Raw genomic sequence first — 55,495 nt, 5'->3', positions numbered from 1 at the left:
GATCTCCATCTCACGCTCGACGATCAGGCGCAGACAGACCGATTGCACCCGACCTGCGGATTTTGCACCGGGCAGTTTGCGCCACAGAACCGGTGACAGGTTGAAGCCAACAAGGTAATCCAAGGCGCGGCGCGCCAGATACGCTTCGACCAGGGGCATATCGACATCGCGCGGGTTTTTCATCGCCTCTGTCACCGCCTCTTTGGTGATGGCGTTGAAGGTTACCCGGCTGACCGGTGTATCTTTCTTGATCGAGCGGCGCTTGGTCAGCGTTTCCTGCAAGTGCCAACTGATCGCCTCGCCCTCACGATCAGGGTCGGTGGCGAGGATCAGCGCGTTGTCTTCTTTCAGCGCGTCGGCGATGGCCTTTACATGTTTGCGGCTGTCATTGCCCACTTCCCATGTCATGCAAAATCCATGGTCCGGATCGACCGATCCGTCCTTTGGCGGCAGGTCCCGCACATGGCCGTAAGAGGCCAGAACGGTGTAGTCAGGGCCGAGATACTTATTGATTGTTTTTGCTTTGGCCGGAGATTCTACAACAACTACGGGCATTTAAGGGGAAACCTCGCTCGACGAATTTGGCGCCTTTTATGGTGGTGCAAAATGTGTGGGGCAAGCGGGGATTGTCAATGCGTTCCTTTGGTAGGCGAAAAAGCGACGTGATTTCAGCGTGATACCCGCGCCGGCTGGCAGGCAGAGCGTTCGGCTGGGCAATCTTGCCTTCCATCCAAATCAGCTTGCCAGAGACAACAACCCGCCTGGCTGGCGCTGGATTCGTCCGTCCAGTTCAAGGTCGACCAGCGCTGGCCCCAGATCCCCTGCCGAGGCCGCAATATCGCGCAGCAACTGATCTTCGGCGATGGGGGAAGGTCCCAGCCGCTCAAGGATTTGCGCCTGCAAATCCTGTGCGGCAGACCGTGGCTGCTTGGTAGGTGGCAGCTCGGGTTCGGCAAAGATCGGATCACCGTGCCGTGGCAGGGCTTCGACAACGTCGTCCGCCGACCGAACCAGCGTTGCACCGTCCCGAATCAAAAGGTTGCACCCGGCAGCGCGGGCGTCGAACGGGTGGCCGGGCACGGCCAGAACCTCGCGCCCCTGATCCAGGGCGTCACGCGCCGTGATCAGGCTGCCGGATTTGGCGGCTGCCTCAACCACCACGACAGCTTGGGCCAGGCCCGAGATGATACGGTTGCGGCGCGGAAAATGCCTGGCCTGAGGTGTCACGCCCATCGGCTGTTCCGACAGCCGCAGTCCCTTGGTTGCAATATTATGCGCCAGTTCCGTGTTCTCGGCCGGGTAAATGACATCAACACCACCCGCCATGACGGCAACTGTGCCGGTGTCCAGCGACGCCATATGCGCCGCCGTATCAATACCGCGCGCCAGACCCGAAACAATCACATGTCCCTTTTCGCCCAAGGCGCGCGCCAGACCACGCGCCATCCGCGCGCCCAACGAGGAACAGTTGCGCGCGCCCACCATCGCAATCGCCGGTTTCTGCAACAGCGACACATCCCCGATGGCCCAAAGCAGAGGCGGGGCATCGGATAGGTCGTTCAATGCGTCGGGGAAATCCGCGGACCCAAGGCACAAAAGCCGCGCTTTGGCGGCTTCTGCGGCCCTGAGTTCCGCCTCGATCACGCCGGGGGGGCAGGTTTCATACCCTTCTATTCCGGCGGCGCGTGCCATTTCAGGCAGCGCGGCCAGCGCGTTCTGCGCCGAGCCATGTTCGCGCAGCAGCCGACGAAACGTCGCCGGGCCGACCTTGCGCGAGCGCAACAGGCGAAGCCACGAAAACCGGTCCTCTTCCGTGGTGGGTGGGAGTGGGGGGTGATTGGAAGAAAGCTGCTCTTCGGTCATCCGTTGCTCCGCCTGATTGCAGAACTGGTTTACGGGACAGGGGGTTAACAGCCTCTGAATCGCAGATAATTAACAGCGATTTATCCGTAGTTCTCGGGGAATGCACCGGTTAAGTGTCCGAAAATAAATAAAAGAAAATTTACCAACCGGCGCTCAAATTAATAGCGCCGGTTGGAAAGCTGTCGAATCAAAGTGGCGTATGGTTAACCCTGCGCCTGCCGTTGCGCTTCTCTTCCGACTCAGGCTGCCGACCCGCCGACAGTCAGCCCGTCCATCAGCACTGTCGGTTGGCCCACACCCACGGGCACCCATTGACCGTCCTTGCCGCAGGTGCCCATACCCGGATCCAAAGCCATATCATTGCCAAGGCCGCGGATACGTTTCAAAGCCGAAGGCCCGTCGCCGATCAGCGTGGCCCCTTTGACAGGCGCTCCGATCTTGCCGTTTTCGACCCGATACGCCTCGGTACACGAGAAAACGAACTTGCCGTTGGTGATGTCGACCTGGCCGCCTCCGAATCCAACCGCCCAGATGCCGTCTTTAATATCTGCCACCAATGCTGCCGGATCAGCTTCGCCTCCCAACATGATCGTATTTGTCATGCGGGGCATTGGCTTGTGCGCATAGCTTTGCCGCCGCCCGTTGCCCGTGGGCGCAACGCCCATCAGCCGGGCGTTTTGTCGATCCTGCATATAGCCGGTCAGGATGCCATCATCGATCAGCACGGTGCGTGAGCTGGGCGTGCCCTCATCATCCACAGTGATCGAGCCGCGACGGTCGGCAATCGTGCCGTCATCCACCACGGTCACGCCCTTGGATGCAATCTGTTGCCCCATCAGCCCGGCAAAGGCCGAGCTTCCCTTGCGGTTGAAATCGCCCTCAAGCCCATGACCGATGGCTTCGTGCAGCAAAATACCGGGCCAGCCGGGGCCAAGTGCAACCTCCATCACGCCGGCAGGCGCGGGAACCGCGTCCAGATTGACCAACGCGATGCGCAGGGCTTCGCGCGCCTTGGCCTGCCAGTCGGCCGGGTCGATCAGCCCGCTTAGGCCAACCCGCCCGCCGCCACCGGCCGATCCGCTTTCGCGCCGCCCGTCCTGTTCAACAATGACCGAGACATTCACGCGCGTCATGGGACGCACGTCACGCACCATCACACCATCGGGTCGCAGAATTTCCACCTCCTGCACGGCGGCTGCGATCATTGCGTTAACCTGAACCACCCGCGGATCCAGGTCGCGGGCAAAGGCGTCAATCTCCCGCAGGGTTTCGATTTTCACCGGGAAGGCGGCAGATTCGATTGGGTCTTCGTCCGTATACAGGCGCGTATTCGTGGGCCGGGGGGCTTCGGCGAGCGTTCCGCCTCCATCGCCAACCGCCAGTCGCGCGGTCTCGGCAGCACGTTTCAGCGCGGCAATCGATACATCAGTCGAATGCGCGTACCCGGCCACTTCGCCCTGAACGGCGCGCAGGCCAAACCCCTCGGATGCGTCATAAGACGCGGTGCGCAGACGCCCGTCGTCAAACACCAGAGATTCGGATTTCCGACGCTCGACAAACAGCTCTCCATCCTCGGCCCCGTCCGTTGCCGAACGCAATATGGCCAGTGCTTCATCTTGCGGCAGGGCGCTCTCAAAGGGGCGAAACGGGGCTTCAGGCATGGGTAGCGACCTTTCGGGTTTGATCCAGATCAAAAATAGCGTCTGTTTGACGCAAGCATTTTGCTTTATCTACCCGCTGGAATATGGTTTTTAACGCGGCCAAAGACAACGGGAGAGGTGCGACCGATTCACACCTTTCCGTCAGGGACGCAAAGATCAAACGATCAGGACAGAACATGAAGAATGCTTTGATGCTTTCAGGGTTTATGACAGCCCTCTCCAGCCTACCCGCCATGGCTCAGGAGCTTGAGATTATTGGCAAGCCGGTAGACGGCGGCATGGGCTTTCAGCCCGCGGCCACCAGCCTTGCCACAGGAATCCAGAAGCTGGACAGCATGATTCTTGTGATCATCACCGCGGTCTGTCTGCTGGTTGCAGCTTTGCTGGTCTATTGCATCGTGCGCTACAATCAGCGCGCAAATCCGACCCCGGCACGTTTCTCGCACTATACCCCTGTTGAAATCGCCTGGACCCTGGGTCCGATCTTGATTCTGGTGTTTATTGGCGCGTTCTCGTTGCCAGTTCTTTTCAAACAGCAGGAAATCCCGGAAGGTGACATCACCATCAAAGTCGTCGGCAACCAGTGGTACTGGACCTACGAATATGTTGATCACGATTTCGCATTCGACAGCTATCTGCTGGGCCATCCGGCGACCCTGGACGAGGGCGCACGCCCCGCAGATGCGGATGTAACGCCGTTTGTTCTGGATGACGCAATGCGCGCCAAGCTGATCGATGCAGGCTACAGCGATGATGAATGGCTGCTGGCCACGGACACCGCAGTAGTCGTTCCGGTCGGCAAGGTCATCGTGATGCAGGTGACTGCATCCGACGTGATCCACTCGTGGACCATCCCGGCCTTTGGCGTAAAGCAGGACGGTGTGCCCGGACGTCTGGCCGAGCTGTGGTTTCAGGCCGACAAGGAAGGCATCTATTTTGGTCAGTGTTCGGAACTGTGTGGCAAGGACCACGCCTATATGCCGATTACCGTCAAGGTCGTAAGCCAGGAAGTCTATGACGAATGGCTGCAGGGCGCGATCGAAGAATACGCGGGCCTGCCGCAAAGCTATCAGGTCGCCTCGAACTGAGCGCGATTGGGGCGGGTTGAACCCCGTCTGACACAAAACTCAGACTGCGCAGGCGATCCGCGCAGTTTTCGCCCCAAAAGGACCGGAAATGACCGACGCAAGCATCAATGCCAGCACAGTGACCGCCCGGGCGGACGAGGCCGGCTTTGGCGATTACTTCGCCCTGCTGAAGCCGCGCGTGATGTCGCTGGTCGTGTTCACGGCATTGGTCGGTTTGTTGGCGGCGCCTGTTCCTGTCCATCCCTTCGTCGGTTTTTGCGCCATCCTGTTCATCGCTATCGGCGGCGGAGCATCAGGCGCGCTGAACATGTGGTGGGACGCGGATATCGACCGTGTCATGAAGCGCACCAAGTCCCGCCCGATCCCTTCTGGCAAGGTCGAGGAAGGCGAGGCGCTGGCCGTTGGTCTGGCTCTGTCGGGTCTGTCGGTGATCATGCTGGGCCTTGCGACCAACTGGTTCGCAGGCGCGTTTCTGGCCTTCACCATCTTCTTCTATGTTGTCGTCTACACGATGTGGCTGAAGCGTTCGACGCCGCAGAACATCGTGATCGGTGGCGCAGCTGGCGCGTTCCCTCCGGTGATTGGCTGGGTGGCCGCCACGGGATCGATGTCGGTCGAACCTTGGCTGATGTTTGCCCTGACCTTCATGTGGACGCCGCCGCATTTCTGGGCGCTGGCCCTGTTCATGCGCTCGGACTATGACGACGCGGGTGTGCCGATGCTGACCGTCACCCACGGTCGCCGCGCGACACGTGTCCATATTCTTGTCTATACAGCTCTGCTGGCCCTGCTGGCCATCGGAACTGCATTTTCGGGCATTGGCGGCCCGATCTATCTGACCGTTGCACTGGTTCTGAACATCCTGTTCCTGCGGGGCGCGTGGAAAATCTCGCGCCGGACCGAGGACGATTCCGAGGCCGATAACTTCAAGGTTGAACGCGGTTTCTTCAAGCTGTCGCTGCTGTATCTGTTCCTGCATTTCGGTGCCGTTCTGGCCGAAGCCTTGCTAAAACCCTATGGTCTGGGGGGATGGTCATGAGCCTTCGCAAAGACCACGAGCTGCATCAGCGCCGGTTCAGCCGCAATCTGGGTGTGGGCCTGACGCTGGTTGCCTTTATCGTGATTATCTTTGGCCTGACCATCGTCAAGGTCTCGGGCACTGATTTCAACAGGGCGACGCAAGAGGTTCAGAACTGATGGCGTTGTCCGGTCCTCAGAAAACGGTTGTCCAGACCGTCGGCGTGGTTGTTCTGATGGGCAGTCTCGCCTGGGCGTCGGTGCCGTTTTACAACTGGTTCTGCCGGGTGACCGGATTTGGCGGCACCACTGGTGTTGCCGAAACTGCCCCCGATACTATTCTGGATCGCACCGTTACCATCCGCTTTGACGCGTCCAAGGCCAAGGATATGGAATGGGAGTTCAAGCCGGTCGTGCGCGAGATGGATGTGCGCATCGGCGAAACCGGCCTCGCCTTTTACGAGGCCTATAACCCGACAGACCGCCCCATTGCCGGGCAGGCGTCTTACAACGTGGCCCCCTATTCTGCGGGTGGGTATTTCCAGAAGATTGCCTGTTTCTGCTTTGAAGAGCAGGTGCTGCAACCTGGCGAACGCGTTGAGATGCCAGTGACGTTCTTCGTCGACCCGGAAATGGTCGAGGATCTTGAAGCCAAGTATGTTCATACGATCACGCTGTCGTATACATTCTACGAAATTGACCTGCCCGAGGGCCATGCCGCCCTCGATGCGCAGGCAGATACAAACACGAACTAACGCCTGTAGGTGAGGGACGCTGATGGCACACGCTAAAAACCACGATTATCACATTCTGGCCCCGTCGATCTGGCCTCTAATCGGCGCCGTCGGCGGCTTTGTCATGCTGTTCGGAGCCGTTCTCTGGATGCAAGGCATCACGCCCTTCATGTTCTGGGCCGGTCTGGCAGCGGTGCTTTATACGATGTTCGCCTGGTGGTCGGATGTGGTCGCAGAAAGCCGTCAGGGCGATCACACGCCTGTTGTCCGCATCGGTCTGCGTTACGGCTTCATCCTGTTCGTCATGTCCGAGGTGATGTTCTTTTTCGCCTGGTTCTGGTCGTTCTTCAAACATCGCATGTACCCGATGTACGACTATGCAGGCACCGAATACATCCAGCCGGATATTCATGCCGTTGACCCGTTCCACTTGCCGCTGATCAACACTCTGGTCCTGTTGCTGTCAGGCTGTGCGATCACCTGGGCGCACCATGCACTGGTGCATGACAATGACCGCAAGGCGCTGATCAATGGTCTGGCCATTGGCATCGTGCTGGGCATCGCCTTTACCTTCTTGCAGGGCTATGAATACGCCGAACTGCTCAAGCATGAAGGCTGGGAATTCGGCGGCGACCAGTTCTATTCCAACTTCTTCATGGCAACGGGTTTCCACGGCGCACATGTGATCATCGGGACGATCTTCCTGACCGTCTGCCTGATCCGCGCGCTGAAGGGTGACTTCACCCCGGAAAAACACGTCGGGTTCGAAGCTGCGGCTTGGTACTGGCACTTCGTCGACGTTGTCTGGCTGTTCCTGTTCTTTGCCGTCTACATCTGGGGCCAGGCTCCGCTGATGTAGCGCCGATCAGGCCGATCAATTGCAAAAGCCGCCCCAAGGGGCGGCTTTTTCTCTATGCGGGGCGCAAGATTGCGCCCCATACAATTGCGTGGTTGCAATTCAGCCCGCACGCCCCTTAACAAGACGCCGGTTCCTGCAAAGAAGTTTGGTCCTGACATGCGCCGTATCCTGTTCCTGCTGATCTTCGGCCTCGCCGGTTTGGGCGTGCTGCTGTCGCTGGGCTTCTGGCAGGTGCAGCGCCTGGCATGGAAGCAGGACGTTCTGGCCGAGATCGAAGATCGGATCTCGGCCACGCCGGTTTCCCTGCCGCCGCAGGTTTCGGTGGATCAAGACAAATACCTGCCGGTAACGGCGTCGGGCGAGATGGAGCCTGCGGAGATCCATGTTCTTGTATCGCTCAAACAGGTCGGTGCGGGGTATCGTATCATTCAGCCGTTCAATACCGAGGGCCGGACCATTCTGATTGACCGGGGGTTCATCCCGACCACGGCCAAACAGGCCGGGCGGCGCAACGGCCAAATGGAGATTACCGGCAATCTTCATTGGCCAGATGAAATCGACAGTTACACGCCCGCACCTGATCTTGATGCCAACATCTGGTTCGCCCGCGATGTGCCCGCGCTTGCGGCTGCACTGGGCGCGGAGCCTGTTCTGCTGATCGCCCGTTCGCAAACCGATCCGAATGTGACACCGCTGCCGGTGGACACGGCGGGCATACCAAACGATCACCTGCAATATGCAATCACCTGGTTTGGTCTGGCTCTGGTCTGGGCCGCGATGACTGGATACTTCCTGTGGCGCAGCCGTGCCAATTCTGAAAGTGACGCGACATGAAATATATCTCGACCCGAGGGCAGGCGCCCGAACTGACGTTTGAAGAGGCAATGTTGACCGGGCTTGCCCGCGACGGTGGCCTGTATCTGCCCGCCGAGATCCCGGTGATGTCGCAGGACGAGATCGCGGCGCTGGCTGGATTGCCCTACGAAGAAATCGCATTCCGCGTGATGTGGCCCTATGTCAGCGGCTCATTTGCCGAGGATGAGTTCAAGGCGATCATCGCCCGCGCTTACGAAGGCTTCGGCCACGATGCCCGCGCGCCATTGAAGCAGCTGAACGAGAACCACTTCCTGCTGGAACTGTTCCACGGCCCCACACTGGCCTTCAAGGACTTTGCCATGCAGCTGATCGGCCAGTTGTTCCAGGTGGCGCTGAAACGCCGTGGTGACCGTGTGACCATCGTCGGCGCGACCAGCGGGGATACCGGTTCAGCCGCGATCGAGGCGTTCCGCGGGCTGGACGCGGTGGATGTATTCATCCTGTTCCCGCATGGCCGCGTGTCCGAAGTGCAGCGCCGCCAGATGACCACGCCTGCGGACAGCAATGTACATGCTCTGGCCGTGGATGGCGATTTCGACGATTGCCAGGCAGCGCTGAAAGACATGTTCAACGATTTCGACTTCCGCGATGGAGTGAAACTGGCGGGTGTGAACTCGATCAACTTTGCCCGCGTCTTGGCGCAGATCGTCTATTACTTCTCGGCTGCCGTCAGCCTTGGCGCGCCGCATCGCAAGGTCAGCTTCACGGTGCCAACCGGCAACTTTGGTGACATCTTCGCGGGTTATCTGGCCAAGCGTATGGGGCTGCCGATTGACCGCCTTGTGGTGGCGACCAACCAGAACGACATTCTGCATCGCTGCCTGACAGGCGAGGGGTATTTCAAGGGTGAAACCATCCCTTCGATCAGCCCGTCGATGGATATTCAGGTCAGCTCGAACTTCGAACGCGCGCTCTATTATGCCTATGGCGAAGATGGCGGGGCCGTCGCACAATTGATGGATGAGCTGAAAAAGGGTGGTTTCAATATCAGCCAGGGTGCGATGGAAGCGCTGCGTGAGAATTTCGATTCGGGCCGTGTGTCCGAAGAGGAAACGTTGGCCACGATCAAATCCACGCTGGCGCACAGTGCCGAACTGGTCTGCCCGCACACCGCCGTGGGCATCAAGGTTGCCGAAGAGCACCGCGCGGCAGACGTTCCGATGATCACGCTGGCCACCGCGCACCCGGCGAAATTCCCGGCCGCGGTCGAGAAGGCGAGTGGCGAACATCCGCCTCTTCCCTCCCGCATGTCTGATCTGTATGAACGTCCGGAACGGGTGACCCGCATCGCCAATGATCTGGTTGCCCTTGAGGATCATATAAAAAGGCACATCGCTGAGTGACTGTCAGACAAGACCAACTGAAGAACGGGTTTCGTATCGTCAGTGAGCACATGCCGGGGCTGCAATCAGCGGCCATCGGCATCTGGGTAACCGCCGGTGGGCGGCATGAGCGGATCGAGCAGAACGGCATCGCGCATTTCCTTGAGCATATGGCGTTCAAGGGAACCGAGCGCCGTTCGGCCTTGCAGATTGCCGAGGCGATCGAGGATGTGGGCGGCTATATCAACGCCTATACCTCGCGCGAGGTGACGGCGTATTATGCACGCGTTCTGAAGGACGACGTAGCGCTGGCGATGGATGTCATCGGCGACATCGTTCTGAACCCGGTTTTCGATCCGCGCGAGATCGAGGTCGAGCGGGGCGTGATCCTTCAGGAAATCGGTCAGGCCCATGACACGCCCGACGATGTGATCTTTGACTGGCTGCAGGAGCAGAGCTATCACGACCAGCCCCTGGGCCGGACGATCCTGGGCCCAACGGAGCGGGTGAGTGCCTTCTCGCGTGAGGATCTGTCGGGCTTTGTGACGGAACATTATGGCCCCGAACAGATGATCCTGTCTGCAGCAGGTGCTGTGGATCACGATATGCTGATGAAACTGGCCGAAGAGATGTTTGGCCATCTGCAATCCCGTAAGGGTCTGATCCCCGAGGTTGCACGCTTTACCGGTGGCGAAGCCCGGCAGGTAAAAGAGCTGGAACAGGCGCATTTCGCTCTGGCGCTGGAAAGCCCCGGCTATCGCGACGATGCGATCTATACGGCGCAGATCTATTCGACCGCATTGGGCGGTGGCATGTCTTCGCGCCTGTTTCAGGAAGTGCGTGAAACACGTGGGCTGTGCTACACGATCTTTGCGCAGACCGGTGCCTATGCCGATACCGGAACAACCACGATCTATGCCGGAACCTCGGCCAATCAGGTGGCCGAGCTGGCGACGATCACGATCGATGAGATGAAGCGCGCCGCCGAGGACATGAGCCCCGAAGAGGTCGCCCGTGCCCGCGCCCAGATGAAGGCCGGGATGCTGATGGGGCTGGAAAGCCCGTCGAATCGGGCTGAGCGTCTGGCGCGGCTGGTGCAGATCTGGGGACGGGTACCTTCGCTGGAAGACACGGTCGCCAAGATCGATGCGGTCAGCACCGAAGACGTGCGCGCCTTTGCCGAAACCATGGCTGTTCAGGCCCCGGCGGCGCTGGCGCTTTACGGACCGGTCGCAGACGCACCGACATTGGCGGACTTGCAGGAGAGGCGTGCAGCGTGATGCTGTTGGGCAGACGCAAGCTGAAACTCGAGACCGCGCGGCTCAGCTTGCGCCCGCCTGTACATTCCGATTTCAATGATTGGGCAGCGTTGCGGCGCGCCTCAAAAGGTTACCTGACCCCGTGGGAGCCGATCTGGGCCAAGGATCACCTGAGCCGCAAATCCTTTACCAATCGGGTCTACTGGGCTCAGCGCTCGGTCGCGAGTGGTACAGCAATCCCGCTGTTCCTGTTTCGCCGTGAAGACAATGTGTTGGTCGGGGCGATCACGCTGGACAATATTCGGCGCGGCCCTGCGCAGGCCGGAACCCTGGGTTACTGGACCGGTGAATCCTTTGCCCGTCAGGGATACATGCGCGAAGCGATCGGCGCGATGGTGCATCACGCCTTTACCCGTCTGGATCTGAGCCGGATCGAAGCCGCGTGCCTGCCGGAAAACCGGGCGTCGCGCGGTTTGCTGGAAAGCTCAGGCTTCAAATATGAAGGCGTGGCGCAGTCATATCTACAGATCAACGGGCGATGGCGGACGCATGTTCTCTATGCCAGCCTGCGGTCCGACCGGCGTGGCAAGACAGACGCGGGCTAGGGGGCTCTGCCCCCGCCGCGGCAAGCCGCACCTCCCCCGGGATATTTTTGGCCAGATGAACAAGGGGCATGACTTGGTGGCGATCTGCGCTACACTTCGGGTATGCGCTGGTTGGTTGCAGCATTGATGGTGATTTCGGGCGGGGCCGTGGCGCAGGAGCGACGGCCGAGCCATTGTATCGCCATCGCCGACGCGGCGCCGGGGATCGAATATCTGCACAAAGCCGCGTGGCAGGACCCGGTACCGGAGTTTTCGGTGCGCATCAGCTATGTCGCGCATGCCGCCTTTATGATCCAGACCCGTGGCGGGTTGAATGTGGTGACCGATTTTACCGGGTTCATCGGGGGTGCCGATCTGATTCCCGATGTGGTGACGATGAACCATGCCCATGACACCCATTGGACGGCGCATCCCGACCCGGCGATCCCGCATGTCCTGCCAGGATGGGGAGAGTTCGGGCAGGGGATCGAACATTACCTGGATCTGGGCGAGATGCTGATACGCAATGTCCCGACCGATATCCGCTCGGCCTATGGCGGAGTTGAGGAGCGCGGCAACTCGATCTTCGTGTTCGAGGTCGAAGGTCTGTGCATCGGTCATTTGGGACATTTGCATCATGTACTTTCAGACGAACAGTTTGCTGCGCTGGGTCGGTTGGATGTGGTCATGGCCGCCGTCGATGGCGGAACAACCATGCCCTTGCCTGACATGATCTCGGTTCTGAAGCGGCTGAAAAGCTCGGTGATCATTCCGATGCACTGGTTCTCGGAGTTTTCGCTGGATCGCTTCCTCGTGGATATTCGGGATGAGTTCCCGGTTGAACGTGACGGCGTGTCCGAGATCACCGTCTCACTGCGTGACTTGCCGGACCGTCCAACGGTTGTCGTGCTGGAGCCGCGCTATCTGATTGATCTGGAATAAGGCTTGCCGTGGAGGAATCGGTTGGGCATTGAAAGCGTATGAGTTTGAACCCCGCTGATGACCGCATTGCCACGCTGATCCGCTCGAAACTGGGCGATCAGGTGTTGCGCCCGGTGGCCGACCGGTATCTGGAAGAGCCGCGCGGGCGATTTGCCGGACAGGCTGGCCTGCTGGCCTTGCCCCGCACAACCGAGGAGGTCTCGGTACTGGTGCAGGTGGCGTGCGGGGAGCGCGTTCCGGTGGTGCCTTATGGTGGTGGAACCGGTCTGGTCGGGGGGCAGGTGATGCCGCACGGGCCAGCGCCCCTTGTGATTTCGCTGGAACGGATGACAGCCATCCGGTCCGTCTATTCCACTGAAAATGTGCTGATTGCCGAGGCCGGCGCCATTTTGCAGGACGTCCAAGCCGCGGCTGAAGCGCAAGACCGCCTGTTTCCCTTGACACTGGCGGCGCAGGGATCCTGTCGGATCGGGGGCAACCTGTCCACCAATGCGGGAGGCGTCAACGTTTTGCGATATGGCAATGCGCGCGACCTGTGCCTTGGGCTCGAGGCCGTTCTGCCCAACGGTCAAATCTGGCACGGTCTCAGCCGGTTGCGAAAGGACAACACAGGCTATGACCTGCGCAACCTGCTGATCGGGGCAGAGGGTACGCTTGGGATCATCACTGCAGCTGCGCTCAAGCTGTTTCCCCGGCCTGCCGCGATCGGAACGGCGATGTTTCAGGTGGCGTCACCCGAAGCCGCCATTTCCCTGCTGGCCCTGGCGCGTGATCGCGTGGGCGAGGCTGTCAGCACTTTCGAACTGATCCACCAGCAAGGGTTAGAGTTCTTGTCCGAGGTTCTGCCGGACGTCCGGCAACCGTTTAAAACACCGCCAGAGTGGAGCGTTCTGATCGAGTTGGGGCTGGCCCCGGGGCAGTCTCTGTCCGACGCGCTGGAGGATATCTTTGTCCGCGCGCAAGCGCTTGGGCTGGTGCAGGATGGCGTGATTGCACAAAGCGAGGCGCAGCGCGGTGAGTTGTGGGCCGTGCGCGAGCGTATCCCCGAGGCCAACCGCCTGATCGGCTCGGTGTCGAGCCATGATATCTCGATCCCGATCTCAGGAATTCCGGATTTTGTGCGCCAAGGGGAAAAGGTGATTTCCGGTCTCGGGCCGTTCCGGATCAATTGCTTTGGCCATCTGGGGGATGGCAATCTGCATTACAATGTCTTTCCCCCCAAGGGGCAGCGCCGCGCGGAATTTGAAGGTCAGAGCGCCGTGGTCAAGCGGGCTGTACATGATCTGGTCCACGCCTTTGACGGTTCGGTCAGCGCGGAACATGGCGTGGGCCGCATGAAAACGGACGATCTGGAACGCTATGGCGATCCGGTAAAGCTGGATGCGATGCGGGCCATCAAAGCGGCGCTGGACCCCCATGGCATCATGAACCCCGGCGCGGTTCTGAAGGCGTGAACCTGGCCTTGACCCCTGTTTCACTATCCGAAGCTTGCCGCGTTAAAGCCCTTCGAATTCGCACAGGACATGCACGTCCATGCCCATATCTTCCAGTAGCTTGCGACCACCGAGGTCAGGCAGGTCGATAATGAACGCGCATGAGACGATCTCACCGCCCAAACGCTCGATCAGTTTGATGCCCGCCGCCGCAGTGCCGCCTGTGGCCAGCAGGTCGTCAACGACAAGGATTTTTTCGCCCGGTTGGATAGCGTCATCGTGGATCTCGACGATCGCTTCGCCATATTCCAGCTTGTAGTCCTGGCTGATCGTTGTGCCGGGCAGCTTGCCTTTCTTGCGGATCGGCACGAAACCCAGGCTCAGTTGATGCGCAATCGCACCCCCAAGGATAAAGCCCCGCGCCTCAAGACCGACAACCTTGTCGATGCGTTCCCCGGCATAGGGGTGCAGCATCTGGTCAATGGCCATCCGAAATCCGCGCGGGTCGGCAAACAGCGTCGTCACATCGCGAAACAGGATTCCTTCATGCGGGAAGTCGACAATCGTCCGGATGTAGTCTTTGACAGTCTTGTTCCTTGACATGAACCAACCTTTTTCCGCTTCAAATACCAAAACGTGTTTGGCCCAAGAGGGTTAGCCATGCAAGGAACAATTCATTCGCGCGATCACCAGCGGCGCTAAACCACAGCCTTGGGCAGCCCGTAATACCGGTGAAGTGTGACAGGTGGCAAAGACAAGTGCGGTTTACGCCAATTGCGTTGATTTCGCAAAAGAAAGGCTCGTGTGGTTCGAAGGTTCATTGCCATTTCCGTTCCGGTGCTGTTAAGTGCCAGATAACGACAATCACTATGCTATGTATACACAATGCATCGCCTAAAGTAACAAGCATTTACTAGGAGCAACGCGCGTGCCAAAGAAAGACGGCAAGGGATCGACGAAGAAAAACAGCCAGCTGGTTCTGCGCCTGGACAAGGATGAACGCGACGCGTTTGTCGAGTTGTGCAGGGAGCTGGATACGTCTGCGGCCCGCGAAATCCGCCGGTTTATCCGCGGGTTCATGAAGGAAAACGCCGAAAACTAAAAAAGGGATCAGGCCGGACGGCGTAGAACTGCCGTAACGACACCCATCCCGATCAGGCTCAGCCCGCCAAACCGCGTCATCCCGGTGATCACGCTGGCACGGCCAATCAGCCGCCGCAACCGGTCGGCCAGCAACGCATAAACCAGGGCATTCAGCCAGGCCAGTCCGACGAAAGTGGCGATCAGGATGGCAAATTGCGGTCCCAGAGGTTCAGCCGGGCGCAGGAACTGTGGCACAAAGGCGATGAAAAAGGCGATGGATTTCGGGTTCAGCGCGGTCACGGCAGCGGCGTGCCCAAACACATTGCGTGCCGTCACATCGCGGTCGGTATCGACCGCGTTCAGTCCGCCGGACGGTGCGCTGCGCAGCAGTTTAATCCCAAGCCAGACCAGATAGGCCGCACCGACCCATTTGAGGACGGAAAACAAGGTGGCCGAGGCCAGAACAAGCGCGCCCAGTCCCAACAAAGATGCGGTCATCGCCACAAGATCCCCCACAGCGACCCCTGTGGCCGAGGCCACGGCAACACTGCGCCCTTTGGACAGCGCATAGCTCAGCACCAACAGCACGGTCGGCCCCGGGATCAGCAGCAAGGCGGTGGAGGCGGCAACAAAGGCCAGCCAGAGTTCAAGCGACATGGTGTCTCCTGTAAAGGTGTCGTCACACCAAGCCCTTGTATGATGCCAACGTCAAGCATCTGCCTTGATCGTTTGGCTGTTTTTGAGGCGACAAGATCGAGCACCTGTGCGTTTCTCGCATCTGAATCGCAAAGCTCATAGATTTAGGCAGTGTGACAAGGACTTGAAGTTTGGATGAAGCTTTGCTCATTCATCTTGAAACGGTCCTGAACCTGCCCAGACTAAAAGGCACAACATTGCAGGAGGCAAAGGTGCAGATCCAAAGTACAGATGTCAATTCGTTGAAGCGGATCAATCGCATCAAACGGTTGCTGCTTGGCCTCATGCTGGCCGGGGGCGTCGTGTATGGGATCATCGTTGGATACATGTACTTCAACCAGCAATCGCTGCTTTACAAGCCAGATGGTGAATTGGCTGATCCAGCCTCGGTTTCTTTGGCGGATATCGATGTGCTTTCACTGCCTATGTCCGATGGTACGGTTCTGACGGTTTGGGCCGCGCCGGCAGCCGTCGAAGGTGCCCCGACCGTATTGTTCTTTCACGGCCAGAGCGGCAATCTGAGCGACCGCGCGGCCCGATTTCAAGAGATACTGAACAGCGGCTACGGGCTTCTGGCGCCCAGCTTTCGCGGGTTTCCGGGAAGTACAGGCGCGCCGTCCCAAGCAGGTTTGATCTCGGACGGATTAGAGTTGTTTGACCATTTGCGTAGGGCCGGAGAGCCAGTTGTTCTACACGGCCAAAGCCTTGGTACAGGAGTGGCTGCGGCGGTTGCGGCGCAACGGCCCGAGGCCGAGATGCTGGTGCTGGAAGCGCCATTTACTGCGACTGTGGATGTGGCGGCTGAACGCTATCCTTGGTTGCCCGTAGCGTCACTGATGCGCGACCAGTTTGCCACCCGCGACATCATCGGGACAATCGAGATGCCGACGTTGATCTTCCACGGCACAGATGATCAAACCGTTCCAGCGCATCACGGCGCGCGCCTTGCCGAGATGGGCGGTGAGAGGGTCGAGTTTTTCTCGATTCCCGGCGGAACCCACAACGACTTGTGGTCATACGGCCTGTGGCAGACCGTTCAAGACCGCCTGCCACAGAACTGATTTCAGAGAATTCGCCCGGCCACCGCGTCCAGTTTGGCCAGCAGCGCCGGATCGCGCTTTTCGGGCGCGGTGAGGATGGCATATTCCAGCGCCCGGTCACAGCCATGCGGGCAGGGCGCGCGGTCAGCCCCCAACAGGGCGGGAAGGCCCATGACCAGTGCACGGCCCTTGTCGGCATTGCCGGTCAGGGTCGCAATGATGGTGGTCACATCCACCTCACCATGTTCCGGGTGCCAGCTGTCAAAATCGGTGACCATCGCGATAGAGGCATAACAAAGCTCAGCTTCGCGGGCGAGCTTGGCTTCGGGCATGTTGGTCATGCCGATCACGTCGCAGCCCCATTGCTCGCGATACATCTTCGATTCCGCAAGAGAAGAAAACTGCGGCCCTTCCATCGCCAGATAGGTGCCGCCGCGATGGATCGTGATACCGGCAGCCTTGCCCGCGGTCTCACAGGCGTCCGACAGGCGCGGGCAGGTCGGATGCGCAACACTGACATGGGCGACGCAGCCTGTTCCGAAAAAGCTCTTGTCGCGCGCAAATGTCCGGTCGATGAACTGATCGACGATGACAAAATCGCCCGGTGCCATGTGTTCGCGAAACGACCCGCAGGCCGAGACCGATATCACATCCGTCACACCAAGCCGTTTCAGCGCGTCGATATTGGCGCGATAGGGCACATCGGTGGGCGAATGCACATGCCCGCGCCCATGGCGCGGCAGAAAGGCCATCGCGACACCGTCCAGCGACCCGGTCAGGATCTGATCCGAAGGTGCCCCCCAAGGGGTATCGACACTGACCCAGTCCGCATTTTCCAGCCCATCGATGTCATAGATGCCTGATCCGCCGATAACGGCAATCCTGGTTTGGGTCACTGTCCTGCTCCGCCTGAGATACTGATATTGAGTTTGTGCGGGTTCGACCCGAAATTGACAAGAGGTCTATTCCTGTTTTGCCAGCAGGTTACGCTGTTGAGATTGCGTGTTGAAATCCGTCCAGGCGGCTCCAAACTCATCCAGAGGCCACGTCAGGTCTTGCGATTGACCATGCCTGTCACGAAACTCAAAACGATACGCATCCCCGTTCAGCATGGCATCCAGCAGGCCGTCGGCGCGATGATCTTCGAACGTACAGCTTAACCCTGTCAGGCAACCGGGACGCCGCGTGCGCCAGATCACATCCTGATCTTTCTCTATGCGGAATCCAGAAGGGTTGAAGAATGTACCCGGCTCAATTCCAAACTCGATTTTGAATCCATCTGGCTCAGGTGTGATGAACATGAACTGCGCCGCAAATTTCGGACGCAAGGAAAACACCTCAGCGCGCCTTATGTAACAGCGCTGCACCAAAGCACCGGCTTCTTCACGCTCGTCACAAATCGAATTCCAGATGCCGAAAATCTCATGATGCGTGACACGCCAGTTTCCGGCGGTGTCATTCCCTTGCAAATCCTGTGCAAAGGCGGGCAGGGCCGATAGAAATATGAGGGCAATCCAACGCATGAACTCACATCTGGGTGCTTGATCCGGGCGCCGCAAATCACGTTGCTGAGAGGCAAGTTATGCGCCACGTGCATGGCTGCATCCCACCTCCTGCGGTGGCTTAACAGCGGCGCGCCCGCTACAACGACCCCTTCGCGCGAACATAAAATCCTATAGGACTGTCCAATGCCCCGAGCCTTGCTGGCAAGTTTTGCCAACCGTATCGCCATACCCGATCTGCGCTGGGTGCCGGATGAGGGGCTGACCTTCTCTCGCCTGCGGATCGAGCTGCTGTCCGGCCTGACCGTGGCCCTCGCACTGGTGCCCGAGGCCGTGGCCTTTGCTTTTGTGGCAGGCGTGCATCCGCTGGTGGGCCTCTATGCCGCGTTCATTGTGGGGCTCATCACCGCGTTGATCGGCGGGCGACCCGGCATGATCTCGGGAGCGACGGGCGCGCTGGCGGTCGTCATGGTGGCTTTGGTGGCCGAACATGGGGTCGAATACCTGTTCGCGACGGTGGTTCTGATGGGGATCCTCCAGGTTATCGCCGGGGCGATGCACTGGGGCCGCTTCATCCGACTGGTGCCGCACCCGGTGATGCTGGGCTTTGTGAATGGCTTGGCCATCGTGATCTTTCTGGCCCAGATGGGCCAGTTCAAGGTGCCGGGTACCATGGAAAACACCGGTCACGGCATGGGTGGTGGAGAATGGCTCTCGGGTGCGCAGCTATACACCATGCTAGGCCTTGTGGCACTGACAATGGCGGTGATCTGGGTGGTGCCGCGCATCACGCGTCTCATTCCAGCACCTTTGGCCGGTATTCTGGTTGTCGCTGCGCTGGTGATCGGTCTGGGGCTGGATGTCCCGCGCGTCGGTGATCTGGCCTCGATCGAAGGTGGCCTGCCTGCCTTCCACATCCCCATGGTTCCGCTGAACTGGGGCACGCTTGAGATCATCCTGCCCTACGCCGTCATTCTGGCTGCGATTGGCCTGATCGAATCCCTGCTGACCCTGAACCTTGTGGGCGAGATCACCGGCAAGCGCGGCGGGGCTTCTCAGGAATGTATCGCGCAAGGTGCGTCGAATATCGTGACCGGCTTTTTCGGTGGCATGGGTGGCTGCGCGATGATCGGTCAGTCGATGATCAACGTGAAATCCGGTGGCCGGACCCGCATCGCGGGGATCGCTGCGGCGCTGTTTCTGCTGACCTTCATCTTGTTTGCCTCACCGCTGATCGAACAGATCCCGCTGGCCGCGCTGGTTGGGGTGATGTTCATGGTGGTGATCGGCACCTTTGCGTGGAACTCGTTCAAGATCCTGCGCAAGGTTCCACTGACCGACGCCTTTGTCATCGTTCTGGTCACTGTCGTGACGGTGATGGAAGACCTCGCGGTGGCGGTTGTTGTCGGCGTCATTGTCTCGGCTCTGGCCTATGCTTGGAACAACGCCAAGCGCATCCACGCGGTCACCCGCGACTCGGCGACCGAAAAAGGGGCGAAGGTCTATGAAATCCAGGGACCGCTGTTCTTTGGGTCATCGGATGGCTTTATCGAACTTTTCGATGTGCCGAATGACCCGGAAACCGTCATCGTCGATTTCGCTGAAAGCCGTGTGGTGGACCAGTCGGCATTGCAAGCCATCGAAAACATCGCGGCCAAATACGAGGCCGCGGGTAAACGCGTCATGCTGCGCCACCTGAGCCGGGATTGCCACAAGCTGTTGAACAAGGCAGGCCACCTGATGGTCGACAGTGATGATGACCCGGATTATGAACTTGCCGTCGATTATTCGGTCCGTACCGGCATTCTGGGCGGCCACTGATCCTTTTGCGAGGCTCTGCCTCGCGCTCCGGGATATTTGAAGCCAGATGAATGAAGGATCCCTGCTTCATCTGGCCAAAAAATATCCCGGGGGAGCCGCCCGGAACGGGCGGTGGGGGCAGAGCCCCCGACAACCTCAATCATCCGGGCGATTGAGCGAGAACAGCTCGGACACGACCGAATAGTCCCGGTATCCAAGCCGCGCCAGAGGTTTGAACGAGGTTACGTCGAACTTGCCCTCCCGGATGTGGTCGTCGAGCAGATGCACGCCTGTCACTTCGCCAAACACGACGCGGTTGGCCGCGCCGGGCAGGGTCACGATCTGGGTGAGCTTGCATTCCAACGCCGCCGGGGCACCTTGTACACGGGCACAGGGGATGGTTTCGCATTCGACCGGTGTTAATCCGGCATGGGCAAACTCGTCCACCTCCTTCGGAAGGCTGGCCGAGCTGGCGTTCATGGCATCCTGATGCGCATTGGCCACTACATTCACGCAGAATACGCCAGTCGCCTCGATATTGGCGATACTGTCCTTGCCGCCGACCTGATCGTGTTTCGTGCCGGTTGTGGCAAACATCACCTGCGGTGGTGAGTAAGCCACCCCGTTGAAAAAGGAATAGGGTGCCAGATTGTTGATCCCATCCGCATCACGGGTCGAGATCCAGCCGATCGGGCGTGGCGTGATAATGGCATTGAATGGGTTGTGCGGCAGGCCGTGGCCGTCTTCAGGGCGGTAGAACATCATATCTCCAAGCGTTTGCCCAAGGCGTAACGAAGTGCTAGGGCGATTTCCAGCAAGGAAAAGAGGGCAAACGTGCAGCAATTCGGGATCAGGCCGGAAGAGCCGGACGATTGGTGGGAAGTCGAGGCCCTATACGATCTGTGCTTTGCGCCGGGCCGTGAGGCGTTGTCGTCCTACCGGTTGCGCGATGATGTGCCGCCGGTTGCTGGTCTGTCTCTGGTCGCGCGCGACGGTCAGGGCATTCTGGCCGGGGCGATCCGCTTCTGGCCTGTCCATGTAGGCGAACACGATGCATTGTTGCTGGGGCCCGTTGCCGTGCACCCTACCCATCAGGGCGAGGGTCTGGGCGGATATCTGATCCATGCCGGTGTTGAAGCCGGGCGCAAACTCGGATGGCAGCGGGTCATGCTGGTCGGTGACGAACCCTATTACAGGCGATTTGGTTTTGCGCGGCTGCAAGGTGTCGAGATGCCGCCGCCCACCAACCCGGACCGGGTGCTGGGGCTGGAACTGACGCCCGGGGTCTGGTCCGGAGTTCATGGGGCCGTCACCCGCTGGACCCGCTGACCTATTGAATCGACACGGTTCAACGCCGATGTTGATAGGCAGGAGGACGCACATGCAGAACGTGGTTCTTGTCGAAAACGTGGATGCCGAGGCTGAACTGGATCGTTTGGCGGGTTATTACCGATCTGCCGGAGGGGCCGGTGTCAAACTGCTGAACAAGCTGGGCGGATCAGCCGAGTCACTGCTCGAGCAATTGCCCGAACCAGTTCGGAACGGCCTGACAGGGGCTACCGAGCAGGCGTTGTGGTTTGCGATGCACGCGGCTCAGGGGTCCCGGCTTGCGATCCCTGATCAGCAGCCCTGGGTCAATACCGCGCTTGCCACGGCCATGGGTGCGGCCGGTGGGCTGGGCGGTGTATCAACAGCCCTGATGGAGCTGCCTGCAACAACCGCCATGCTGCTGCGTGCCATTCAGGGGGCCGCCGCGCGCGAAGGTTTCGACCCGTCCGCCGAGAACGTGAAGTTCGATTGTGTGCGGGTTTTGTCCGCATCGGGTCCGCTGTCGCATGATGACGGAGCGGATTTCGGCTTTTTCTCGGTGCGCCTGACACTGACCGGTCCGGCCATGCAGCGTCTGATTGCTGCCGTGGCACCACGCTTTTCGATCGTTCTGGGGCAAAAACTAGCGGCACAGTCCGTCCCGGTGCTCGGCGCATTGGCTGGTGGTGGAACGAACTATGTCTATTCGCGCTATTACCAGCAGATCGCGCGTGTGCATTTCGGCCTGCGAAGACTGGCGGTTGACGCCGATATCTCGCATGACGAGCTGGTGAAGCAGCTGTCAGCCCGCATGTGATCAACAAATGCGCCGTCACGCCAGACTTGGCGGACACCACTTCATATGGTAGTTTTTCAAGAGAAGGGCGCTAAATAGGCGTGTCATGCGCGCCTATAAAGCCAACGAGTCCGTTGCCCGAACAAAAGGTGCGTCGCGCAATGAATGCAAGATCGGTGCCGCGTGTATTGACTGAGACTGCGGAACCCCCTGTTTTGCGGCAATCCTCTGCCCTGTGTTATCGGATCCGGCATGGCCAGCCAGAGGTTTTGCTGATCACGACGCGCCGGGCCCAGCGCTGGATTATCCCCAAGGGGTGGCTCATCCCCGGGCTGACCCCATCAGAAACCGCAGTGCAGGAAGCTTGGGAAGAAGCGGGCGTGACGGGGCGATGCAGCACAGCGGGGCTGGGGCAGTTTCTGCACCTCAAGCATAGCCCAAATCAGCCCCCGACCTTGATACTGGTTGATGTTTTTGCGCTGCATGTACAGGTTATGTCGCAGGATTTCCCTGAACAGCACGAGCGCAGGCGCAAGTGGTTTGCGCCTAAAAAGGCAGCTCAAATGGTCGGATCACCCGAGCTAGCCGATTTGTTACGCGACTTTAAGACATATACACATTAAGATAGTTCCAGAGAGGCTTGATATTGTCAGTCTGGTCGGTATCTATTCGCCAATCGCAATTTTGGACTGAACATGATTCAATACGCGTTGAAATGCAGTGAAGGCCACACATTCGACAGCTGGTTTCAATCCGCAGAAGCCTTTGACAAGCTGGCCTCTGCCAGGATGGTGACCTGCGCGATCTGCGGATGTACGCAGGTTGCGAAGGCGATCATGACACCGCGTGTACGTCCGGCCCGGAATGCGCAGGGAAAACCTGAAAACGCGCCTGCATCCAATGAACAGATCAACGTCGCCACCCCTTCGCCTGAGATCGCGAAGGTTCTGGCCGAGTTGCGCCGCCATGTGGAAAAGAACTCGGACTACGTTGGCAAGGATTTTGCAAGCGAGGCGCGCAAGATGCATCTGGGAGAGGCGCCAGAGCGTTCGATCTATGGTGAAGCCAGACCGGATGAAGCGAAATCGCTGATCGAAGATGGCGTGCCGGTGGCACCGCTGCCGTTTCTGCCCAGCAGAAAGACCAACTGATCCATGCATGTCGTGATCACCGGTGCCAATCGCGGTATCGGCCGCACCCTTGCCTCGCGCTACGACACCCGCGGTGACGTGGTCACTGGAACCGCGCGCGATGGCAGCGCGCAGGTGCGTCTGGACGTGGCGGACCCTGCTCAACAGACGGCAATGGCCGAACAGCTGAAAGGCCAGCCCGTTGATCTGCTGGTCTGCAATGCCGGGGTCTATCTGGACAAGGGGCACACGATCGACGGCTACCCCGCCGAAATGTGGGCGCAAAGCTTTGCCACCAACGTGACCGGCGTTTTCCTGACCGTTCAGGCCTTGTTGCCCAATCTGCGTGCCGCAGGCGGCAAGGTCGCGATCATCTCGTCGCAGATGGCGTCTCATACGCGGGCACCGGGGGGCAGCTATATCTACCGTGCCTCCAAGGCGGCGGCGCTGAATCTGGGGCGGAACCTTGCAACGGATCTGAAAGCCGAGGGGATCGCCGTGGGCATCTATCATCCGGGCTGGGTACAAACCGACATGGGCGGCGCGGCCGCCGATATTGATGTCGATCAGGCCGTCTCGGGCCTGATGGAACGCTTTGAGGCCCTGTCGATCAGTTCAACCGGCTGTTTCGAGACCTATGATGGACAGGCGCACGCTTACTGACGGGACAGTGCCGCTTTGGGAATTTCATAGACTTCACCGGGTTCAATATAGATAACCATCAAATCACCGCGCGTTTCATACGACATCTTCGAGGTGGAACTGCTGGAGTCTGGCACGCCTTCCTTGAAATAGATGCGGCGCACCTCTCCTCCACCAAGAGCAACCGCAAGCGTTATCGTGCCGTCGTCATGGCGGCGCAGTTCCGCATTGCAGCTTTGCATCGGGTCACCGGCATTTGCGGCGCAGGGCACTTTGCCCAGTGCATTCTTTCCGTCCGTTCCGGCCACACTGGCAACCTGGGCCAGTACAGGCGACGACAACAAAGTAACGGCAAGGGCTAGGCGAAACATGGGGAACCTCTTGATTTGGTTGTTACTCGCAGGCTGACACCGCACCTGCGCAATGTAAAGCGGCCCTGTGCCACAGGCGGGTCCTGTTTGCGCTCTTGCTCTTGGGGTGCCCCTCGCTTATGAGGCTCGGGACCTCTAATCCAAGGCGCGGAGACATTTGCCCCCATGCCCGTACTCGTTATGAAATTCGGCGGCACTTCGGTCGCCAACCTGGACCGCATCCGCCGCGCTGCCAAGCGTGTTGGTGTTGAAGTTGCCAAGGGCTATGACGTGATCGTCATCGTCTCGGCCATGTCGGGCAAGACCAACGAGCTGGTGGGCTGGGTGAATGAAACCTCGCCGCTGTTTGATGCACGTGAATACGATGCCGTTGTATCTTCGGGCGAAAACGTCACCGCTGGCCTGATGGCTCTGACATTGCAGGAAATGGATGTTCCGGCGCGCAGCTGGCAGGGCTGGCAAGTGCCGCTGCTGACAACCAGTGCGCACAGCCAGGCGCGGATCGAAGACATCCCGACCACGAACATCAACCAGAAATTCGGCGAAGGCATGAAAGTGGCCGTTGTGGCCGGGTTTCAGGGGCTCAGCCCCGAAGGCCGCATCACCACGCTGGGCCGGGGTGGCTCGGACACTACTGCCGTGGCTTTTGCCGCGGCGTTTGGTGCGGAACGCTGCGACATCTATACCGACGTGGATGGTGTCTATACCACCGATCCGCGCATCTGCGAAAAGGCCCGCAAGCTGCACAGGATCTCGTTCGAGGAAATGCTCGAACTGGCGTCGCTGGGCGCCAAGGTGCTGCAGACTCGCTCGGTCGAGCTGGCAATGCGCTACAAGGTGAAACTGCGCGTTCTTTCAAGTTTCGAAGAACAATCCGACGAGGCCGGTACGCTGGTCGTTGACGAGGAGGATATCATGGAATCCAATGTTGTGGCCGGTGTGGCCTATTCCCGTGACGAGGCCAAGATGACCGTCGTTTCGGTGGCGGACCGTCCCGGTATCGCCTCGACCATCTTCACCGCGCTCAGCGATGAGGGCGTCAATGTCGACATGATCGTGCAGAACATCTCGGACGAGGGACGCACGGACATGACCTTCTCGTGCCCCACCGATCAGGTGGTCCGTGCCGAAAAAGCGCTGCTGGCGATCAAGGACAAGGGCGAGCTCAACTATGCCGAACTGGTCGCCGATACCGGTGTCTGCAAGGTTTCGGTGGTGGGAATCGGTATGCGCTCGCAATCGGGTGTTGCGGCCAAAATGTTCAAGGTACTCTCGGATGAGGGGATCAACATCAAGGTCATCACAACCTCCGAGATCAAAATTTCCGTTCTTATCGACAGGAAATACATGGAACTTGCCGTTCAGGCACTGCATGATGCCTTTGAACTGGACAAGGCGGCCTGAGCTGATCGGCCAAGGGTTTCGCCTGACACACTGAATTGGTTGGGCCATGGCAGACGGCACGGAAACAGAATCCCGCAAGCTGCTGGGGCGGTTGCGCGAGGCGATGGCCAGCGAAGCCGCTGGGCAGGAGCGCCTTGATCAGATCACTCATCTGATCGCCGACAGCATGCGCAGCGAAGTGTGCTCGATATATCTGTTCCGCGATGAAGAGACCCTGGAACTCTGTGCGACCCAAGGGCTTGCGCCGGAATCGGTACACCAGACCCGGATGCGCATGGGCGAGGGGCTGGTGGGCCGGGTCGCCAAGACCGGCAAGGTGGTCAACACCCCGGACGCGCCGTCTGAAAAAGGGTTCCGGTATATGCCGGAAACCGGGGAAGAGCGGTTTTCGTCCTTTCTCGGCGTGCCGGTGCAGCGCCTTGGGGAAAAGCTGGGTGTTCTGGTTGTCCAGTCCCGCAAAGCGCGTGAATTTTCCGCCGACGAGATCTATGCGCTGGAAGTGGTGGCCATGGTGCTGGCCGAAATGGCCGAACTGGGTGCCTTTGTCGGCGAAGGCGCGGCCCTGTCGCCACGGCACCAGCAATCGGTCCTGTTGCGCGGCGGCCCGGCGCAGGAAGGTTCCGCCGAAGGCCATGTCTGGCTGCATGAACCCCGCGTGGTCGTCACCAATCCGATTGCCGAAGACCCGCACCGGGAACGCGAACGTCTGAATGAGGCAGTGGAAGAGCTGCGCGTCGGTGTCGACAAGATGCTCGAAATTTCCCGGGATGGTGATACCGAACAGCTCAAGGTGCTGGAAGCCTACCGGATGTTTGCCAATTCCAAAGGCTGGATGCGCCGGATGGAAGAGGACATTGCCCTGGGGCTCAGCGCCGAAGCCGCGGTCGAGAAAGAACAATCCCAAGCGCGCGCCCGGATGGGGCAGGTGTCTGATCCCTATCTGCGCGAACGGCTGGCGGATCTTGACGATCTCAGCAACCGTTTGCTGCGCATTCTGACCGGGCAGGGAAAAACCGACAGCGCCGATCTGCCACCCGACCCGATTTTGGTCGCACGCAATATCGGCCCCGGCGACCTGTTGGAATACGGTCGGGCGCTGAAGGGGATCATCCTCGAAGAAGGTTCAGTCGGCAGTCACGCTACCATTGTGGCCCGTGCGCTGGCGATCCCTCTGGTGGTCCATGTGGGCCGGATCACGACCGAAGCGCTGAACGGCGACCACGTGCTGGTGGATGGCGATCAGGGCGTTGTTCACCTGCGCCCCGAAGACAGCGTGGTCAGCGCCTTCCGCGACAAAATCGCGATGCAGGCCAAGGCACAGGAACGCTATGCCTCGATCCGCGAAACCCCCTGTGTCACTCGCGACGGAACGCGCATCAATCTGGTGATGAACGCGGGTCTGATGGCCGACCTGCCATCGCTGGGAACGTCAGGTGCCGAGGGTGTTGGCCTGTTCCGAACCGAGCTGCAATTCCTGATCCGCAATAAGATGCCCAAACGGTCCGAGCTGGTCACTCAGTACCAGCGGGTTCTGGATGCTGCGGGCGACAAAAGGGTGGTGTTCCGCACGCTCGATATCGGGTCGGACAAGGTACTGCCCTATATGAAACACGTGGCCGAACCCAACCCGGCCCTGGGTTGGCGCGCCATTCGTGTCGGTCTGGACAAACGCGGCGTGATGCGGATGCAGTTGCAGGCCCTTCTGCGCGCCGCCAATGGTCGCCCGCTGACCGTCATGTTCCCCTTTGTCGCGCAGGCCGAGGAATATCGCGAAGCCCGCTGGGAAGTGAACAAAACCATCGAACGCGAAAAGCGACTGGGCCACGTTCTGCCCGAAACGCTTGAAGTCGGCGCGATGCTGGAAACCCCTTCACTGGCCTTTGCGCCGCAAAAGTTCTTTGACGAGGTCGATTTCATCTCGATCGGTGGGAATGACCTCAAGCAGTTCTTTTTTGCCGCTGACCGCGAAAATGAACTGGTCCGCCGCCGCTATGACACGTTGAATGTCAGTTTCCTGAGCCTGATGGAACGCATTGTCGAACGCTGCGGGCTTTCGGACACTCCGCTCAGTTTCTGTGGCGAGGATGCGGGCCGTCCGGTCGAGGCGCTGTGCCTTGCGGCCATGGGTATTCGCACCCTGTCTATGCGCCCGGCGTCGATTGGTCCGGTCAAAAGCCTGTTGCTGCGGTGCGACCTGATGGAGGTGCGAAAAATCATCGCCGACGCGCGCCATCGCGGCGAACAATCCGTACGTCCGGCCGTGATGGAATGGCTGCGCAGTCAGGTATAGCCCTCAAAACCTCGCTTTTTGGGGAAACTATGCTTGATTTTTTCGCGCAGGCTTTCTATCACGCAGGCAATGTTAGCGGTAACAGTGTGCCGCAGAGCCGTTTCATGCCGTGCTGAACTGATATCGGCAAACTCGAGAAGGAGCCTGTGATGGTTTCACGCGTAATTCCGGTAGAGCCGTTCGATCTTGTGTTGTTCGGCGCGACCGGGGATCTGGCGCAACGTAAGATCTTGCCGGGCTTGTACCATCGGTTCGAGGTCGGCCAGATGCCCGATGGGGCGCGGATCATCGGCACGGCGCGCTCGGATATCGACAGCGACGAATTTCGCGATCAGGTCCGCGCATCGATGCAGGAATTCGCACCAAAGTTCAAAAAGGACACGCTGGACCGGTTCCTGTCTCATGTTGAATACGTGCCGGTGGATGCACTGGGCGATGCCGGATGGTCCGATCTGTCCAAGCTGCTGCGCCCCGACGTGGTGCGGGCCTTTTACCTGTCGGTGGGTCCCAGCCTGTTTTCGGGCATTGCGCAGCGCCTGCATGACGCCGGTCTGGCCACGCCGGACAGTCGCATCGTTGTTGAAAAGCCTTTCGGTCATGACCTTGCCTCGGCCAGGGCGCTAAACGAAGGCTTGCGGGCGTGTTTCAAGGAACACCAGATTTATCGGATCGACCATTATTTGGGCAAGGAAACCGTGCAGAACCTGATGGCGCTGCGCTTTGCGAATTCCCTGTTCGAGCCGCTTTGGAATTCGACCCATGTCGACCATGTGCAGATCACCGTGGCGGAAACCGTCGGGGTGGAAGGGCGCGGGGCCTATTACGATCAATCCGGCGCGATGCGGGACATGATCCAGAACCATCTGGTGCAGTTGCTGTGCCTGACCGCGATGGAACCTCCGTCAAAGTTCTCTCCCAACGCGGTGCGTGACGAGAAGGTCAAGGTGATCGAGGCGCTGGAACCGGTCGAACCCAGGGATATCGCCCGTGGTCAGTATCGCACTGGCAAGGGCGGTGACGGATACCTTGATCACGTTGGCAACCCGGCCAGCCGCACCGAAAGCTTCATTGCGCTCAAGGTTCATATCGGCAACTGGCGCTGGGCCGGGGTGCCGTTCTACCTGCGCACAGGCAAACGCCTGCGCGCCCGTGCCTCTGAAATCGCGGTGTTTTTCCGCGACCCGCCACACACGATCTTTCCCAATGTCGGCCCGTTGCACGGCAACGTGCTGGTGATCCGCCTGCAACCTGACGAAGGCATCACCCTGCGCACGACGATAAAGGAACCGGGGCAGGGCGGGTTCCGCCTGTCCGATGTTGCTCTGGACATGAGCTTTGCCGACGCGCTGGGTGATGACTCGCAATCCCCGGACGCATATGAACGCCTGATCATGGATGTCATCCGGGGCGACCAGACCCTATTCATGCGCGGCGACGAGGCCGAGGCGGCCTGGGCCTGGGTCGATCCCATCATTCACGGCTGGGAACAGCGCGGGGACAAACCCGCCAAGTACGATCAGGGCAGTTCAGGCCCCGAAGAAGCACTGATGCTGATGCATCGCGATGGGCGTCGCTGGCGTCAGATCGGAGGGTAATCATGGTTCACTCTGTCATTTCCGACGTCACCAAACGGATCATCGACCGCAGCGCCGATCTGCGCGGCCCCCATATCGACCGGATGGAACAGGCCAGATGTAAGGGCCCCGCTCGTGCGCACCTGTCCTGTAGTGGTCAGGCCCATGCCTATGCGGGTGCGGGTGAAGACCAGCAATCCATGGCCACCGGCACGGCGGGCAATCTGGGCATTGTCACCGCCTATAACGACATGCTGTCCGCCCATCAGCCCTTTGAAAGGTACCCCGCCCTGATCCGCGATGCGATCCGCGCCGCCGGAGGTACTGCTCAGGTCGCAGGTGGCGTGCCAGCCATGTGCGACGGTGTCACCCAAGGTGAAGCAGGGATGGAATTGTCGCTGTTTTCACGCGACGTGATTGCTCTGGCAACTGGCATAGCGCTCAGCCACAACACCTATGACGCGGCAGTCTTCCTCGGCGTCTGCGACAAGATTGTCCCCGGTCTGATCATCGGCGCGCAGGCGTTCGGGCATCTGCCTGCCGTGTTCCTGCCCGCAGGGCCAATGACCAGCGGTCTGCCCAATGACGAAAAGGCCAAGGTTCGCCAGAAATTCGCTGCCGGAGAGGTCGGGCGCGACGAACTGATGGCCGCCGAAATGGCCGCCTATCACGGCCCCGGCACCTGCACTTTCTACGGCACCGCCAATACCAACCAGATGCTGATGGAGTTCATGGGCCTGCACCTTCCGGGCTCCAGCTTCGTCAATCCCAACACGCCCTTGCGCGACGCGCTGACACAAGAGGGCGCGCGCCGCGCCCTGTCGCTCAGCGCGCTGGGAAACAGCTATACCCCGGTTTATCAGGTGCTCGACGAACGGGCCTTTGTGAACGGTATCGTCGGCCTGATGGCGACCGGAGGCTCGACCAATCTGCTGATCCACCTGATCGCCATGGCGCGCGCCGGGGGCATCGTGCTGGATTGGCAGGATTTCTCGGATATCTCCGCCGTGGTCCCGCTGGTCGCACGGGTCTATCCCAACGGTCTGGCCGACGTGAACCACTTCCACGCCGCAGGCGGGCTTGGGTTCACGATCGGCACATTGCTCGAAGAAGGCTTGCTGCACCCAGATACGCTGACCGTCGCCGGTCAGGGCCTGCACAATTACACGCGCGAGCCCAAGCTAATCGATGGTGAGCTGACCTGGCAAGACGGCGCTGGCCACAGCCTGAATGACAAGATCGTCCGTCCTGCCCGCGACCCGTTCCAGCCCACTGGCGGCCTGTCGCGCCTGACCGGCAATCTGGGCACCGGGGTCATGAAGGTCTCGGCCGTCGCCCCCGAACATCAGGTGGTCGAGGCTCCGGTCCGCGTTTTCCACGACCAGGACGCGGTCAAGGCAGCCTTCAAGGCGGGCGAGTTCACCGGTGACGTCATCGTCGTCGTGCGCTTCCAGGGCCCCAAGGCCAACGGGATGCCGGAACTGCACTCGCTGACGCCCATGCTGTCGATCCTGCAGGGCCGGGGCCAGAAAGTGGCGCTGGTCACCGATGGCCGCATGTCTGGCGCATCCGGCAAAGTACCCGCCGCCATCCATGTCGTCCCCGAAGCGCTCGACCGTGGCCCCATTGCATACCTTCAGGATGGTGACATCCTGCGCGTTGACGCGGTCAGGGGTGATCTGGAAATCCTCACCGCAGGCGTTCTGGACCGCGCGCCCGTCACCGCCGACCTGTCCGCCAATCAACACGGTGCAGGGCGCGATCTTTTTAGTGCGTTCCGCCAGAATGTCGGCTCGGCCGACACCGGTGCCAGCATTTTCGGAGTTTAACCTTATGTCCAAATCCCAACGTACCCGCGAGATCTGCGCACTGGCCCCGATCGTTCCGGTTCTGGTCGTCGATGAAGCCGCGCAGGCCCGCCCGCTGGCCGAGGCATTGGTCGCAGGCGGTCTGCCAGCGCTCGAGGTCACCTTGCGCACGCCCGCCGCGCTCGACGCGATCCGCGCGATGGCCAAGGTGCCCGGCGGCGTGGTCGGCGCAGGTACGCTGGTCACACCCGAAGACGTCCGCGCCGCTAAAGAGGCGGGCGCGCAGTTTGGCGTCTCTCCGGGCGCAACCGACGCGCTCCTTGCGGCGTGCGAGGCCGAGGGCCTGCCGTTGCTGCCCGGTGCGGCCACGGCCAGCGAAGCAATGGCATTGCTGGAAAAAGGCTATGACATGCTGAAATTCTTCCCGGCCGAGGCCTCGGGCGGCGCGCCCGCACTCAAGGCAATCGGCGCGCCCCTGCCGCAGATCAGCTTTTGCCCGACAGGCGGGGTGTCGATGTCCAACGCCCGCGAATACCTGTCCCTGTCCAACGTGGTCTGCGCCGGTGGCAGCTGGGTCGCGCCCAAGCAGATGGTCGAAAGTGGTGACTGGGCCGGGATCGAAACACTTGCGCGCGAGGCATCGAAGCTGGCGGATTGACGCCGCGAAGCCCCTCGGTAATGTGGGCGTCAACTCAGACAGGTTGACCCCATGACACAGACATCTGCCCTCTCTCAGGGGCGAACTTATTTGGCAATCCCAGGCCCGTCGGTGATGCCGGACGCGGTCCTGCAGGCGATGCATCGTCCGTCGCCCAATATCTACGATGGCGCGCTCATCGACATGATGCCCGCCCTGACCCGCGACCTGCGTCGGGTTGCACGCACAGGCCATGACGTTGCCATCTATATTGCCAATGGTCACGGCACGTGGGAGGCCGCTCTGTCCAACGTGATCGCCCCCGGCGAAACCGTTCTGGCTCCTGCCTCGGGCCGGTTCACCCATGGCTGGGCCGAGATGGCCGAAGGCATCGGGGCAAAGGTGCAGCTGATCGATTTCGGCAACTCATCCGCCTGGGATCTCGACCGAATTGCCGACGCTTTGCGCGCGGATAAAAGCCACCAGATCAAGGCCGTTCTCGCGGTTCATGTGGACACATCAAGCTCGATCCGCAACGATATCTCGGCACTGCGCAAACTGCTCAACGATCTGGACCACCCGGCGCTGTTGATGGCCGATTGCATCGCCTCGCTGGGATGCGACCGGTTCGAGATGGATGAATGGGGCGTCGATGTCACGGTCACCGCCTGCCAGAAAGGCCTGATGACCCCCGCAGGTACAGGCTTTGTCTTTTTCAACGACAAAGCACAGGTTAAGCGGGCCGCCATGCCGCGTGTTTCGCGATATTGGGACTGGCAGCCGCGCGCTAACCCTGAACTGTTCTACCAGTATTTCGACGGTACCGCGCCGACGCATCACCTCTATGGTCTGCGCGCCGCGCTCGACCTGATCCATGCGGAAGGGATCGAACTGGTCTGGGCCCGCCATGAGCGTCTGGCTACTGCCATCTGGGCGGCCTGCGAAACATGGGCCGAAGGCGGCGCGCTGCATCTGAACGTTGCCGACCGCGACCACCGCAGCCATGCCGTTACAGCCCTGCGCCTGACCGGAGGGCGCGGCACGGCCCTACGCGCGTTCACCGAACATCAACTGGGCCTGACATTGGGCATTGGCCTTGGGATGGAGGATTACGACAGCTGTTTCCGCCTCGGACATATGGGTCATGTCAACGGGCAGATGGTGATGGCGATGCTGGGCGGTATGGAAACGGCCATGACCGCGCTTGATATCCCCCGTGGCAAAGGCGCGTTCGAGGCCGCCGCTGCCGTTCTGGCCGCCTGATACACGTCAGACGAACAGCGCTGATCCGCCCCTTCATCTGGCCAAAAATATCCTCGGGGGGAATCGCGCATTGCGCGATGGGGGGCAGACAGCCCCCCTTTGACCCGATGGCAAGACAGACCAGCGCTAGTCCGTCTTTGCCCGCACTTCCGCTAGCGCCTTGGGCAAGGCGGCCGCGAAAGCATCCAGATCTGCTGTTTCACCACAGCTTACCCGGATGCACCTGTTCTGGGGCGTTGCAAACGGCATCCGGACAAACAGGCCCCGCGCAACCAGAGCCTCCAGAACCGCTCGGGCAAAATCCCCATCCCGCCCGCAATCAATCGTCACGAAATTGGTGGCCGAGGGCAGCGGCTCCAACCCGTTCTCGCGGGCAATCGTTCCTATCCGCTCACGCGCCTCGGCGATTTGCGCCTGAATATGCTCCAGCCACGCACCATCCTGCAACGCGGCCAACGCCCCGGCCTGTGCCGCGCGGTTCATGCCGAAATGGTTGCGCACCTTGTTGAAGGCTGCAATCAGGTCGGGCGCTCCCATGGCATAGCCAACCCGTGCGCCCGCCATGCCATAGACCTTGGAAAATGTCCGCATCCGTATCACGCGGGGGTCGTCTGCGCTTACAGGAGCCGCTGTCCCATCTGGCGCGCACTCCACATAAGCCTCATCCAGAATCAGCAGGCACCCGTCGGGCAGGGCGTCCATCGCCGCCACGATATCCGCGCCGGAATGCCAGCTGCCCATCGGATTGTCCGGATTGGCCAGATAGACCAGCTTTGCACCCACCTCGGCCGCCTTCGCAAACAGGGCCGCCGGGTCTTCGTGATCCCCGGCATAGGGAACCTTGTGCAGAACGCCACCGAACCCGGCCACATGATAATTAAAGGTGGGATACGCCCCGTCCGAGGTCACAACCGCATCCCCGGGCCCTACAATCAGACGCACAAGATAACCCAGAAGCCCGTCAATCCCTTCGCCCACAACGATATTTTCGGAGGTTACCCCATGATACTCGGCCAAAGCATGGCGCAGATCGTGGTTCTCGGGATCACCATACATCCAGATATCAGACGCGGCCTGCTCCATGGCCCGGAACGCGTGGGGCGAGGGGCCAAACACGCTCTCATTGGCCCCAAGACGGGCAATGAACGCCGCGCCGCGCTGACGCTCTTGCGTTTCGGGGCCCACAAAGGGCACGGTGGCGGGCAGGGATTGGGCAAGCGGGGTGTATCGAGGTCCTGTCATGCCTGCAGATAACCCCAAGCCCGAGCTTCGGGCAAGCGCGCACATCATCCCGCGCGTCAGAACGTATTGAAACATAAGTAAGGAGCGCAAATGCGCATACTGTCTGCCATTGTTCTTCTGGGCCTTTCCTATCTTCTGTTCTGGCCCGTTCCCGTTATCCCCGTCGCCGTTGAGATGCCGGAAGATGCCGGTTTCACAGGAGATTTCGCAGAGAACACCGCGCTGGACGCCGCGCAGCTGATCCGCCTGCCGGATGGGGAAACCGGCCCCGAAGATATCGCCATCCTGCCCGACGGCGCGGTCTATACGACCAGCCGGTCTGGCACGCTCTATCGCATTGACGGGGCCGACCCTGTTGTGGCCGACCAACTCGGTGGGCGTCCTCTGGGTCTCAGGGCCGGACCGGATGGCGCGCTTTACATTGCCGACAGCTTTCGCGGCGTGATGCGCTGGACTGGGCCGGGCACGCTTGAATCCGTGGTGGCCGATATCGACGGTGCGCCCGTGGTCTATGCAAACCAACTGGACGTGGCGCAGGACGGCACGATCTATTTTTCGAACTCTTCCGACCGGTTCGATCCCGAAACCATGGGCGGGACCAAGCCGACTTCGGTCCTGACCATCTGGGAACAATCCGATACAGGCTATGTCGCCCGTCACACACCCGATGGCCGCACCGAAAAGATTGCCACTGGGTTCGTCTATACCAATGGCATTGCGCTCTCACCTGACGCAGATTTCCTGCTGATCGCCGAGACCGGTCGCGCACGGGTACACAAGCTGTGGCTCAGCGGGCCGAAAGCCGGTCAGCAAGAGGTCTTGCTGGACAACCTGCCCGGCTATCCCGACAATCTCGAAGCACAAGGTGATGGCACCTACTGGATGGCCTTCGCCAGCCCGCGTGTCCCGTCCGAGGCACTGATGCCGTACCCCTTCCTGCGCAAGGTGGTCTGGCGGCTGGGTCCGGCTGTACGCCCGGCACCGATCCATCGGGGTATGCTGGTGCAATTTGATGGTGAAGGCACGATCCTGCGCACGCTTCAAGACCCTCAAGGCCGTATTGGCATCACAACAGGGGGCCGGATCGTGGGCGATCAGTTCTATGTCATGACGCTCGATTCCCCCTGGTTCGGGCGGATGCCTGTCAGCGATCTGCCCTGACGTCGCAGTGGAATTCGGCGTCCCGTCCGGGCATGGTCGCCGCAACTGAATTTCGGGAGGTCCCCCATGTCACGTGTATCCGTCACCTATCAAGACCATGTTGCCCATGTCACCCTGACCAGAGGTGACAAGATGAATGCGCTGGATGACGCGATGGTCAAGGCATTGCTCTCTGCCGGGCAAGAGGTCGCCGCCTCGGACGCCCGCGCCGTGGTTTTGTCGGGCGAGGGGAAAAGCTTCTGCGCAGGGCTCGACATGGCAAGCTTTGCAAAGATGGCCCATATGGATCCCACCGAATGGCTGATGACCCGCAACCATGAGGATGCCAACGAGATGCAGGAGCTGGCCCTGATCTGGCGTCGCGTACCGGTACCGGTGATCTGCGCCATTCAGGGTGTCGCCTATGGCGGTGGCCTGCAAATTGCGCTGGGCGCGGATATCCGTATCGCGCACCCCGAGGCGAAACTGGCGGTGATGGAGATGAAATGGGGTATCATCCCCGATATGGGTGGCATGGTTCTGTTGCCCCGGCTTGTGCGTTCGGACGTTCTGCGTCTGCTGACCTACACGGCCCGGCCCATCGGTGCGCAGCAGGCGATGGATTGGGGGCTGGTCACGCAGCTTTCAGATGATCCGCTGACCGAAGCTTTGGCCATTGCCGAGAACATCGCCGGTCAAAGCCCTTCGGCCATCCGTGCCGCCAAGCGGCTGATCGAAGTGGCCGAAACCCAGCCCCGCGCGGATGTTCTCAAGGCGGAATCCGCCGAGCAGGTTGAGCTGATCGGCAAGCCGCATCAGATGGAGGTCGTGATGGCGCAGATGCAGGGCCGCAAGCCCGAGTTCAAATGATCAGCGGATGAAAGCCCGCCGTGCATCGCGGGCCATGTTGTAACGCATTTCAAAATCGGCGTTTTTCGCCATCACAACCTTGCGTTCTGCCGAACCAACCAAGGGGCGATTAATCCCGGCAAGGGCAGGATGCGAAAGCGGCTACCGGATTCTGTTGCTCACCAGATAGGCCAGCCCGCCGACCAGCAGGCCCCAGACCGCCGCGCCCAGCCCAAAGACCGAGATGCCCGATGCGGTGATCGCAAAGGTCAGCATCGCGGCCTCACGCTCGGCCGGAACCTCAAGTGCTGCGAAAATCGAATTGGCCAGCACGCCGATCAGGGCGACACCGGTCAATGTCCCCATCAACAGCGGATCGGCATGGGATGCAAAGCCGGTAATCGCCACGGCAAAGATGCCGAATACACCGTAGAACACCCCACCCATGATGGCCGACCAGTACCGTTGCGCGGGATCGGGGTGGCTGTCTTCGTTGGAACACATCGCAGCCGTGATCGCCGCAAGGCAGGTGGCAGGCGCACCAAACGGAGCCGATAACAGGCTTGCCCCACCCACGGATGAAAACAGCCTGCCCGGCGCCGGGGTATAGCCAAAGCTGCGCATCACCGCGATGCCGGGAATATTCTGGGTCGCCATCGTGACGATAAACAGCGGGATGGCGATTCCGATGGTCGAGGCCAGCGAGAAACCGGGCATGGTCCAGACCGGTGCCGCCAGCCATCGCGCCGGGGTCACCGAGGTATCGCCTGCGTTCAGCACCACAACAAGCGCGGCGGCGGCAACGGCCGCCGGAACGGCGAACAGCCGGTTGATCCGGCCCGCGATGAACCATGTCAGGATCACCGCCAGGGCTTGCTCGGGCAATTCGACTGCGGCCTGAAAGGGCAGAATGCAAAGCGGCAGCAGAACGCCCCCCAGCATGGCCTGTGCCAGAGTCGTCGGAATGGCGGCCGCTAGCCGCCCCAATGGCCGCCAGAGCCCGGCCAGAACCGTCAGCGCCCCTGCACACAGGAACGCGCCCGTTGCCTCGGAAAACCCCAGCGCCGGAGTCGCGGACACCGCCAGCAGCGCCGCCCCCGGTGTCGACCAGGCGACGCTGATCGGTTGCCGGTACCACAGGCTCAGCACAATGGCGGTCAGTCCCATTGCGATGGCCGCCATCATCAGACCCGAGGCCGCCTGCGCCGGAGACGCGTCCATCGCGGCCAGCCCCTGCAACACGATAGGAAAGGAACTGAAGAACCCGACAATGGCGACAACCAGCCCGGTCGAGACTGTCTGGAGCGGTGGGGCAAACTGGGTCATGACAGCCTCGGACGGTTGGGGTTGGTGATTGCTAACAAGCGGCGGCAGGGGCGGGCAAGGTCTGAACGCGCAAAAGAAAACCCCGCCGGATCAGCGGCGGGGTTCGGGATATGAGTATTTTTGAAAAGATGAAGATCAGGCGATCTCGGCCAGACGGGCCAGCGCCTCGTTCAGCTTGGCTTCTTCTTCCTCGCGGGCGGCGAGGTTGGCTTTGGCTTCCTCGACCACCTCATCCGGGGCCGAGGCCACGAATTTGGGGTTGTTCAGACGCCCGCGCAAGCCACCCAGTTCCTTGGCCAGCTTGCCCTTGGCTTTCTCCAGCCGCTCCTTTTCCGCGCCGATGTCGATGATATCCGCCAACGGCAGGCCGAAGCTCGCACCGGGGGCCGCGATGGAGATCGTGCCTTTGGGCAGCTCATCGGCCTTGGTCAGGCTGTCGATCCGGGCCAGACGCTTGATCAGCGCCTCGTTTCGGTCCCATGCGGCTTGGCCGTTGGCGTCGATCTCGGTCACAAGCATCGGCACGTAGAGACCCGCAGGCACCCGCATCTGCGCACGGGCCGAGCGGGTGTTCTCGATCACCGAGATCACCCAGTTCATTTCACGATCCGCGTCGGCGTCGACCAGTTCGGTACCATAAGTCGGCCAATTGGCATGGACGACCATTTTCGCGCGGTTGCCGGTCAGGCCCCACAGCTCTTCGGTGATGAAGGGCATGATCGGGTGCAGCAGGACCATGCACTGATCCAGAACCCAGCGCATGGTGGCGCGGGTCTCGGCCTGCGCCGCGGCGTCGTCGCCTTGCAGCAGCGGTTTGGACAGTTCCACATACCAGTCGCAGACCTTGCCCCAGACAAAGGCATAGAGCCCGTTGGCCGCGTCGTTGAAACGATAGCTTTCCAGCGCCGCGTCGACCTCGGCCCGCACGCGGGCGGTTTCGCCGATGATCCAACGGTTGACGGCGGCTTTGGGCTTCAACTTGCTAACGTCCAGTTGCGGCACGGCGTCGGTAAAGACCTCGTTCATCTCGGCAAAGCGGACGGCATTCCAAAGCTTGGTGCCGAAGTTGCGATAGCCGGTGACGCGTTCACGCGACAGTTTCAGCACGCCGCCAATCGCCGCCATCGAGGCGTTGGTGAACCGCAGCGCGTCGGCGCCGAATTCGTCGACGATTTCCAGCGGGTCAATGACGTTGCCGGTGGTCTTGGACATCTTCTTGCCCTTCTCGTCGCGGACGAGCGAGTGCAGATAGACGGTGTGGAACGGAACCTCGTTCACCACGGCCAGTTGCATCATCATCATCCGGGCGACCCAGAAGAACAGGATATCCGCGCCGGTGATCAAAACGCTGGTCGGGAAATAGCGGCGCATCTCCTCGGTATCCTCGGGCCAGCCCAGCGTGCCGATGGGCCAGAGGCCGGAGGAGAACCATGTGTCAAGGACGTCTTCATCACGGCGCATTCCAACGCGCCTTTTCCCATCGGACAGTGGGCCAATGCCCGCTCCTACGCCACTTTCTCGACCAACACGGCCTTCGATTTTTTCTTCCTCAAAGTAGCAACCTTCTGGAAATTGCTTTTTGATCTGCTCGACTGCCGCGTCAAAGCTAGGGGCACAAACCTGTTTCTCGATCATCGAATACCTGAGATGCTCGGGAATTTCCACGCGACCAGAGGGATTGTTCTCGCCTTGGAAAGTTTCGTTCAGCCACTTTATTTGGGCATCCAGCTTTTCAAAGCTATCTGGAACCCAATAATACCAAACCGGAATCTGATGCCCCCACCACAGCTGGCGCGAGATGCACCAGGGCTCGATGTTCTCCAGCCAGTGGTAATAGGTTTTCTCGCCCGACTCGGGGATGATCTTGACCGTGCCGTCCCTGACCGCGTCCAGCGCGGGGCCGACGACCTTTTCGGCGTCGACGAACCACTGGTCGGTGAACATCGGTTCGATCACGACCTTGGAGCGGTCGCCGAAGGGCTGCATGATCGGCTTGCTCTCGACCAAAGGCACCAGAGCCGCCGGGTCGTCATCCTCGCCCAGTTTGGTGCCCAGACGCGGATCATCCGCGCGGGTCATCACGGCCAGACCGTCAGCAGTGATTTCCTCGACCACCTTCACACGCGCCTCGAACCGGTCCAGTCCGCGCAGGTGATCCGGGATCAGGTTGATCGCGTCGATCTCATTCTCGGTGAACGCTTTGCCGCGCGCGTATTCCTGCGCCTTGCCCGCCTCCTCGGCGTAAGGCGCGCCATCGGCCCGCATCGCGCCCTTGGTGTCCATCAGGCGGTACATTGGAATGCCGCCGCGCTTGGCCACCATGTTGTCGTTGAAGTCATGCGCGCCGGTGATCTTCACCGCGCCCGAGCCGAAATCGGGATCGGGATACTCATCGGTGATGATCGGGATCTGGCGGCGATGCTCTTTCGGGCCAACCGGGATTTCGCACAGTTTGCCGACGATCGGCGCGTAGCGCTCATCCGACGGATGCACGGCCACAGCACCGTCGCCCAGCATGGTTTCGGGCCGCGTGGTTGCAATGGAAATATAATCCCGCTCCTCGCGGAAGATCACATTCCCATCTTCATCTTTTTCCAAATACTCATATGTCTCGCCGCCCGCCAAGGGGTACTTGAAGTGCCACATGTGGCCCGGCGTTTCAATATTCTCGACCTCAAGGTCCGAAATCGCCGTTTCGAAATGCGGGTCCCAGTTGACCAGTCGCTTGCCGCGATAGATCAGGCCCTTTTCGTACATGTCGACGAAGACCTTGATAACGGCATCATGGAAGTTGGGTGAGTTTTCGTGCCCGGTGCGTGGGTCACCTGGTGCGCCCGCCATGGTAAAGGCATTGCGCGACCAGTCGCAGGAATTCCCCAACCGCGTCATCTGTTCGATAATCTTGCGGCCGTATTGCCCCTTCCAATCCCAGACCTTGGCCAGAAACTCCTCGCGCGCGTAGTCGGTGCGCTTCTTGCCCTCTTCGGCCATCAGTTTCTTTTCAACCTGCATCTGCGTGGCGATGCCGGCGTGGTCCTGACCAGGTTGCCATAGAGTGTCGAACCCGCGCATCCGGTGCCAGCGGATCAGAATATCCATCAGTGTATGGTTAAAGGCATGTCCCACATGCAGCGCGCCGGTCACGTTGGGCGGTGGCAGCATGATGCAAAAGCTCTCATCACGCGAACGGTTCGCGCCTGCCTTGAAGGCTCCGGCCTGTTCCCAGGCCTCATAGATACGGGCCTCGGCCTCGGCCGCGTTGAATGTCTTTTCCATCGCCATGGGATGCGTCCTGCGTCAACAAATTCGGGTCAGCGCCTGCAATAGCGAATGGAGACGGGAAGGGGAAGGCCCTGCGCGGCGACGATTGCCGATGTCACCCCGTGCCGGTCACCTCGTTTCCGTACAGGTGCGTGCTTTGTGCTGCGCCTTGTGTCATCGCCTTGGCCTGATCCTCCCGGATGCGGGCATGAAGCGCCAAGGCTGGCGGCGAAAACAATTCGGTCGGTGGTTCGATGAGGATGAAATTGCCCACCCGGTCTTCGCCCCGCGCCAAGACCGCGTAATCGCGGTCCGCCACTTTTTGCTGTGCGTTCGGGTTCAGATACCGGATTGCCAGCCCGATCCGCCGATCGTCCGACATATTGGGTCCCGAGCCATGGATAGTGAGGCCATGGTGCAGCGACATTTGACCCGGCTGCAACTCGATATGCGTTTTGTCCTCGTCTGCCACATCGACAGCCACCTCCTGCCCGCGCGACAGCAGGTTGTTGTCTGAAAACGTGTCGTTATGGGGCAGGATCGGGTTCTTGTGGCTGCCCCTGACAAAGTCCATGCAGCCGCTTGCAACCGTGGCAGGCGACAATGCTATCCACGCGGTCATCTGATCCGGTGTTTCGCCCATCCCCCAATAGGTCAGGTCCTGATGCATTCCAACAACCTGCGTCGTGCGTGGCTCTTTGATGAACAGTTCCGCAGACCACAGCAGCAAGTCCGGCCCCAGTATTCCTTCGACGACGTCCAGAACCCTGGGGTCCAGTGCAATACGGGCGACCAGCGGCATCACCACATGGGCGTTCAGGCGCTTGTACATGTTCAGCGGCAGCGGAAGGTCGGCCACACGCCATGTCTTCTCGATCTGCTCCAGCTCGGCCCGAAACTGTGCGGTCTCATCCGGCGAAAAGACTGTGATGGGAAAGGCAAACCCGTCTTGCCAATACGCGTCGATCGATGGGGCGTCCAGACGGCCCTGTGACAGGGAAATGGGTTCGGGCATGGAGGACCTCCGGCAGGCTGCATTTTCAAACAGCCTACGAATCCCTCTGCGGCTCCTGCAATCCTGTTTACGACATCGGTGTCGCCACACGCTTTCATGCAAGGCGCTGGACATAAGCGAACGCAGGGCTAGTGTCGCCATCAAGGCAGTGACAGGAGCATCCCATGGAAAAATTCGGCAGAAGCCAGCCGGTCAAACGGACCGAGGATCAGAGGTTCCTGACCGGGCAGGGGCGCTATATGGACGATGTCGTGCCCGGCAATGCGTTGTTTGCCGCTTTCTTCCGCAGCCCTGTGGCCCATGGCGATATCACCGCGCTGGATCTTGAGGCTGCGCGGGATGCCGACGGGGTGCGGCTGGTCATGACACTGGACGATCTTGCAGCCTCGGGCATCGATACAGTGATGAATGCCGCAACCTTGACCAACCGCGACGGAACCGGCTCTGCCGCGCCGGATCGGCATATGCTGGCCAGGGACCGCGTGCGCTTTGTGGGCGAACCCGTGGCCGTTGTCATCGCTGATACGCTGGTTCAGGCGCAGGACGCGGTCGAGCTGATCTGGATAGATATCCGGGAACGCGCTGCCAAGCTGGACGTGAACGCGGGGGGTGAGGCCCTGCACCCGCAAGCGCCGGACAATCGCGCGTTTGACTGGGGCTTGGGTGATGAAGCCGCGACCAAAGCCGCCTTTCAGGCCGCCGCCCATACCGTCTCGCTGAACGTGCACGACAACCGCGTCATCATCAGCTCGCTAGAGCCGCGGGGCTGTCAGGTCGACTGGTCTGGCGGGCGTCTGCACTTTTCCTATGGCGGGCAGGGTGTCTGGGCGATGAAGGCACAACTGGCGCAAAAGCTGAAACTCGATGCGGATGCGATCCGTGTCACCACCCCGGATGTGGGGGGCGGGTTTGGCATGAAGGTGATGCCATATCCCGAATATTTCTGCGTGGCCGTGGCCGCGATGAAACTGGGCCAGCCCGTGCACTGGATGTCCGACCGGTCCGAGGCAATGCTGTCCGATCACCACGGCCGCGATCTGACCTCGCTGGCCGAGCTGGCCTTTGATGCCGACCACCGGATCACCGCCTACCGCGTTCACAGCAAAGTCAACCTTGGTGCCTATAACAGCCATTTCGCGCAGGCGATCCAGACAAGCCTGTTCAGCAAGGTGCTGATGGGGGTCTATGACGTTCAGACCACCTATCTCCGGGTCGAGGGGTTCTATACCACGACAACACAGGTTGACGCCTATCGCGGTGCCGGACGTCCCGAGGCGATCTATGTGCTGGAACGCGTGATGGACCGCGCCGCGCGCGAACTGGGCGTTGACCCGTGGGAGTTGCGGCGCAGAAACTTCATCAAACCCGGCCACTTCCCATACACCTCTGCTACGGGTGAAACCTATGATGTCGGCGATTTCGACATGGTCCTGCGCCGTGCGGCCAGCCAGACCAGCGGGTTCGAGGCCCGCAAGGCCGCCGATGCCGAACGCGGTCTGATCCGGGGGCAGGGTCTTTGTTACTATATCGAAAGTATTTTGGGGGACCCTTCCGAGAACTCGAAGGTCGAGTTTTGCGAGGATGGCACGGTGAACCTTTATGTCGGCACACAATCGAACGGGCAGGGGCACGAGACGGTTTATGCCCAGTTCCTGTCCGATCAGACCGGCGTTCCGATGGACAGGATCACCGTCATTCAGGGGGATACCGACCGGCTTGGCCATGGCGGCGGAACTGGTGGCTCACGCTCAGTGACGGTGCAAAGTACCGCGACCCTTGCCACCATTGACAAAATGATCGCCGCATTCACGCCTTATCTGGCCGATAAGATGGGGGTCGAGGACAGTGATGTGCGATTTGACCATGAAACATTCCGCGCGCCGGGCTCGAACCTGACGCCGACCCTGACCGAAGCCGCGGCCATGGCCCGCGCCGACGGGCGCTTGGACTTGCTGACGCATGAGTCCCGCGCACAACTGGATGCCCGCAGCTATCCCAACGGCGCGCATGTTGCCGAGGTCGTGATCGATTCCTTCACCGGCGAAACCCGTGTGGACCGCTACACCGTGGTTGATGATTTCGGAAATCTTATCAACCCGATGCTGGCCGAAGGGCAGGTGCATGGCGGGGTGGTTCAGGGCATCGGGCAAGCGCTGTCGGAACATGTGGTGCATGATGATCACGGACAACTGCTCACGGCATCGTTTATGGATTACGCCTTGCCCCGCGCGGTGGACGTACCCATGATAAAGTTTACCTCGGCGCCGGTGCCGTCAACTTCCAACCCGATGGGGATGAAAGGATGCGGCGAGGCCGGCACGGTGGGCGCTCTGGCCGCTGTGGCGAACGCGGTTCAGGACGCGCTCTGGGATCACGGGGTGCGGCAGGCGGATATGCCTTTCACACCTCACAAAGTTTGGGAATTGCTGACGCATGGAACTGTCGCGGCTCAGTAGGAAGATTCTGGGATGGCTCGGGCGGCCCTTGCGGTCCGAGCACTCCGCCGAAACGCGGCACCGCGAGCCGATCAGCCACGTCATTATCCTTGATGGCACCATGTCCACCCTCGAACCGGGGTTCGAGACCCATGCCGGTCAGACCTATCGCCTGTGTTGCGAAATGGGCAGCAAGGTGTCGGTGTTCTACGAGGCGGGTGTGCAGTGGGAAAGCTGGAAATCCACCATGGACGTGATGATGGGCCGGGGCATCAACCGCCAGATACGCCGCGCTTATGGCTATCTGGCGTCCCGCTACAAGCCCGGTGACCGGATTTATTTCATCGGTTATTCCCGTGGGGCCTACGGCGTGCGCAGCCTTGCCGGGGTGATCGACATGATCGGCCTGCTCAAGGCCGAACACGCGACCGAGCGGAACATCCTGCAAGCCTACCGCCATTATGAATGCAATGTCAGCGGCACCGCCGCCCGCGATTTCCGCCGCAAGTTCTGCCATGACAATGTCAAGATCGAGATGGTCGGAGTCTGGGATACGGTCAAGGCGCTGGGCCTGCGCCTGCCGCTGCTGTGGCGCTGGGCCGAGGATCGCCATGCCTTTCACAACCACCAGCTGGGCCCGGCCACTCTGCATGGCTATCACGCGCTGGCCCTCGACGAAACGCGCGAGGTGTTCGAGCCGGTTCTGTGGCGATGCAAGCCCGATTTCAAAGGTCATGTGGAACAGGTCTGGTTCCGTGGCACCCACGGCGATATCGGCGGCCAGCTGAACGGCTATGAAGAGGCCCGGCCGCTCAGCAATATCTCGTTGATCTGGATGCTGGACAAGGCCGAGATGCACGGGCTGCCGATGCCCGAAGGCTGGCGCACCCGTTTCCCGACGGATGCCCATGCGCAATCGGTTGGAACCTGGCGCGGCTGGGGCAAGATCTTTCTGCTGCGCAAACACCGCAAGGTCGGGCGGGATCAGTCAGAACGCCTGCATGTCTCGGTCGTGCCGGATGAATTGCCGGGCTGGGTGGCGATGCCGAACCTGCCGACACATCCCGCGCAGTGAAAGGCTACCATGTGCCACTGACACCAAGATCACCGGCACTTCAATGTCAGGTTCGAGCCCGAAGCGGGCAGAGCAGAACTTAATAAAAGTCGAATTGCATATAATCAAAGTAGTCAGTTAGCTCGATGGGATCGGAACACTCCGGGTATCTTTCGATGAATCTAAAGCCGATGCGCTCATAGATGCGGAGCATATCTTGATTGCCTTTTACAGTATTCACCAAAAGGGTGCGCCAACCCATCTCCCGAGCGGCCTCCATCCGTGCATCGACCAAAGCTCGGCCAAGGCGGTTTCCACTTGCTTCCGGTCGAACAAAAAGACGCTTTAGCTCTCCGGCATCTGGTCGGGCCTGTTGCAGCGTACCACACCCCACAAGGCGGTTTTGTTCACCATATGCCAGAACGAGGCGGCCGGTTGGCGGCAAGAACGTCTGAATATTTGCCAGAACGGATGATGCCATATCTTTTGGTTCTTTTCTCGCAGACCCGCCTGCCAAGGCCAGTTTATGAAAGACGACGGCGTAATACTCGGTCAGAAGTTCTTCGAATGCGGGTTTGTCGTCTACTTCGGTAACCGAAGCTATCCGATATTCCATACCGACCTCTTTTCATGCCCAATAAAGATCGGCAGCTTACTCCGCTTTTCCGCGCCGACATAGTAAAATCATCGAGGGCATCAGCCAACGGCACAGCCTGGAAAGGAATGATGCGTCTAGTGTCGGCGATGCCAGCTTCGTCCGCAAAGCTGACAACCACCGAGACGATTGGCGCCGCCACGCAGCGAACGGCAGCATCGTCCGCAAAGTTGACGCTCCGAACTAAAACACCCTCGCAGCATTCAGCGAGGGTGTTTTCTTTGTAAGAGCCCGTTACGCCTTGCGTCGTTCTTGACTATACAACGCCTCCGGTAAAGGGCGTGGCGAAACGCCTGCGCCCTTTTCACGTTCTATAGACATGATTTAGGTTCTGGTGTTCGCTATTACCGCCGCCGGTCGCGGCGCGAACTCATCGGCTGGAAAGCCACGCCCACATGCGCCTCGCAATAGGGTTTGCCTGCCTCAACCGGCAGGCCGCAGAACCAGAAATCCTCGGTCGCGGGGTCGCCCACAGGCCATTTGCAGGTCTTCTCGGTCAGTTCCATCAGCGTCAGCTTCTTGGCTTTCTTCTCGATCTCGTTGACCTTGGCCAGCGCCTCGGGGCTGATCTCGTTGGCCGAGGGCTGTGGCGGCAATGGCTGGCCGGCCGGGATGATCTGGCGGCGCGCCGGAACGGCGGGTTTCGCCTCGGCAGCAGCAGCCGGGCGCGCCGGCTCTGTCTTTGGCGTGGGCCTGGGCTTGGCTTCGGCCTTGGGCGCGGGTGCCGGTTTCTCTTTCGGTTCGGACTTGGCCGGGGCTGCGCCTGCTGTCCGGTTGGACAGGCCCAGGCGGTGGACCTTGCCAATCACCGCGTTGCGGGTCACGCCACCCAGTTCCTTGGCGATCTGGCTGGCCGACTGGCCTTCGCCCCACATCTTCTTCAGCAGTTCTACGCGCTCGTCTGTCCAGGACATCGTCAGCCTTTCAAAAGCGGAAAGCGGCCCCGGATTCGGGCCGCCTTGGGAATTCGTCTCAGCCCCCTATTCTAAACACTGCGGCCCGAGTTACAAGCTGTCTTCGAATCAGGTTGAGGGCAAAGCATGCAGAATCCCGCAGAACAGACCGCACGCAGCTTTGGAGCGGTCAACTGGATGGGGCTTTACACGCTGGCGCAGCGCGAAATCCGGCGCTTTCTTTCGGTCTGGACCCAGACCGTTCTGGCGCCTCTGGTCACGGCTGGCCTGTTCCTGCTGATCTTCACAATCGCCATTGGGCCCAGCCGCCCTGACGTCATGGGCGTGCCGTTTGTGGTGTTTCTGGCACCGGGGATCCTGATGATGACGGTGATCCAGAACGCCTTTGCCAATACCTCCTCTTCGATGGTGATTGCCAAGGTGCAGGGCAATATCGTCGACACGCTGATGCCGCCGCTGTCCCCGCTCGAGATCCTGCTGGGGTATCTTGCCGGTGGCATCGCCCGTGGCCTGATGATCGCGCTGGTGATTTCGATTGCGTTGCTGGTTTTGCTGTCCATCGCGCCCCAGCACCCGTTGATTGCGCTGATCTTTGTTGTTCTGGGTGGCGCATTCATGGGCGTGCTGGGCCTCTTTGCCGGGATCTTTGCGAACAAGTTCGACCAGATGGCCGCGATCACCAACTTCATCGTCACGCCATTGGCCTTCCTGTCGGGCACCTTCTATTCGGTCGAGGCGCTGCCTTCTGTCCTGAACCGCCTGACCCACCTGAACCCGGTCTTCTACCTGATCGATGGGCTGCGTTACGGCATGATCGGCGTGTCCGACAGCTCTCCGTGGTTGGGCATGGCGGTTTGTGGTTTTGCCACGCTGGCCATCGGGCTGATCACCTGGCAGATGCTGCGTACCGGCTACCGGCTTAAGGCTTAACCGGGCTCTGCCAGCCTATCGGGCGACAGGGCAGGCTTGGGTTCGCCCAGCCGCGGATGCAAGCGGGCCGAGACAGCCCATGCCCCAAACAAAGCAATCCCGCCTGCCGCGAACACACCGGCCACCGGTGCCGCCAGCAAGACCAGAGCTGCAATACCGGGCGTCAGAATGCCCGAGACATCGCGGTAACTGGAATAAATCGCCGACATCTCGGTTCGCTCAGACGGTTTTACGGCCATAAGGAAGGGCAATCCGGCGCAGATATCCAGAACGATCAGCCAGACAGACCCCAGAACCAGCGCAGCGACCGAGGCGACCGGCCATCCCGCGACCAATCCGGCTGCGAAGAAGCAGCCCCCCGCGGCGGCAAACCCGATGCGAACAGCAGACCTGAGCGACCGCGTCTGGACCCAGCGCAGGATCAACGGGGCGGCCAGCAGCATGGCGTTTGTGCACGACAGAAGGATGCCGCCCAGTTGTTCTCCCAGCCCGTTTTGGATGGCGAAAATGGGCAGGTAGACCACATATATCCACCACCCGCAGGACCGGATCATTGCAAACAGATATCCGGCAACCAATCTGGGTTGAACAAAGAACCGGGGAAGAAAGGCCAACGGGTTGTTGGCCGGACCACGGGCCTTGGTGATCAGCTTGCCATTGCCCAGACGCATGCGCCAGAACTGCGCCAGCATGACCAGCGCTGCACCGGCACTGATTACAAACGGGGCAGGGTGCCACAGCTCCATCAGCAGGACACCGGCCATTGGGCCGCCCGTCCATCCCAAAGCGCTGTAGAACATGCGGCTGGTCTCGCACCGGCCAAGTTCGATCTTGCTGATGTAATCCAGCACATAGGTGTTGAAGCAGATGAAAGTGACAACCGTGGCCATGGTATTTAGGGCCAATGCGCCGACCACGGCCTCGGGGCTGCCCTCGATCGCCAGCGATGCACCACAGATGAACATGACACAACCGGTGGAATAGGCCCATCTGCGCGGTACAAAACGGATCAGGAACGGCACCATCAACCCGACCAGCAGGGACAGGATGCCAATCAGGAAATACAGGAATGACACGGACGAGGCATCGCCCAGCGCCCGGTACATCGCCAGCGGAAAGACTGAAATCAGGATGCCACGCACGATGGCTTCAATCCCGGCCAGAATCCCAAAATCGCGAACTGATGGGGCAGGCGCGTGGCGGACCCATTCAGGTATTCGGCGTTCATGCATGACAAACTCGCAAATCAACTCAGCCCAGAATGCGCCTGCTGCTTTGCCGTTCATGGGGGTTTGCGACACAAAGGTCGCCCCTGAACCGCAAGGACGGTTTTTTCTGTCAGGTCCGGCGGTTTACTGCCTCGCGCCAGACCAGGATCAGCCCTCCGGTCAGAATCGTGACCGCGCCAATCAGACTGATCCGGTCGGGGATCACATCAAACACCGCAAAATCGTACAGCGCGGCGAAAATCAACGTGGCATAGCTGATCGGGGCCACGAATGACGCGTCCGCCCGTGCCATGCCGTTGATGAAACAAACCTGCGCGCAGGCCATCAGCAGGCCGATCCCCACCAGTGCAACCCATTGCTGCGGCGTAGGCATTTGAAACACAAAGCTGACCGCGACCGTAGCGATCACCAGCCCCATCGTGTTGTTGATCAGCAGAATCTGGATCGGAGCCTCGCGCCCCGACAGTTTCTTGATAAAGATCAGCTCCATCCCGATAAACGCCGCCGCAGCCAGCGCCAGAAGGGCGGCGGGCTGAAAACTTGCAGGTGTCGGGCGCAGCAGGATCACCGCACCCACAAGGGCCACGGCCGCCGCCAGCCAGCGCCACCGGCCGACCCGCTCCCCCAATAGCGGAATGGCCAGTACCATACCAAAGACAGGGTTCAGAAAGGAAATCGCCGTTGCATCCGCCATCGGAATGAACGCAACAGACGCGAACATCAACGTCACCCCGGCCCAGCCAAAGCTGGTTCGCCCGACATGCAGCCCCCAATGGGGCCGTCCCAGCCGGGGGCGAAGCACTGCGACCGCCGACAGGATGGCAAACAGAGCAAACAGAAACCGCCCGTGACTGATCTGCATCGCGTGCAAGGGAGGCCCGAGTGTCTCCGTCCCCAACGCCTTGGCCAACAGCGTCGTCGCCGCGATAAAGGCGGTCGCGACAAAGATCAGCCCTGCGGCCACAGCAGGATTTTGCGCCTTCGGGGTGAACATGGGCGAAAGCGGTGCGCCAAAACGGGGGCCTTGGCAAGACGCAAATCTGCGCTCAGCGCAAAACCGGAGGGGCAGCCAGCGCCGCCTTGGCTTGTTTGAGGCTGTTCAAAAACCGCTCTGCCCGTGCGATCCGTGCTTCGACCTCGTCAATCCGGTCCTGCAAAAACGCCTCGCCGTCAAAGCTGTCGGGATCGGCGGCTTCCAACTGCCCCAGCAACATGACCAGCTCTGCAATGCTGATGCCTGCCGCCTGTGCATCTGCAACTTGCTCCAGCGTGATCAGCGCTTCTTCGGGATAGTCGCGATAGCTGTTGGTGTTGTCCGGCCCCGGAGCTGACCGGATCAGCCCTTGGCGTTCATAAAACCTCAGCGTGTCACGGCTCAGCCCGCTGCGCCGCGCAAGTTCCCCGATCCGCATGTTTCAAAACCGTTGACTCAACTCCATGGTTTTGATCCTATGTCAGACAGTTATTCTCTGCAAGGACAGGCACCATGGGTCCCAAATGCCAAAGTTGCGGCATGCCGCTGTCAAAAGACCCCCAGGGCGGCGGGTCCGAAGCTGGCGGCGGGCGCAGCACGCGTTACTGCTCGCTGTGTTAAGAAAACGGTGCGTTCCGCCATCCCGACGCATCGCTGGAAGAGTTTCAGTCTCACTGCGTCGATGCCCTTGTCGCCAAAGGCATGCCCCGCATCCTTGCCTGGGCTTTCACCCGCGGCATGGGCAAGCTCGACCGCTGGCGCTCGGCGTAATGATCCGGTGGCAATTTTGACCCTGCGGCAATAATGGGGTTTTCAGGCTGTCTTTTCACGTCTATAGAGCGGCCATGATCAAACGCGCACATATCCAGTTGCTCCGACGCCGACGCCGCTCTGCGTAATCGGCCTGTTTGATCCCATGTGCCTGCCAAATTGGCACAATTCTCACCAAATCTGTTGACGAAGCGGGCCTTAGTGTATCACTCACGAGGCTCAAACGACCCGAAAAGGATGATCCCATGATCCCGTCCGTTCTGCCGACCTATAACCGCGCGCCCTTGTCATTTGTAAAGGGCGAAGGCGCCTGGCTGACTGAAGCGGATGGCCGACGTTTTCTGGACCTCGGCGCAGGGATCGCGGTGAACGCGCTGGGCCATGCCCATCCGGCGCTGGTGGCCGCCCTGACGGAACAGGCCCACGCGCTGTGGCATGTCTCGAACCTCTACAACATCCCGCAACAGCAGGCACTGGCAGACAAGCTGGTCGAACACACCTTTGCGGATACGGTATTCTTCACGAATTCCGGCACCGAAGCCTGTGAACTGGCCGTGAAGATGGCCCGCAAGTATTTCTATGACAAAGGCCAGCCCGAACGGGTTGAGATCATCACCTTCGACGGCTCGTTCCATGGCCGGTCGTCGGCGGGCATCGCAGCGGCCGGGTCCGAGAAGATGACCAAAGGCTTTGGCCCGCTTTTGCCGGGCTTTGTCCACGTCACCTTTGGCGATCTCGACGGTGTCACCAACGCCATCACCGAAAATACCGCAGCCATCCTGATCGAACCGATTCAGGGCGAAGGCGGCATCCGCCCCGTGCCCGATGCCGAGCTCAAGGCCCTGCGCGCCATTTGCGACGAACACGGTCTGCTGCTGATCCTGGACGAGGTGCAATGCGGCGTCGGTCGTACCGGCAGGCTCTTCGCCCATGAATGGGCGGGGATCACCCCGGATATCATGATGGTCGCCAAAGGCATCGGCGGTGGTTTCCCCCTCGGCGCCGTGCTGGCAACCGAAGACGCGGCATCCGGCATGACCGCAGGCACGCATGGCTCCACCTATGGCGGCAACCCGCTGGGCTGTGCCGTGGGCTGTGCGGTGATCGATCAGGTCGCCACACCCGCCTTCCTCGAAGGTGTCAACCGCAAGGCTGGTCTGTTGCGCCAGAAACTCGAAGGTCTGGTTGCCGATCACCCCGAGGTTTTCGAAGAGGTGCGCGGATCGGGCCTGATGCTTGGCCTGAAATGCAAGGCGCCAAATATCGACGTGGTCAATGCGGGCTATGACAATCTGGTCATCACCGTCCCTGCCGCCGACAACGTCATCCGCCTGCTGCCGCCCCTGACCCTGACCGAGGATGACATCGCCCAGGCCATGATCCGCCTCGAAAAGGCCGCCAATCAGATCGAAACCCAGCTCGCAACTGCCTGAGCTTCATCTTTTCCCAAATACTCCGGGGGTGTGGGGGCTGGCCCCCACCGCCCGACCAGCCAAAAGCGAAGCGATATGAATCACTTTCTCGACATCCACAAAACCGATGCCACCGCGTTGCGGTCCATGATCGATCAGGCGGGCGCGATGAAACAGGCGCGTCTGGGCCGTCCCAAGGCCGCCCCTGACGACGAACAGCCGCTGAAAGACCGCATGGTCGCGCTGATCTTCGAAAAGCCCTCGACCCGGACGCGCGTGTCCTTTGACGTCGGTGTACGCCAAATGGGCGGCCAGACCATGGTGCTGTCGGGCAAGGACATGCAGCTGGGTCACGGCGAAACTATTGCCGATACCGCCCGTGTGCTGTCGCGTTATGTCGACATGATCATGATCCGCACCTTCGATGAGACCATCCTGACCGAGATGGCCGAATATTCCGACGTGCCTGTCATCAACGGCCTGACCGACCGCACCCATCCCTGCCAGATCATGGCCGATGTTTTGACGTTCGAGGAACACCGCGGCCCAATTGCGGGCAAGAAAGTGGTCTGGACCGGCGATGGCAACAATGTCTGCGCCTCCTTCCTGCACGCCGCCGGTCAGTTCGGCTTCGATCTGACCTTCTCCGGCCCGGCCCAGCTTGATCCGGAAGAGGAGTTCATGGGGTTTGCCCGCCAGAAGGGGTCCCGAGTCGTCATCGAACGGGACCCGCACAAAGCGGTCGAGGGCGCTGATCTGGTGGTGGCCGACACCTGGGTTTCGATGCATGACAGCCAATCCGCCAAGGAACGCCGCCACAACATGCTGCGCCCCTATCAGGTCAACGCGGAACTCATGTCACATGCCAAACCCGACGCGCTGTTCATGCACTGCCTGCCCGCGCATCGTGAGGAAGAAGCAACCTCCGAGGTCATGGACGGCCCGAACTCGGTCATCTTCGACGAGGCCGAAAACCGCCTGCACGCACAAAAGGCCGTAATGCGCTGGTGTCTTGGCGTTTAGGATCACCTTGCAGTTTCGAGAGGGCCATCAGGCTCTCTCATGACCTTCGGAGCATTCAATGCCTCACGTCACACTGGAATTTTCCAAATCTCTGGACGACACTCATGATTTCCAGATGATTTGCGAGCGGCTGCATGCTGTTCTCGCAAAGCATGATGAAATCGACGCCTCAGCGCTCAAGATCCGCGCCGCACCGATTGCCTATTCCTTCATCGGCACGCAACCGCAGACCTTCGTGCATGCCACGCTGCTGTTGATGCGTGGCCGGGATGAGGCCACACGGGCCGAGCTTAACGCCATCATTCTGGACGTTCTGGCCCAGACCTTGCCCGAGGTCGGCAGCATCACCGTGCAGGATGTCGAGATGACCCGCGCCACCTATGCAAAGCGCCTGGCAGGTTGATGGCGCGGGTACTCTCCGGGTCCGTCAGCCGTGTATCGGCGCGTTGTTGATCGCGCTGAGGTCTTCCATGATGTCAAAGACATGATCCGAGGTCACTGCGACCCCGATGGCCTCAAGGCGTTTCAGGTGCATCGCCTTGTAGGTCTCCAGACTGGCGCGATCGCGAAACAGATAGGTCGATCCGAAATGGTTCGTGCCTTCTTCGACAGTCCAGATCTTCCAGACGACACCGGGTTCCTGGGCGATGCTTTCAGCCAGTTCCTTTGTTCCGGCCAGAAATTCTGCGGTTACGGGTCCGTCATAGGCCAGATGCAGATCCCAGATTTTCATCGTACTCATGGTCAAATGCTCCACGTTCAGGGGTAGGGGGTGTGGTCAGCGGTTCCTGCCAAGCTGCACAAAGCTCAGAATGGCAAGCAGCGCAAAGAAGATGGGGTCGGACCAGCCAAAGCCGGTGAACACCCCGGTCAGACAGGCATAAAGCGTGATGACAACGCCCAATATGTTGGTCCCCATCAGACCTTTCAGGATGTTCTGTGCCGTCTCGGTACCGGTTTCAGTGTTTCGAAACAGGAAGCTGATTAGGCCGATGCCACCCAGAAAGATCGCATTATGCTGCGACAGAAACACGGCATACCGATCGTTCAGTTGCAGTCCATAATTGGGCCAAAGGATGGTTGGCGCAAATAAAAGCGCCAATGCGAAAAACATGTAGATCACACCATGCGCGGTCAGGAAGGTTTTGTTGGTCATGTCTCGCCTTTCTGTGGTTGGGGCAGCTTTTTGCGAAGCTGGTTGAGCGTTCTGATTGTCTCGCGTCTGGTTTCGGTGCTCAGGCGTCCGAATATCTGCTCCAGCGCCTGATTGTGGACGGGCATGAACGCGGCCACTTTCTGTTTTCCGGCTTCTGTCAGGCGTAAAACGCGGGCGCGCTTGTCGGTTTCATCAACGGTCTTCTCCACCAGACCGGCCTGAATCAGGTTTTTGACGACAACATCCAGATTGCCGGATGTGGACAGCGTCAGGCGCAACAGGTCATTGATCGACAGCGCACCTTTGGTGTTCAGGGTCTCCAGCGCATCCCACTGAGGTGCCGTCAGACCCCCGGCGCGAAACACCGGTCCCATGGCACGCATGAACAACTGCTGGCTGCGCAACAGGGCCAATACCAGGGCCTGATTTTCTCGGTTTTGAGTCTCGTGTGTCATGGCAGTCATTTATCCCTAGTTAGGGATAATATCAAGATGCACCACCACGCGCGAATGCCGCAAATATGCACGTCTCCCGTGCAGGGCTGCACTGACGCCGGGCCCGGGCCCGCATATATTTTGACCTAGCGAATGCGGACCTGCTTTGGATGAACAAAAAAGCCGAGGATACGAATGTGAGCTGGAACCCGTCCCACACCACCGACGCAGCTGAAAACGGCGCGCTGGAAACACTCATCATTCCCCGCGCCCGCGATCTGGGCGGGTTCGAGGTGCGCCGCGCGCTGCCCTCGGTCAAACGCCAACTGGTTGGCCCATTCATCTTCTTCGATCAGGTCGGCCCGGCAGAATTCGTCACCGAAGGCGGCATTGACGTGCGACCGCACCCGCATATCGGGCTGGGAACCGTCACTTACCTCTATCAGGGCGAATTCGAACATCGCGACAGCCTCGGCACTCACCAGATGATTTACCCCGGCGAGGTCAACTGGATGGTTGCAGGCCGTGGCGTGACCCATTCCGAGCGCACCAGCGAAGAAACGCGCGGTAAAGGCCACAAGCTGCTCGGCATTCAGACCTGGCTTGCCCTGCCCGAAACGCAGGAGGATATGGCCCCCGAGTTCGAACACCACAAGCAAGGTGCGCTGCCCCATATCCAAGACAGGGGCGTCAG

Annotated in this window: 55 protein-coding genes and 1 pseudogene (2 of these 56 cut by a window edge); 35 read left to right on the top strand and 21 right to left on the bottom strand. The window is 60.3% G+C overall.

Features of this window, described 5'->3' with window-relative positions:
* The 3 genes from topA to tldD all read right to left on the bottom strand — a co-directional run.
* Positions 1–555: the 5' end (the start) of a type I DNA topoisomerase gene (topA, locus tag ACR3FC_RS05075; RefSeq protein ID WP_480473700.1), read on the bottom strand. It extends 2,073 nt beyond the left edge of the window; the window shows 555 of its 2,628 coding nt (coding positions 1–555); its start codon is at positions 553–555; its stop codon lies beyond the left edge, outside the window.
* A 180-nt stretch (positions 556–735) separates the two neighbouring features.
* On the bottom strand, positions 736–1,863 hold the full coding sequence (gene dprA, locus ACR3FC_RS05070) for a DNA-processing protein DprA (protein ID WP_480473699.1): 1,128 nt from the start codon (positions 1,861–1,863) through the stop codon (positions 736–738).
* 239 nt (positions 1,864–2,102) lie between these two features.
* A complete protein-coding gene (tldD, locus tag ACR3FC_RS05065) occupies positions 2,103–3,524 on the bottom strand; it encodes a metalloprotease TldD (RefSeq protein ID WP_480473698.1) in 1,422 nt (473 codons plus the stop codon).
* A gap of 176 nt (positions 3,525–3,700) precedes the next feature.
* Here tldD and coxB point away from each other — a divergent pair, with 176 nt between their 5' ends.
* The 11 genes from coxB to ACR3FC_RS05010 all read left to right on the top strand — a co-directional run bounded on the left by coxB (position 3,701) and on the right by ACR3FC_RS05010 (position 13,659).
* Positions 3,701–4,612 carry a cytochrome c oxidase subunit II gene (coxB, locus tag ACR3FC_RS05060; protein WP_480473697.1) on the top strand — a complete coding sequence of 304 codons (912 nt, stop codon included), beginning with the start codon at positions 3,701–3,703 and terminating at the stop codon, positions 4,610–4,612.
* A gap of 88 nt (positions 4,613–4,700) precedes the next feature.
* Positions 4,701–5,651, top strand: coding sequence for a heme o synthase (cyoE, locus tag ACR3FC_RS05055; RefSeq protein WP_480473696.1), 951 nt, complete (start codon positions 4,701–4,703; stop codon positions 5,649–5,651).
* On the top strand, positions 5,648–5,809 hold the full coding sequence (locus ACR3FC_RS05050) for a hypothetical protein (RefSeq protein WP_480473695.1): 162 nt from the start codon (positions 5,648–5,650) through the stop codon (positions 5,807–5,809). The genes cyoE and ACR3FC_RS05050 overlap by 4 nt, the downstream gene beginning before the upstream one ends.
* A complete protein-coding gene (locus ACR3FC_RS05045) occupies positions 5,809–6,384 on the top strand; it encodes a cytochrome c oxidase assembly protein (protein WP_480473694.1) in 576 nt (191 codons plus the stop codon). Before ACR3FC_RS05050 ends, ACR3FC_RS05045 begins: the two co-directional genes overlap by 1 nt.
* A 22-nt stretch (positions 6,385–6,406) precedes the next feature.
* Positions 6,407–7,222 carry a cytochrome c oxidase subunit 3 gene (locus ACR3FC_RS05040; protein WP_209505605.1) on the top strand — a complete coding sequence of 272 codons (816 nt, stop codon included), beginning with the start codon at positions 6,407–6,409 and terminating at the stop codon, positions 7,220–7,222.
* A gap of 156 nt (positions 7,223–7,378) precedes the next feature.
* Positions 7,379–8,056 (top strand): SURF1 family protein, encoded by a 678-nt coding sequence (locus ACR3FC_RS05035; RefSeq protein ID WP_480473693.1) that lies wholly within the window; start codon positions 7,379–7,381, stop codon positions 8,054–8,056.
* Positions 8,053–9,441, top strand: a complete 1,389-nt coding sequence (gene thrC, locus ACR3FC_RS05030) for a threonine synthase (RefSeq protein ID WP_480473692.1) — start codon at positions 8,053–8,055, stop codon at positions 9,439–9,441. The genes ACR3FC_RS05035 and thrC overlap by 4 nt, the downstream gene beginning before the upstream one ends.
* Positions 9,438–10,700 (top strand): M16 family metallopeptidase, encoded by a 1,263-nt coding sequence (locus ACR3FC_RS05025; RefSeq protein ID WP_480473691.1) that lies wholly within the window; start codon positions 9,438–9,440, stop codon positions 10,698–10,700. The genes thrC and ACR3FC_RS05025 overlap by 4 nt, the downstream gene beginning before the upstream one ends.
* Positions 10,700–11,284, top strand: a complete 585-nt coding sequence (locus ACR3FC_RS05020) for a GNAT family N-acetyltransferase (RefSeq protein ID WP_209505614.1) — start codon at positions 10,700–10,702, stop codon at positions 11,282–11,284. Before ACR3FC_RS05025 ends, ACR3FC_RS05020 begins: the two co-directional genes overlap by 1 nt.
* A gap of 102 nt (positions 11,285–11,386) precedes the next feature.
* Positions 11,387–12,205, top strand: coding sequence for an MBL fold metallo-hydrolase (locus ACR3FC_RS05015; protein ID WP_480473690.1), 819 nt, complete (start codon positions 11,387–11,389; stop codon positions 12,203–12,205).
* Between the two features lie 38 nt (positions 12,206–12,243).
* On the top strand, positions 12,244–13,659 hold the full coding sequence (locus tag ACR3FC_RS05010) for an FAD-binding oxidoreductase (RefSeq protein WP_480473689.1): 1,416 nt from the start codon (positions 12,244–12,246) through the stop codon (positions 13,657–13,659).
* Positions 13,660–13,701: 42 nt separating this feature from the next.
* On the opposite strand, the gene ACR3FC_RS05005 is transcribed toward ACR3FC_RS05010, so the two are convergent.
* A complete protein-coding gene (locus tag ACR3FC_RS05005) occupies positions 13,702–14,241 on the bottom strand; it encodes an adenine phosphoribosyltransferase (protein ID WP_480473688.1) in 540 nt (179 codons plus the stop codon).
* 325 nt (positions 14,242–14,566) lie between these two features.
* Between ACR3FC_RS05005 and ACR3FC_RS05000 the strand changes: the two genes are divergently transcribed.
* Complete coding sequence (locus tag ACR3FC_RS05000) at positions 14,567–14,740, top strand: hypothetical protein (RefSeq protein WP_209505622.1); 174 nt, start codon at positions 14,567–14,569, stop codon at positions 14,738–14,740.
* A gap of 8 nt (positions 14,741–14,748) precedes the next feature.
* Here the strand turns inward: ACR3FC_RS05000 and ACR3FC_RS04995 are convergent, their stop codons facing one another.
* Positions 14,749–15,378, bottom strand: coding sequence for a LysE family translocator (locus tag ACR3FC_RS04995; RefSeq protein ID WP_480473687.1), 630 nt, complete (start codon positions 15,376–15,378; stop codon positions 14,749–14,751).
* A gap of 251 nt (positions 15,379–15,629) precedes the next feature.
* On the opposite strand from ACR3FC_RS04995, the gene ACR3FC_RS04990 reads away from it, so the two are divergent.
* Positions 15,630–16,478 carry an alpha/beta hydrolase gene (locus ACR3FC_RS04990; RefSeq protein WP_480473685.1) on the top strand — a complete coding sequence of 283 codons (849 nt, stop codon included), beginning with the start codon at positions 15,630–15,632 and terminating at the stop codon, positions 16,476–16,478.
* Positions 16,479–16,480: 2 nt separating this feature from the next.
* Here the strand turns inward: ACR3FC_RS04990 and ACR3FC_RS04985 are convergent, their stop codons facing one another.
* Positions 16,481–17,353 carry an S-methyl-5'-thioadenosine phosphorylase gene (locus ACR3FC_RS04985; protein ID WP_480473683.1) on the bottom strand — a complete coding sequence of 291 codons (873 nt, stop codon included), beginning with the start codon at positions 17,351–17,353 and terminating at the stop codon, positions 16,481–16,483.
* 66 nt (positions 17,354–17,419) lie between these two features.
* On the bottom strand, positions 17,420–17,980 hold the full coding sequence (locus ACR3FC_RS04980; RefSeq protein ID WP_480473682.1) for an invasion associated locus B family protein: 561 nt from the start codon (positions 17,978–17,980) through the stop codon (positions 17,420–17,422).
* 165 nt (positions 17,981–18,145) lie between these two features.
* Between ACR3FC_RS04980 and ACR3FC_RS04975 the strand changes: the two genes are divergently transcribed.
* Positions 18,146–19,780 (top strand): SulP family inorganic anion transporter, encoded by a 1,635-nt coding sequence (locus ACR3FC_RS04975; protein ID WP_480473680.1) that lies wholly within the window; start codon positions 18,146–18,148, stop codon positions 19,778–19,780.
* A 135-nt stretch (positions 19,781–19,915) separates the two neighbouring features.
* Here ACR3FC_RS04975 and ACR3FC_RS04970 read toward each other — a convergent pair whose 3' ends face one another.
* Complete coding sequence (locus tag ACR3FC_RS04970; RefSeq protein ID WP_480473679.1) at positions 19,916–20,521, bottom strand: flavin reductase family protein; 606 nt, start codon at positions 20,519–20,521, stop codon at positions 19,916–19,918.
* A 72-nt stretch (positions 20,522–20,593) separates the two neighbouring features.
* Here ACR3FC_RS04970 and ACR3FC_RS04965 point away from each other — a divergent pair, with 72 nt between their 5' ends.
* The 5 genes from ACR3FC_RS04965 (at position 20,594) to ACR3FC_RS04945 (ending at position 23,656) form a co-directional block, all read left to right on the top strand.
* Positions 20,594–21,088, top strand: a complete 495-nt coding sequence (locus ACR3FC_RS04965; protein ID WP_480473678.1) for a GNAT family N-acetyltransferase — start codon at positions 20,594–20,596, stop codon at positions 21,086–21,088.
* Between the two features lie 52 nt (positions 21,089–21,140).
* Positions 21,141–21,884: an EcsC family protein gene (locus ACR3FC_RS04960; protein ID WP_480473676.1), complete on the top strand. Its 744-nt coding sequence runs from the start codon at positions 21,141–21,143 to the stop codon at positions 21,882–21,884.
* Positions 21,885–22,024: 140 nt separating this feature from the next.
* Positions 22,025–22,486, top strand: coding sequence for an NUDIX hydrolase (locus ACR3FC_RS04955; RefSeq protein ID WP_480473674.1), 462 nt, complete (start codon positions 22,025–22,027; stop codon positions 22,484–22,486).
* A 72-nt stretch (positions 22,487–22,558) separates the two neighbouring features.
* On the top strand, positions 22,559–23,014 hold the full coding sequence (locus tag ACR3FC_RS04950) for a DUF1178 family protein (RefSeq protein WP_480473673.1): 456 nt from the start codon (positions 22,559–22,561) through the stop codon (positions 23,012–23,014).
* A gap of 3 nt (positions 23,015–23,017) precedes the next feature.
* Positions 23,018–23,656: an SDR family NAD(P)-dependent oxidoreductase gene (locus tag ACR3FC_RS04945; protein WP_480473672.1), complete on the top strand. Its 639-nt coding sequence runs from the start codon at positions 23,018–23,020 to the stop codon at positions 23,654–23,656.
* On the opposite strand, the gene ACR3FC_RS04940 is transcribed toward ACR3FC_RS04945, so the two are convergent.
* Positions 23,650–24,006: a hypothetical protein gene (locus tag ACR3FC_RS04940; RefSeq protein WP_480473671.1), complete on the bottom strand. Its 357-nt coding sequence runs from the start codon at positions 24,004–24,006 to the stop codon at positions 23,650–23,652. The genes ACR3FC_RS04945 and ACR3FC_RS04940 overlap by 7 nt on opposite strands.
* A 165-nt stretch (positions 24,007–24,171) precedes the next feature.
* Between ACR3FC_RS04940 and ACR3FC_RS04935 the strand changes: the two genes are divergently transcribed.
* From ACR3FC_RS04935 to ACR3FC_RS04910, 6 genes are all read left to right on the top strand, one after another.
* Positions 24,172–25,410, top strand: a complete 1,239-nt coding sequence (locus ACR3FC_RS04935) for an aspartate kinase (protein WP_480473670.1) — start codon at positions 24,172–24,174, stop codon at positions 25,408–25,410.
* Positions 25,411–25,456: 46 nt separating this feature from the next.
* Entirely contained in the window at positions 25,457–27,700 is a 2,244-nt protein-coding gene (gene ptsP, locus ACR3FC_RS04930; protein WP_480473669.1) for a phosphoenolpyruvate--protein phosphotransferase, read from the top strand.
* A 149-nt stretch (positions 27,701–27,849) separates the two neighbouring features.
* Complete coding sequence (gene zwf, locus ACR3FC_RS04925; RefSeq protein WP_480473668.1) at positions 27,850–29,295, top strand: glucose-6-phosphate dehydrogenase; 1,446 nt, start codon at positions 27,850–27,852, stop codon at positions 29,293–29,295.
* Between the two features lie 2 nt (positions 29,296–29,297).
* On the top strand, positions 29,298–31,103 hold the full coding sequence (gene edd / locus ACR3FC_RS04920) for a phosphogluconate dehydratase (RefSeq protein WP_480473667.1): 1,806 nt from the start codon (positions 29,298–29,300) through the stop codon (positions 31,101–31,103).
* A gap of 4 nt (positions 31,104–31,107) precedes the next feature.
* Positions 31,108–31,740, top strand: coding sequence for a bifunctional 4-hydroxy-2-oxoglutarate aldolase/2-dehydro-3-deoxy-phosphogluconate aldolase (locus ACR3FC_RS04915; protein WP_480473666.1), 633 nt, complete (start codon positions 31,108–31,110; stop codon positions 31,738–31,740).
* A 51-nt stretch (positions 31,741–31,791) separates the two neighbouring features.
* Positions 31,792–32,982, top strand: a complete 1,191-nt coding sequence (locus ACR3FC_RS04910; protein ID WP_480473665.1) for a pyridoxal-phosphate-dependent aminotransferase family protein — start codon at positions 31,792–31,794, stop codon at positions 32,980–32,982.
* Positions 32,983–33,108: 126 nt separating this feature from the next.
* Here the strand turns inward: ACR3FC_RS04910 and ACR3FC_RS04905 are convergent, their stop codons facing one another.
* Entirely contained in the window at positions 33,109–34,224 is a 1,116-nt protein-coding gene (locus tag ACR3FC_RS04905) for a pyridoxal phosphate-dependent aminotransferase (protein WP_480473664.1), read from the bottom strand.
* Positions 34,225–34,314: 90 nt separating this feature from the next.
* Between ACR3FC_RS04905 and ACR3FC_RS04900 the strand changes: the two genes are divergently transcribed.
* Positions 34,315–35,385, top strand: coding sequence for an SMP-30/gluconolactonase/LRE family protein (locus tag ACR3FC_RS04900; protein WP_480473663.1), 1,071 nt, complete (start codon positions 34,315–34,317; stop codon positions 35,383–35,385).
* Between the two features lie 66 nt (positions 35,386–35,451).
* Positions 35,452–36,234, top strand: coding sequence for a crotonase/enoyl-CoA hydratase family protein (locus ACR3FC_RS04895; RefSeq protein WP_480473662.1), 783 nt, complete (start codon positions 35,452–35,454; stop codon positions 36,232–36,234).
* 141 nt (positions 36,235–36,375) lie between these two features.
* Here ACR3FC_RS04895 and ACR3FC_RS04890 read toward each other — a convergent pair whose 3' ends face one another.
* From ACR3FC_RS04890 to ACR3FC_RS04880, 3 genes are all read right to left on the bottom strand, one after another.
* On the bottom strand, positions 36,376–37,539 hold the full coding sequence (locus tag ACR3FC_RS04890) for a benzoate/H(+) symporter BenE family transporter (protein WP_480473661.1): 1,164 nt from the start codon (positions 37,537–37,539) through the stop codon (positions 36,376–36,378).
* A gap of 135 nt (positions 37,540–37,674) precedes the next feature.
* Entirely contained in the window at positions 37,675–40,821 is a 3,147-nt protein-coding gene (locus ACR3FC_RS04885) for a valine--tRNA ligase (protein WP_480473660.1), read from the bottom strand.
* Between the two features lie 94 nt (positions 40,822–40,915).
* On the bottom strand, positions 40,916–41,815 hold the full coding sequence (locus ACR3FC_RS04880) for a phytanoyl-CoA dioxygenase family protein (protein ID WP_480473659.1): 900 nt from the start codon (positions 41,813–41,815) through the stop codon (positions 40,916–40,918).
* A gap of 164 nt (positions 41,816–41,979) precedes the next feature.
* Here ACR3FC_RS04880 and ACR3FC_RS04875 point away from each other — a divergent pair, with 164 nt between their 5' ends.
* Positions 41,980–44,271, top strand: a complete 2,292-nt coding sequence (locus ACR3FC_RS04875) for a xanthine dehydrogenase family protein molybdopterin-binding subunit (protein WP_480473658.1) — start codon at positions 41,980–41,982, stop codon at positions 44,269–44,271.
* Positions 44,249–45,325, top strand: a complete 1,077-nt coding sequence (locus tag ACR3FC_RS04870; RefSeq protein ID WP_480473657.1) for a DUF2235 domain-containing protein — start codon at positions 44,249–44,251, stop codon at positions 45,323–45,325. Before ACR3FC_RS04875 ends, ACR3FC_RS04870 begins: the two co-directional genes overlap by 23 nt.
* 79 nt (positions 45,326–45,404) lie before the next feature.
* On the opposite strand, the gene ACR3FC_RS04865 is transcribed toward ACR3FC_RS04870, so the two are convergent.
* Both ACR3FC_RS04865 and ACR3FC_RS04860 read right to left on the bottom strand, forming a co-directional pair.
* Positions 45,405–45,920, bottom strand: coding sequence for a GNAT family N-acetyltransferase (locus ACR3FC_RS04865; protein ID WP_480473656.1), 516 nt, complete (start codon positions 45,918–45,920; stop codon positions 45,405–45,407).
* A gap of 383 nt (positions 45,921–46,303) precedes the next feature.
* Positions 46,304–46,873: a GcrA family cell cycle regulator gene (locus ACR3FC_RS04860; RefSeq protein ID WP_209505674.1), complete on the bottom strand. Its 570-nt coding sequence runs from the start codon at positions 46,871–46,873 to the stop codon at positions 46,304–46,306.
* Positions 46,874–46,999: 126 nt separating this feature from the next.
* Between ACR3FC_RS04860 and ACR3FC_RS04855 the strand changes: the two genes are divergently transcribed.
* Positions 47,000–47,803: an ABC transporter permease gene (locus tag ACR3FC_RS04855; protein WP_480473654.1), complete on the top strand. Its 804-nt coding sequence runs from the start codon at positions 47,000–47,002 to the stop codon at positions 47,801–47,803.
* Here the strand turns inward: ACR3FC_RS04855 and ACR3FC_RS04850 are convergent.
* The 3 genes from ACR3FC_RS04850 to ACR3FC_RS04840 form a co-directional block, all read right to left on the bottom strand.
* Positions 47,800–49,035: an MFS transporter gene (locus ACR3FC_RS04850; protein ID WP_480476807.1), complete on the bottom strand. Its 1,236-nt coding sequence runs from the start codon at positions 49,033–49,035 to the stop codon at positions 47,800–47,802. The two genes, ACR3FC_RS04855 and ACR3FC_RS04850, sit on opposite strands and share 4 nt — an antisense overlap.
* A 106-nt stretch (positions 49,036–49,141) precedes the next feature.
* Positions 49,142–50,026, bottom strand: coding sequence for a DMT family transporter (locus ACR3FC_RS04845; protein ID WP_480473653.1), 885 nt, complete (start codon positions 50,024–50,026; stop codon positions 49,142–49,144).
* Positions 50,027–50,078: 52 nt separating this feature from the next.
* Positions 50,079–50,444, bottom strand: a complete 366-nt coding sequence (locus ACR3FC_RS04840; protein ID WP_480473652.1) for a MerR family transcriptional regulator — start codon at positions 50,442–50,444, stop codon at positions 50,079–50,081.
* A 74-nt stretch (positions 50,445–50,518) separates the two neighbouring features.
* Here ACR3FC_RS04840 and ACR3FC_RS04835 point away from each other — a divergent pair.
* The 4 genes and pseudogenes from ACR3FC_RS04835 to ACR3FC_RS04820 all read left to right on the top strand — a co-directional run bounded on the left by ACR3FC_RS04835 (position 50,519) and on the right by ACR3FC_RS04820 (position 53,614).
* Positions 50,519–50,776, top strand: a pseudogene (locus ACR3FC_RS04835) (zinc ribbon domain-containing protein).
* A 245-nt stretch (positions 50,777–51,021) separates the two neighbouring features.
* Positions 51,022–52,209 (top strand): acetylornithine transaminase, encoded by a 1,188-nt coding sequence (locus tag ACR3FC_RS04830; protein ID WP_480473651.1) that lies wholly within the window; start codon positions 51,022–51,024, stop codon positions 52,207–52,209.
* Positions 52,210–52,284: 75 nt separating this feature from the next.
* Complete coding sequence (gene argF, locus ACR3FC_RS04825; protein ID WP_480473650.1) at positions 52,285–53,211, top strand: ornithine carbamoyltransferase; 927 nt, start codon at positions 52,285–52,287, stop codon at positions 53,209–53,211.
* A 58-nt stretch (positions 53,212–53,269) separates the two neighbouring features.
* Positions 53,270–53,614 carry a 5-carboxymethyl-2-hydroxymuconate Delta-isomerase gene (locus ACR3FC_RS04820; RefSeq protein WP_480473649.1) on the top strand — a complete coding sequence of 115 codons (345 nt, stop codon included), beginning with the start codon at positions 53,270–53,272 and terminating at the stop codon, positions 53,612–53,614.
* Between the two features lie 24 nt (positions 53,615–53,638).
* Here the strand turns inward: ACR3FC_RS04820 and ACR3FC_RS04815 are convergent, their stop codons facing one another.
* From ACR3FC_RS04815 to ACR3FC_RS04805, 3 genes are read right to left on the bottom strand one after another with little or no spacing between them, the layout of a single operon-like run.
* Positions 53,639–53,953 (bottom strand): monooxygenase, encoded by a 315-nt coding sequence (locus tag ACR3FC_RS04815; protein ID WP_480473648.1) that lies wholly within the window; start codon positions 53,951–53,953, stop codon positions 53,639–53,641.
* A 36-nt stretch (positions 53,954–53,989) separates the two neighbouring features.
* Positions 53,990–54,367 carry a hypothetical protein gene (locus tag ACR3FC_RS04810; protein WP_480473647.1) on the bottom strand — a complete coding sequence of 126 codons (378 nt, stop codon included), beginning with the start codon at positions 54,365–54,367 and terminating at the stop codon, positions 53,990–53,992.
* A complete protein-coding gene (locus ACR3FC_RS04805; RefSeq protein ID WP_480473645.1) occupies positions 54,364–54,822 on the bottom strand; it encodes a MarR family winged helix-turn-helix transcriptional regulator in 459 nt (152 codons plus the stop codon). Before ACR3FC_RS04805 ends, ACR3FC_RS04810 begins: the two co-directional genes overlap by 4 nt.
* 176 nt (positions 54,823–54,998) lie before the next feature.
* Here ACR3FC_RS04805 and ACR3FC_RS04800 point away from each other — a divergent pair, with 176 nt between their 5' ends.
* Positions 54,999–55,495, top strand: partial view of a pirin family protein gene (locus ACR3FC_RS04800; protein ID WP_480476805.1) — the 5' portion only. Its footprint extends 496 nt past the window's final position; only the first 497 of its 993 coding nucleotides appear in the window; it begins with the start codon at positions 54,999–55,001; the stop codon falls past the right edge of the window.

This window comes from Ruegeria sp. AF3, from assembly GCF_056536285.1.
The sequence above is the reverse complement of the archived record's forward strand: the minus strand, read 5'-3'. Positions and strand labels throughout refer to the sequence as shown.

Excerpts from the sequence above, each read along its gene's own strand:
- dprA (WP_480473699.1), bottom strand. The coding sequence starts at position 1,863 with ATGACCGAAGAGCAGCTTTCTTCCAATCACCCCCCACTCCCACCCACC.
- tldD (WP_480473698.1), bottom strand. The coding sequence starts at position 3,524 with ATGCCTGAAGCCCCGTTTCGCCCCTTTGAGAGCGCCCTGCCGCAAGAT.
- coxB (WP_480473697.1), top strand. The coding sequence starts at position 3,701 with ATGAAGAATGCTTTGATGCTTTCAGGGTTTATGACAGCCCTCTCCAGC.
- cyoE (WP_480473696.1), top strand. The coding sequence starts at position 4,701 with ATGACCGACGCAAGCATCAATGCCAGCACAGTGACCGCCCGGGCGGAC.
- ACR3FC_RS05050 (WP_480473695.1), top strand. The coding sequence starts at position 5,648 with ATGAGCCTTCGCAAAGACCACGAGCTGCATCAGCGCCGGTTCAGCCGC.
- ACR3FC_RS05045 (WP_480473694.1), top strand. The coding sequence starts at position 5,809 with ATGGCGTTGTCCGGTCCTCAGAAAACGGTTGTCCAGACCGTCGGCGTG.
- ACR3FC_RS05040 (WP_209505605.1), top strand. The coding sequence starts at position 6,407 with ATGGCACACGCTAAAAACCACGATTATCACATTCTGGCCCCGTCGATC.
- ACR3FC_RS05035 (WP_480473693.1), top strand. The coding sequence starts at position 7,379 with ATGCGCCGTATCCTGTTCCTGCTGATCTTCGGCCTCGCCGGTTTGGGC.
- thrC (WP_480473692.1), top strand. The coding sequence starts at position 8,053 with ATGAAATATATCTCGACCCGAGGGCAGGCGCCCGAACTGACGTTTGAA.
- ACR3FC_RS05020 (WP_209505614.1), top strand. The coding sequence starts at position 10,700 with ATGCTGTTGGGCAGACGCAAGCTGAAACTCGAGACCGCGCGGCTCAGC.
- ACR3FC_RS05015 (WP_480473690.1), top strand. The coding sequence starts at position 11,387 with ATGCGCTGGTTGGTTGCAGCATTGATGGTGATTTCGGGCGGGGCCGTG.
- ACR3FC_RS05010 (WP_480473689.1), top strand. The coding sequence starts at position 12,244 with ATGAGTTTGAACCCCGCTGATGACCGCATTGCCACGCTGATCCGCTCG.
- ACR3FC_RS05005 (WP_480473688.1), bottom strand. The coding sequence starts at position 14,241 with ATGTCAAGGAACAAGACTGTCAAAGACTACATCCGGACGATTGTCGAC.
- ACR3FC_RS04995 (WP_480473687.1), bottom strand. The coding sequence starts at position 15,378 with ATGTCGCTTGAACTCTGGCTGGCCTTTGTTGCCGCCTCCACCGCCTTG.
- ACR3FC_RS04980 (WP_480473682.1), bottom strand. The coding sequence starts at position 17,980 with ATGCGTTGGATTGCCCTCATATTTCTATCGGCCCTGCCCGCCTTTGCA.
- ACR3FC_RS04975 (WP_480473680.1), top strand. The coding sequence starts at position 18,146 with ATGCCCCGAGCCTTGCTGGCAAGTTTTGCCAACCGTATCGCCATACCC.
- ACR3FC_RS04970 (WP_480473679.1), bottom strand. The coding sequence starts at position 20,521 with ATGTTCTACCGCCCTGAAGACGGCCACGGCCTGCCGCACAACCCATTC.
- ACR3FC_RS04960 (WP_480473676.1), top strand. The coding sequence starts at position 21,141 with ATGCAGAACGTGGTTCTTGTCGAAAACGTGGATGCCGAGGCTGAACTG.
- ACR3FC_RS04955 (WP_480473674.1), top strand. The coding sequence starts at position 22,025 with ATGAATGCAAGATCGGTGCCGCGTGTATTGACTGAGACTGCGGAACCC.
- ACR3FC_RS04950 (WP_480473673.1), top strand. The coding sequence starts at position 22,559 with ATGATTCAATACGCGTTGAAATGCAGTGAAGGCCACACATTCGACAGC.
- ACR3FC_RS04945 (WP_480473672.1), top strand. The coding sequence starts at position 23,018 with ATGCATGTCGTGATCACCGGTGCCAATCGCGGTATCGGCCGCACCCTT.
- ACR3FC_RS04940 (WP_480473671.1), bottom strand. The coding sequence starts at position 24,006 with ATGTTTCGCCTAGCCCTTGCCGTTACTTTGTTGTCGTCGCCTGTACTG.
- ACR3FC_RS04935 (WP_480473670.1), top strand. The coding sequence starts at position 24,172 with ATGCCCGTACTCGTTATGAAATTCGGCGGCACTTCGGTCGCCAACCTG.
- ptsP (WP_480473669.1), top strand. The coding sequence starts at position 25,457 with ATGGCAGACGGCACGGAAACAGAATCCCGCAAGCTGCTGGGGCGGTTG.
- zwf (WP_480473668.1), top strand. The coding sequence starts at position 27,850 with ATGGTTTCACGCGTAATTCCGGTAGAGCCGTTCGATCTTGTGTTGTTC.
- edd (WP_480473667.1), top strand. The coding sequence starts at position 29,298 with ATGGTTCACTCTGTCATTTCCGACGTCACCAAACGGATCATCGACCGC.
- ACR3FC_RS04915 (WP_480473666.1), top strand. The coding sequence starts at position 31,108 with ATGTCCAAATCCCAACGTACCCGCGAGATCTGCGCACTGGCCCCGATC.
- ACR3FC_RS04910 (WP_480473665.1), top strand. The coding sequence starts at position 31,792 with ATGACACAGACATCTGCCCTCTCTCAGGGGCGAACTTATTTGGCAATC.
- ACR3FC_RS04905 (WP_480473664.1), bottom strand. The coding sequence starts at position 34,224 with ATGACAGGACCTCGATACACCCCGCTTGCCCAATCCCTGCCCGCCACC.
- ACR3FC_RS04900 (WP_480473663.1), top strand. The coding sequence starts at position 34,315 with ATGCGCATACTGTCTGCCATTGTTCTTCTGGGCCTTTCCTATCTTCTG.
- ACR3FC_RS04895 (WP_480473662.1), top strand. The coding sequence starts at position 35,452 with ATGTCACGTGTATCCGTCACCTATCAAGACCATGTTGCCCATGTCACC.
- ACR3FC_RS04890 (WP_480473661.1), bottom strand. The coding sequence starts at position 37,539 with ATGACCCAGTTTGCCCCACCGCTCCAGACAGTCTCGACCGGGCTGGTT.
- ACR3FC_RS04885 (WP_480473660.1), bottom strand. The coding sequence starts at position 40,821 with ATGGCGATGGAAAAGACATTCAACGCGGCCGAGGCCGAGGCCCGTATC.
- ACR3FC_RS04880 (WP_480473659.1), bottom strand. The coding sequence starts at position 41,815 with ATGCCCGAACCCATTTCCCTGTCACAGGGCCGTCTGGACGCCCCATCG.
- ACR3FC_RS04875 (WP_480473658.1), top strand. The coding sequence starts at position 41,980 with ATGGAAAAATTCGGCAGAAGCCAGCCGGTCAAACGGACCGAGGATCAG.
- ACR3FC_RS04870 (WP_480473657.1), top strand. The coding sequence starts at position 44,249 with ATGGAACTGTCGCGGCTCAGTAGGAAGATTCTGGGATGGCTCGGGCGG.
- ACR3FC_RS04865 (WP_480473656.1), bottom strand. The coding sequence starts at position 45,920 with ATGGAATATCGGATAGCTTCGGTTACCGAAGTAGACGACAAACCCGCA.
- ACR3FC_RS04860 (WP_209505674.1), bottom strand. The coding sequence starts at position 46,873 with ATGTCCTGGACAGACGAGCGCGTAGAACTGCTGAAGAAGATGTGGGGC.
- ACR3FC_RS04855 (WP_480473654.1), top strand. The coding sequence starts at position 47,000 with ATGCAGAATCCCGCAGAACAGACCGCACGCAGCTTTGGAGCGGTCAAC.
- ACR3FC_RS04850 (WP_480476807.1), bottom strand. The coding sequence starts at position 49,035 with ATGCATGAACGCCGAATACCTGAATGGGTCCGCCACGCGCCTGCCCCA.
- ACR3FC_RS04845 (WP_480473653.1), bottom strand. The coding sequence starts at position 50,026 with ATGTTCACCCCGAAGGCGCAAAATCCTGCTGTGGCCGCAGGGCTGATC.
- ACR3FC_RS04840 (WP_480473652.1), bottom strand. The coding sequence starts at position 50,444 with ATGCGGATCGGGGAACTTGCGCGGCGCAGCGGGCTGAGCCGTGACACG.
- ACR3FC_RS04830 (WP_480473651.1), top strand. The coding sequence starts at position 51,022 with ATGATCCCGTCCGTTCTGCCGACCTATAACCGCGCGCCCTTGTCATTT.
- argF (WP_480473650.1), top strand. The coding sequence starts at position 52,285 with ATGAATCACTTTCTCGACATCCACAAAACCGATGCCACCGCGTTGCGG.
- ACR3FC_RS04820 (WP_480473649.1), top strand. The coding sequence starts at position 53,270 with ATGCCTCACGTCACACTGGAATTTTCCAAATCTCTGGACGACACTCAT.
- ACR3FC_RS04815 (WP_480473648.1), bottom strand. The coding sequence starts at position 53,953 with ATGAGTACGATGAAAATCTGGGATCTGCATCTGGCCTATGACGGACCC.
- ACR3FC_RS04810 (WP_480473647.1), bottom strand. The coding sequence starts at position 54,367 with ATGACCAACAAAACCTTCCTGACCGCGCATGGTGTGATCTACATGTTT.
- ACR3FC_RS04805 (WP_480473645.1), bottom strand. The coding sequence starts at position 54,822 with ATGACACACGAGACTCAAAACCGAGAAAATCAGGCCCTGGTATTGGCC.